We start from the raw sequence: 54,481 nt of genomic DNA on the forward strand, positions 1-54,481 counted from the left end.
GCTGTCGGCCGCCGAGATCCGCGCGCGCAGCCTCGAGATGCTGCGCCGCGTGCAGATCGCCGACCCCGAGCGCTGCATGCAGGCCTATCCGCACGAGTTCTCGGGCGGCATGCGCCAGCGCATCATGCTCGCGAGCGTGATGCTGCTGAAGCCGCGCCTCTTGATCGCCGACGAGCCCACCACCGCGCTCGACACCCTGAGCCAGCGCGAGGTGCTCGACCTGATGGTCGAACTGGCGCGCGACAACGGCACGGCCGTGCTGCTGATCACGCACAACCTCGGCCTGGTGGGCCGCTATGCGCAGCGCGCGATCGTGCTCGAGAAGGGCCGGCTGGTCGAGACCGGCGAGGTGCCGTCGATCCTGGTCGCGCCGAAGCAGGCCTACACGCGCAAGCTGGTCGACGCGCTGCCGCGCCGCCAGGCCGCCAAGCCGGCAGCCACCGAGACGCGCCAGCCGCTGCTGCAGGTGCGCGGCCTCGGCGTGAGCTACCCGGGCGCGCGCCTGGGCTTCTTCAAGCGCCAGCCGCCGGTGCCCGTCATCGATGCGCTCGACCTCGACATCCACCCGGGCGAGATGGTCGCACTGGTGGGCGGCAGCGGCTCGGGCAAGACCACGCTGGGCCGCGCCATCTTGCGGCTCGCGCCCTCGAACGCCGGGCAGATCCTGTTCCGCGGCGAGGACGTGCGAACCGCCGGCCGCGCCGCGCTGCACCGCTTTCGGCTCGCCTGCCAGCTCGTGTTCCAGGACCCCTTCTCCTCGCTCGACCCGCGCATGCGCGTGCAGGAGATCGTGGCCGAGCCGCTGCGCCACCTGCCCGAGCTCGATGCCGCGGCACGCCTGCGGCGCGTGGCCGAGACGCTCGACGAGGTCGGCCTCGACGGCCTGGGCGCGCGCTATCCGCACGAGCTCTCGGGCGGCCAGCGCCAGCGCGTGGCGATCGCGCGCGCGCTGGTGCGCCGGCCGGCCTTCGTGGTGGCCGACGAGCCGGTCTCCGCGCTCGACATGACGATCCAGGCCCAGGTGCTGCGGCTGTTCCAGAGCCTGCAGCAGCACCACGGCTTCGCCTGCCTGTTCATCAGCCACGACCTCGCGGCCGTCGAGCAGATCGCCGACCGCGTGATCGTGATGGAGCGCGGCCGCATCGTGGAGCAAGGCGCGCGCGACGCGGTGTTCGACCGGCCGCGCCATGCCTACACCCAAGCGCTGCTGGCGGCCACGCCGCGGCCGCTGCACGAGCTGGCCGAACCCGCCATCGACATCCAACCCGTTCCCGAGAAAGCCTTCGCGTGACCTCCCCCTTGCCCTACAGCTGGCAGCATCCCAGCGCCCCGCCGCCGCTCGATCCGCAGATCGTCGAGTTCATGCGCCTCATGGGCGCCGAGGGCGCGCGCTATCCGAAGCGCCACACCATTCCCATCGCCGAGGGCCGCGCCAATGCCGAGAAGGTGCGCGCGCCATGGACGCAGGGCGGGCCCGAGATGGCGCGCAGCGTCGACCACCACGTGCCCACGCGCCATGGCGAGGTGCGCATCCGCGTGCACTACCCCGCGCAGCGCACGCTGCAGGGTGCGCTGGTCTACATCCACGGCGGCGGCTTCGTGCTGTTCAGCCTCGACACCCACGACCGCGTGATGCGCGAGTACGCGGGCCGCGCCGGCATCGCGGTGATCGGCATCGACTACACGCGCGCCCCCGAGGCGCGCTTTCCGCAGCCGCACGACGAATGCGTCGACGTGATGCGCTGGCTGGCCGCCCATGCGGGCACGCTCGACATCGATCCCGCGCAGCTCTTCATCGGCGGCGACTCGGCCGGCGCCAACCTCTCGGTCGGCGCCTGCCTGGTGCTGCGCGACGAGGGCGATGCGCTGCCGCTGGGCATGCTGCTGAACTACGGCGCCTACAGCACCGAGCTCTACCGCGACTCGGTGGTGCGCTACGGCGCGGGCGAGTACGGCCTGTCGCTGCACATGATGCTGTGGTTCTACGGCCTCTATGCACGCGGGCCGGCCGACTTCACCGACCCGCGGCTGCACAGCCTCTCGGCCCGGCTCGAGGGCCTGCCGCCGGCCTGCATGGTGGTCACCGAATGCGACCCGCTGTACGACGACAACCGGCTGATGGCCGCGCGGCTGCGCGAGGCCGGCGTGGCGGTCAGCGAGACGCTCTACCCCGGCACCATCCACGGCTTCCTCGAGGCGGTCTCGGTCGCCGACGTGGCCGGCCGCGCCTTCGACGATTCGGTGCGCTGGCTGCGCGACCTCGCCACGCGCTGAGCCGCCGCATGTACACGCCCAAGCCCTATGCAGAGGCCGAGCTCGCGACGCTGCACGAAGGCATGCGCGCCTGGAGCTTCGCCACGCTGGTCACCGTCGGCCCGGCCGGCGCCAGCGCCACCCACCTGCCCTTCCTGCTCGATGCGCAAGAGGGCGAGGCCGGCCTGCTCACCACCCATCTCGCGCGGAAGAACCCGCAGTTCGAGGACCTGCGCGCGGGCCGCGAGGCGCTGGTGATCTTCCAGGGCCCGCATGCCTTCGTCACGCCGAGCTGGTACGTCAGGCAGAGCACATTTCCGACCTGGAACTACAGCGCGATCCATGCGCGCGGCACGCCGCGCGTGATCGAGGAGCGCATGGCGATCCACGCCGTGCTGCGTCGCACCGTCGCGGTCTACGACACGCCGCTGCGCGCCGAATGCGCGGGCAGCTGGGACTTCGACGCCATGCCCTTCGACTTCGTCGCGCCGCGGCTCGACATGATCGCGGCGGTGGAGATTCCCGTGCAATCGCTCGAGGGCAAGTTCAAGCTCAACCAGGACCGCTCGGAGGAAGACCGGCGCGGCGTGATCGCCGCGCTCGAGCGGCTCGGCGAGCCGCAGGGCGTGGCCGTGGCGCGGATGATGCGCGAGCGGATGGAGACCGCCACGAGCGCGTGAAGCGTCGCGGCACAATGGTCCGCGTGCCGCTGCTTCCCCACCGCCTGCTCGCCGGCCTCGCGCTGGCCTCCCTCTTCGCCACCGCCCACGCGGCCGAGCCGCTGCTGCTCGTCACCGAGCCCGCCGCGCTGCAGGCCGCCGAGAAGTCCGGCGCGAGCTTCGCGCACTGGCTGGCGGAGACGCCGGCCGCCGACGGCATCGCGAGCAACCAGGCGCTGATGCGTTCGAATGCCTGGCGCTCCATCGCCGACCCCATCGGCGCCAGCCTCGCGGCCATCCAGCGCCGCGACAGGCAGGCCGGCGTCGGCATCGCCAAGTACCCGCACCGCCTGTTCGACGCGCGCTGGCTCGCGAGCCCCGATGCCTTCTTCGAACTGGTGGGCGTGGCCAACCGCATGGACCGCCGCCCGTTCCAGGACGGCGCCTGCGGCGAGACCCGTCTCGTGTACCGCCTCGCCTACCGCACGAGCGCGATGCAGTCGCGGCTGCCGATGACCGTCAACGTCGAGCTGCGCGGCGACGCGCCCGATGCCGACGGCGGCTGCGCCTCGGCCGCGAAGCGCTGGCAGCCGCCACCGGCCGCGATGGCCGACGAGGCGCTGGGCCGCTGGCTGGTGTCGGCCGACGGTCCGCTCGCGCCGCAGCGGCTCGCGCCCGCGCGCATCTCGCAACTCACGGTGAACCTGCAGAGCGTGCGCTGGCCCTCGGCCGTGCGGCCCGATCTCGGCGGCCATGCCGAATACATGCTGCGCGCCTTCCGCTGGAATGCCGGCGCGAAGCGCTACGACGTGGGCCCGCTCGAGAACACGCCCGACGTCGCGAAGCTCAAGGCCAGCGCGCCGCTGCGCCAGGAACTCGAGCAATGGCTTCGCCAACCCGAGAACCTGCGCGCGCTCGACGAAGCCACGCTCAGGATCCCCGAGCGCTTCCTCGCCACCGAGGCCATCTCGGTCGCGCCGCGCGGCCTCGAGCGCCTCGCCAACCGTCCGTTCGAACAGCTCTTCCCCGAAAACGAATGGCAGGCCGTGCCCGGCAGCCGTACGCTGCAGTCGCCACGCGCCCTGCTGCGCCGGCTCGACGACCTCAGTTGCATGGGCTGCCACCAGAGCCGCGCGGTCGCGGGCTTCCACCTGCTGGGCGTCGACCGCCGCGGCGCCTCGCGCAGCTTCACGCCCGGCAATGCGCTCGCGGTGCCGCACTCGCCGCATCTGCAGGACGAACTCGCGCGGCGTGCAGGCTACCTGCAGGCCGCGCTGACCACGCCGAAGCCCGATCCCTTCCGGCCGCTCGCAGAGCCGCTCGATGCAAACACACGACCCGAGCCGGCGATCGTCGGCGCGCGCTGCGAACCCACGCGCATCGCGGCCTCGGCCAACCCCTGGCTCGACCGCGCCGAGAAGCTGCCGCGCACCGCCTGCGAAGGCGCCGCTTCGGTCTGCGAGAAGACCTCGGTCGGCTTCCCGGGCGGCATGTGCTCGGGCCCCTGCGATCCCAAGGACCCGAACGGCACGTGCGGCGGCATCGCGATCCTCAGCGATTTCAACCAGTGCCTGGCGGCGAAGCGCCCGTTCGGCGAATGCCTCGCGAAGCACACGCGCCCCGGCAAGCTGCGCAGCTGCTCGGCCACCGCGCCCTGCCGCGACGACTACATCTGCGCGCAGGCCGAGGGCCAGCCCGAAGGGCGCGGGGCCTGCATTCCGCCGTACTTCCTGTTCCAGATGCGCGTGGACGGCCACTCCTGACTTTCACCCTCCCCCGCTGGGGGAGGGCCGGGGTGGGGGCACCGGGCGCATCCATACGCCCCGCGAACATCGGCCGCCCGGTGCCCCCATCCCGACCTTCCCCCAAAGGGGGAAGGAGTTGGGGAAGGAGTCACCCCTCGTTCGCCGCCGGCCGCATCTTCCACGCCGACAGCGCCGCCACCGCCCCCAGCACCGCCACATACGCCCCCACCGGCACGATGCTGCCGAACTTCGCAACCAGCGTCGCCGCGATGATCGGCGCCAGCCCGCCGCCGAGCGCGGCCGCCATCTGGATGCCGATCGAGATGCCCGAGTAGCGCAGCTCGGCCGGGAACTGCGCCGCGTAGAGGTTCGACTGCGGCGCGAACATCAGCGGGTAGTTGAGCGCGAGCGCGAGCACCATCGCCACCGTATAGGCCGTGAGCGAACCGCTGCCGATGGCCTGGAACAGCGGCAGCGCCATCAAGGCCAGCAGCACGCCGCCGAACACGTAGAGTCGCCGCGCGCCGACGCGGTCGGCCAGCCAGCCGAACAGCGGGATGGTCAGCACCATCAGCGACGAACCCAGCACCAGCGCATGCAGCGCATCGCCGCGCGAGAAGCCCAGCCGCGTGACCGCATAGGAGATCGAGAACACCAGGAGGGTGTAGATCAGCGTGACCTCGGCCAGCTTGCCGCCGATGGTCAGCAGCAGCGGCCGCCAGTGCGCCAGCACCACCTCGCGCGCCGGCAGCGCGGCGGTCTTGCGGTGCGCCTTCACGGCCTCGAACTCGGGCGACTCGTCGATGCGCGTGCGGATGAAGATGCCCACCGCGATCAGCAGCGCGCTGGCCAGGAACGGCAGCCGCCAGCCCCAGTGCAGGAAGGCGTCTTCGGGCAGCTGCGTGACCAGTGCGAAGGCGCCCGAGGACAGCAGCACGCCGATCGGCGCGCCCATCTGCGGCATGCTGCCCACCAACGAGCGCCAGCGCGGCGGCGCATGCTCGACCGCCATCAGCATCGCGCCGCCGAGTTCGCCGCCGAAGGACAGGCCCTGGCCGATGCGCAGCAGCACCAGCAGCACCGCGGCCCAGAGCCCGATCGACTCGTAGGTCGGCAGCACACCGATCAGCACGGTGCAGATGCCCATCATCAGCAGGCTCAAGGTGAGCATGGCCTTGCGGCCGAGCCGGTCGCCGTAGTGGCCGAACACGATGCCGCCGATCGGCCGCGCGAGCATGCCGCTCGCGAAGGTGCCGAAGGCCGCGAGCGTGCCCGTGACCGGATCGAAGTTCGGAAAGAACAGCTTGTTGAAGACCAGCGCGGCCGCCGTGCCATAGGCCAGGAAGTCGAAGCCCTCGATGGCGGTGCCGGCCATGGTGGCGGCGCCGACCTTCCAGACGCTCTGCGGCTTGGCGGCCGCGGGCGCGGCGGCGCCCACCGGGGTGGCGATGGTGTTCATGCCTTGTGCTCCTCGTTGCGGTCCTGAATCGATGCCGGATGGCGCCGGTGCCAGTCGGTCGCGCCCTGGTAGGCGCGGCCGGCGCGCAGCATCGTGGCCTCCTGCAAGTGCGCCGCCACGAGCTGGAAGCCGATCGGATGGCCCTCGGGCGTGAAGCCGCAGGGCAAGGTCAGCGTCGGATGGCCGCTCATGTCGTAGGGCGCGGTGAAGCGCAGCAGCTTGAGCAGGTCGCCCTCGTCGGTGCCCAGCGTGGCCATGCGTGCATTGCTGAAGCCCGCGTCGCAGGTCACGGGGATCGCGAGCAGGTCGATGTCGCCGAACAGCTTGACCAGCGCGCCCCGGAAGTTCAGCCGCTGCATCAGCAGCTTCTGCAGCTCGATGCCCGACTGCGCGCGGCCCACCTCGATGAAGCCCGAGAGCACCGGGCCGTAGCGCTCCTTCTGCGCCGGGTACGTGGCCTCGTGCGCGGCCGCCATCTCCACGGCCGAGAAGCGCAACCAGCCCGCGATCACCTCCGACGGATCGGGCAGCCGCACCTCTTGCAGCGTGGCGCCCAGCCCCTTGAGCGTGGCCAGCGCCGCCTGCATCGCGGCGCGCGTGGGTGCATCGACGTCGCGCGCGATGTGGTCGGCATCGATGCCGATGCGCAGCCCCGCCACACCCTGGGCCGACAGCGCCAGGTAGTCGGGCACGGCATCGGGCAGCGCCGTGGGATCGTCGTCGTCGGCACCGGCCAGTGCGGCGAGCATCGCCGCCGCATCGGCCGCGCTGCGCGTCATCGGCCCCACGTGGTCGAGTGAGGCCGAGTTCTCGAACACGCCGAAGCGCGACACGCGGCCCCAGCTCGGCTTCAGTCCCGTGAGGTTGTTGGCCGCGCAGGGAAAGCGGATCGATCCGCCCGTGTCGGTGCCCAGCGAGCCGAAGCACAGGCCCGCGGCCGTGCCCACGCCCGAGCCGCTCGAGGAGGCACCGGGCCACTGGCCCGCGTTCCATGGATTGACCGGCGCGACGATGCTGCGGTGGTGCTCGGCGAACGCGCCCTCGGTGTGCTGCAGCTTGCCGAGGATCACGGCGCCGGCCTCGCGCAGCTTGCGCACCACGGTCGAGTCGCGCTCGGGCCTGAAGTCGGCGTAGACCTCGGTGCCGTTGGCGCAGACCACGCCGGCCGCATGGCAGTTGTCCTTGACCGCCACCGGCACGCCATGCAGCGGACCGCGCCAGCCGCCACGCGCGATCTCCTCCTCGGCACGGCGCGCCTCGGCGCGCGCGCTCTCGGGCATGGTGCGCGCATAGGCATGCAGCGCGGGGTCGACGGCCTCGATGCGCGCGAGCATGCGCTCGGTCAGTTCCACCGGCGACAGCGCGCGCTCGCGCAGCCGCTGCGCCACCTCGGTCAGTTCCAGGAAATGCAGGTCCTCGCTCATCTCAGATCTCCTTGGCCTCGACCTGCCGCGCGAACATCGCGAAGCTGGCTTTCACGATGCTGGGCTGCAGCAGGAAGTCGTGCGATTCGCGTGCCAGCGCCGGATCGACCAGCTTGAGCCGGCCGTAAGCGCTCTGCGCGATCAGCTGGTTGCGCGCGGCGCGCTCGATCAGCACCGAGAGGTAGAGCGACTCCTCCACGCTCGAAGTGGCGGCCAGGAAGCCATGGTTGGCGAGCAGCACGCAGCGCTTGCCGCCGAGGGCGGCCGAGATGATCTCGCCCTCCACGTCGGCGATCGGCAGGCCCGGCCATTCGGCGAGGAAGGCGCAGTCGTCGAAGAAGGGCGTGGCATCCATGTGCGCGACCTGCAGCGGCTCGCCGGTCATCGACAGCGCCGACACATAGGGCGGATGGGTGTGGATCACGCAGTTGACGTCGGGCCGGCGCCGGTACACCCAGAGGTGGAAGCGCACGGCCGGGTTGGGCACGCCGCGGCCCTCGAGCACGCGCAGCGAGTCGTCGATGCGCATCACCGAGCCCGCGCGGATCTCGCCGAACGCATGCGCCAGCGGCGTGGTGAGGAAGCTGCCGTCGGACTGGCGCACCGTGATCTGGCCGGCCAGGGTTTCGGAATGGCCCTCCTTCGCGAGGATGCGGCAGCTCAGCGCGAGCTTCTCGGCATCGCTCCAGTGGCCGACGGTGAGGCCGTCGAGCTGCAGGGGCACGTCGGCGGAGGGGGCGTCTGTGACGGTGGGGTTCACGCGGGGTTCCTTCATCGGTGGTCGATGGCCGCCAATGTAGGAAGCGATGCCGCGCCGGGCCTTGCGCCTGCGCGCACGCGCATTGATCCAGCGCGCCAACGCGATGGGGCCGCATCTCGCCCGCTAGTGGAAAGTCTCGATGTGCGCCCGCGGCGCGCCCTCCAGACTGCGGGCGCGGACCGCCCTTGGCACGAACCATGCACGAGGCCCGGCTCCCACCCCACCATGCACCACGACCCGACCCCGCACCTGAGCTTCGCGCCGCACCTGCGCCCCTTCTACCCGGGCGACCTGCGCGGCTACTCGACCACGCTCGACGCACTGGTCTACCCCGGCGAACTCAGCGTGCAGCACAGCCATCCGCGCATGAACCTCGAGGCCTGCCGGCTCGTGGGCGGCGGCATCGCGGTCAGTTTCGACTCCACGCCGATGCAGGTGCGCCATGCGGCGGGCCAGTCCGGCCACGACGGCGCGGGCGAGGTGCTCGCGATGATCGCGGTCGACGGCCAGGGCACGATCGAGCAGGCCGGCCGCCGGCTGCCCTTCCGCAAGGGCGACATCGTGTTCCGCACCACGCGGCTGCCCTCCACCTGCGCGCTCGACGAATCGGGCCGGCTGGTGCAGCTGCGGCTGCCGGCCGGGCGCTTCTTCGGCATCTATGCCGACCTGCGCGACCACTTCGAGCCCTCGCTGGCGCAGCCCGGCTCGATGCTGGCCGAGTCGGCGCGCCAGCAGCTCGACCGCCTGTTCGCGGTGCAGGCGCAGCCGCATCCGGCGCTGGCCTATTTCTCGGAGCAGTCTTTCGTCTCGCTGCTCGCGGCCATCTACTGCGAGGCGGTGGCCGGCGCGCCGCAGGCCGGCGACGCCGGTACGGCCAAGCGCCATGAGCGCGACCGCTGGCAGCGGCTCGCGGCCTACGTCGAGGCCAACCTCTGCGACCCCGAGCTCTCGGTCGAGGCGATCGCGCGCGAGCTGTGCATCTCCAAGCGGCTGGTGCACCGCCTGTTCGCCACGCAGCAGACGCAGTACGGCGCCTACCTGCGCGAGCGCCGCCTCGAGCGCGCGGCCGAGGAACTGGCCAACGAGCGGCTCGCGCAGCTCAGCGTGACCGAGATCGCGTTCCGCAACGGCTTCAACGACCCCAGCCATTTCAGCCGCGCCTTCCGCGACCGCTTCGGCACCACGCCGGGCGGCTACCGCGCGGCCCGCCCGCCGGCCTGATCAGGCCAGGTAGCCGCCGTCCACCGTCAGCGCCGCGCCGGTGACGAAGTTGGCGTCGGGCCCTGCCAGGTAGGCCACCATGCCGGCGATCTCGCTGTCGTGCCCCATGCGGCCCAGCGCCATCAGCGGCTCCAGCCGCTCGCCGTACTCGGACTTCGGCGCCATGTCGGTGTCGGTCGGCCCGGGCTGCACCACGTTCACCGTGATGCCCCGGGGCCCGAGGTCGCGCGCGAGGCCGCGCGCCATCGAGGCCACCGCGCCCTTGGTCATCGCATAGACCGACGAACCCGCGAAGCCCACGCGCTCGGCCACCACGCTGCCCGTGATGACGATGCGCGCGCCACGCTCCATGTGCTTGAGCGCCGCCTGCACCGCCACGAAGGCCGAGCGCACGTTGACCGCGAACATGCGGTCGAAGTCGGCGAGCGCGTAGTCCTCGACCAGGCCGCCGACGAGGATGCCGGCGTTGTTCACCAGCAGGTGCAACCCGCCGAAGGCCTCGGCCGCGGCGTCGACCGCCTGCCGCACGGCCTGCGCATCGGCGCTGTCGGCGCGCAGCGCCAGCGCGCGGCCGCCCTGCCCTTCGATCTCGGCCACGAGCGCCTGCGCCGCCGCGTCCGACGACGCATAGGTGAAGGCCACGGCCGCGCCATCGTTCGCGAGCCGCCGCACGATGGCCGCACCGATGCCGCGCGAGCCGCCCATTACGAGGGCGGCCTTGCCGGAGAGAGATTTCGTCATGTCGACTTCCTTTTTTTAACGGATCGATCGATCCAGAATAGAGCAAAAAAAAGCGCACCCGAAACCGGGCGCGCGCACACGCATTCAACGCAGGCCGCGCATCGCCATGCGCGCGATGTCGCGCAGGTCCTCGACCGAAGCGCCGCCGCGTCCCGAGAGCTTGAGCCCCGACAGCGTGGCCATCAGGAACTGCGCGGCCGCGCGCGGCGCGAGCGCGGCATCGATCTCGCCCGCGGCCTGGGCCTCGCCGATGCGGCCCTCGATGGCCGACTGCAGCATGCGGCCCGCGGTGTCGGTCAGCAGGCTCACCTCGGCATCGCCGCGGCCGAATTCGCAGACCGCGCCGATGCCCATGCAGCCCGGCTGGCCCTGCGCGCCGAAATGGGTCGCCATGCCGTCGAGCATGGCCGCTAGCCCCGCGCGCGGCGAGGCCGCGCCATGCAGCGCGCGGATGTGCTGCGACACATGGCCCACGGCGTACTGCTGCAGCGCCTCGAGATAGAGCCTGCGCTTGTCGCCGAAGGTGTCGTACATGCTCTGGCGGCTGATGCCCATGGCGGCGAGCAGCATCTCGGTCGAGGTGCCGTCGTAGCCGTGGTCGCAGAACACGGCGATCGCGCCCTGCAGGGCGGCGTTGCGGTCGAAGGCTTTGGGTCGGGCCATGGCGGGCGAGTCTAGCGATTCCGGATCGACCTGTCCATAACAGGTGATTCCGGAATCGCCCCGCCCTTCCTCCTCAGGCCGGCACCGCCTCGCGCGCCACCGTGCCCGCCTCGGCGCGCGGCGCCACGAGCCGCGAGCGCAGCGCATCGCGCCTCACCTGCGCGGCGGCGATGCTCGCCTCCTTCACATGGCCGTAGCCGCGGATCTGCTCGGGCAGCTTCGCGAGCGCCAGCGCCGTGTCGGCATCGACCTCGTCCCAGCGCGCGAGGATGTCCTCGATGCCCGCGCGGTACTCCTCGATCAGGCGGCGCTCCGTCCTGCGTTCCTCGGTGCGGCCGAAGGGATCGAAGGCCGTGCCGCGCAGCCGGCGCAGCGCGGCGAGCACGCGGAAGCCCTGCAGCATCCATGGCCCGAAGGCGCGCTTGACCGGCCGGCCCTGCGCATCGCGCTGCCCGAGGATCGGCGGCGCGAGGTGGAAGCGCAGCTTGGGCGTGCCCTCGAATTCCTGCTGCAGCTTCTTCATGAAGGCGCCGTCGGTGTACAGGCGCGCGACCTCGTACTCGTCCTTGTAGGCCATCAGCTTGAACAGGTTGGCCGCCACCGCGCGTGTGAAGCGGTCGCCGCGGCCGCGGGCCTGCTCGACGCCGCGCACCCGCGCCACGAAGTCCGAGAAGCGCCGCGCATAGGCCGCGTCCTGGTAGGCCGTGAGGAAGGCAGCGCGATCCGTGAGCAAGGCATCGAGCCCCTGCGGCAGCTGCAGCGCCACCGGCTGCGCGGGCGAGGCCTCGCGCGCCACGGCCGCGAGGTCGAGCGCGGCGCGCCGGCCCCAGTGGAAGGCCTGCTGGTTGGCCTTCACCGCCACGCCGTTGATCTCGATCGCGCGCAGCAGCGCGGCCGAACTCAGCGGCACGCAGCCCTTCTGGAACGCGAAGCCCAGCAGGAACAGGTTGGCCGCGATGGCGTCGCCCATGAGCCGGGTCGCGAGACCCGTGGCGTCGATGAAGTCGGCCTTGCCGGCCACCGATTCCTCGATCAGCGCGCGCACCTGGCCGGCCGGGAAGGTCCAGTCGGGGTCCTGCGCGAAGTGGCCGGTCGGCTGCTCGAAGGTGTTGACCAGCGCATAGCTGCGGCCCGGGCGCATCTTGGCGATGGCGTCGGGCGCGCCCGCGGTCAGCATGTCGCAGCCCAGCACCAGGTCGGCCTCGCCGGTGGGAATGCGCTGCGCCTTGAGCTGGGCCGCGTCGCGCGCCAGCCGCACGTGCGAGGTCACCGAGCCGTTCTTCTGCGACATGCCCGTCATGTCGAGCACGCTCGCGGCCTGGCCCTCGAGGTGCGCGGCCATGCCGATCAGCGCGCCGATGGTGATGACGCCGGTGCCGCCGATGCCGGTGATGAGGATGTTGTGCATGCCCTCGATCGCATGCACGGGCGGCTCGGGCAGCGCCGCGTCGGCCTCGGGGCCGCGCGCGGCCACCGGCTTGATGCGCCGCGGCTTCACGCCTTCCACGCTCACGAAGCTCGGGCAGAAGCCCTTGACGCATGAGTAGTCGGCATTGCACGCGCTCTGGTCCACGCGGCGCTTCAGGCCATGGGGCGTGGGCTGCGGCAGCAGCGAAGTGCAGTTCGACTGCTCGCCGCAGTCGCCGCAGCCTTCGCACACGGCCTCGTTGATGAACACGCGGTGCGAGGCCTGCGGGAACTCGCCCTTCTTGCGGCGCCGCCGCTTCTCGGCCGCGCAGACCTGGTCGTAGATCAGCACCGACACGCCCTCGTAGTCGCGCAGCGTGCGCTGCACCGCGTCCATCTCGTCGCGGTGGTGGATGGTGAGGACGAAGCCGCCGCCATCGGCCGGCAGCGGCGAGCGGTCGCGCCAGCGCGTCGGGTCCTCGGCCACCAGCGCGATGCGGCGCACGCCCTCGGCCGCCACCTGGTGCGCGATGCGCGGCACGCTCACCGGCCCGTCGACCGGCTGGCCGCCGGTCATCGCCACCGCGTCGTTGTAGAGGATCTTGTAGGTGATGTTCACGCCCGCGGCCACGGCGGCGCGGATCGCCATCGAGCCCGAGTGGTAGTAGGTGCCGTCGCCGAGGTTGGCGAACACGTGGTTGCGCTTCGAGAACCAGGCCTGGCCGAGCCAGGGCGCGCCCTCGCCGCCCATGTGGGTCGTGGTGCGGTTGTGCTCGGGATAGATCGCGGTCGCCATCACGTGGCAGCCGATGCCGGCCAGCGCCAGGCTGCCCTCGGGCACCTTGGTCGAGGTGTTGTGCGGGCATCCCGAGCAGTACCAGGCCGGCCGTGCCGGCGTGGCCACGGCCTTGCCGAGCACCACGTCCTTGGCGTCGAGGATCGCCAGCCGCGTGCGGATCATGTCGCTGGTGTGGAAGCGCGCCACCCGCGCGGCGATCACGCGCGCGATCTGCGCCACCGAGAAGTCGGCCGTGGCCGGCAGCAGCCACTGGCCGCGCGGATGCGCGCCCCATTCGCCGCGCTCGTCGAACTTGCCGATCACGCGCGGGCGCACGCCCTCGCGCCAGTTGTAGAGATGCTCCTTGAGCTGGTACTCGACGATCTGGCGCTTCTCCTCGATCACCAGGATCTCGTCGAGCCCGTCGGCGAACTCGCGGATCGAGTCGGGCTCCAGCGGCCAGGGCATCGCCACCTTGAACACGCGGATGCCGATGCGCGCCGCCTCGGCCGCGTCGATGCCCAGTTCCTCGAGCGCCTCCAGCGCGTCGCGGTACGACTTGCCCGAGGCCACGATGCCCAGCCGCGCCGAGGGCGCGTCGATGGTCACGCGGTTGAGCCGGTTGGCGCGCGCATAGGCGATGGCCGCGTAGATCTTCGCGTCCTGCATCAGCGCCTCCTGCTTGCGCGCCTGCACGCCCAGCGTGTCGATCGACAGCCGCGCATGCATGCCGCCCGCGGGAGGCACGAAGTCCTCGGGCAGCAGGGTGCGCACGTTCTGCGCGTCGGCCGGAATCGAGCCCGACGACTCCACCGTGTCGGCCAGCGCCTTGAAGCCCACGGGCAGCCCGGCGAAGCGCGACATCGCGAAGCCGTGCAGGCCCAGCTCGATGTACTCCTCCACGCTCTGCGGATAGAGCATCGGGATCATCGAGGCCGCGAACAGGTGGTCGCTCTGGTTCGGCAGGGTCGAGGAATACGCGCCATGGTCGTCGCCCGCCACCAGCAGCACGCCACCGTGGGGCGAGGTGCCCGCGTGGCTCATGTGCTTGAAGACGTCGCCGCAGCGGTCCACGCCGGGCGCCTTGCCGTACCACATGGCGAACACGCCATCGACCGCGCTCTCGCCGGTCAGGTGCACCTGCTGCGTGCCCCAGACGGCGGTGGCCGCCAGTTCCTCGTTCACGCCGGGCAGGAACTTGACGTGGTTGGCATCGAGGTGCGGCTGCGCCTTCCACAGCGCCTCGTCGAGCCCGCCGAGCGGCGAGCCGCGGTAGCCGGAAACGAAGCCTGCGGTGTTGAGGCCGTTGGCCTGGTCGCGCCATCGCTGCACGAGCATGAGGCGTACCAGCGCCTGGATGCCGCTCAGGTAGACGCGGCCGGACGTGGAGGTGTACTTGTCGTCCAGCGAGACGCTGGCGAGATCGTGGGACATGAGAGAAGGCTCCGGTAAGAGTCGCGGGAGATGCCCGTTCGGCCACCGGTAAGCGGCCTGCGGGCGGAACACGCGCCGCGGGTAAGCGGCGCGCGCTGGGGAAGATAGCGCAGCGCGGAGGATCGTGGGCTCAGGCCTCCTTCTGTTCGTACCAGCGGTCCTTGGCCAGCATCACCTCGTTGTGCGCCGCGCCGGCCGGCATCATCGGAAAGCAGTTCTCCTGCGCCGCCACCTGCACGTCGAGGAAGAACGGTCCCTCGCTCGCCAGGCATTCAGCCAGCGCCGCGGGCAGCTCGGCGGGATCGCTCACGCGCCGCGCGCCCCAGCCGAAGGCCTTGGCCAGCGCCACGAAATCGGGCAGCGCCTCGTTCCAGCTGTGGCTCAGGCGGTTGCCGTGGTTGAGCTCCTGCCACTGGCGCACCATGCCCATGTAGCCGTTGTTGCACAGCACCAGCTTGACCGCCGCGCGGTGCTGCACCGCGGTCGACAGCTCCTGGATGTTCATCAGCACCGAGGCGTCGCCGCTCACGCACACGGCCAGCGCCTCGGGATGCGCCACCTGCGCGCCGATCGCGGCCGGCAGGCCGTAGCCCATGGTGCCGGCGCCGCCCGAGGTGAGCCAGCGGCGCGGCCGGTCGAAGCGCAGGTACTGCGCGGCCCACATCTGGTGCTGGCCCACGTCGGTCGAGACGATGGTGTCGCGCCCCGTGTCGCCGATCGCCTGCTGCAGCGAGGCCATGAGTTGTTGCGGCAGGATCGCGTCGGTGCGCGGCGCGAAGCCCAGGCAGTCCTCGGCGCGCCAGCGCTCGATGCGCTGCCACCAGGGCGCGAGCCGCGCGGCCTCGAAGCGCTCGGGCAGCAGCGCGAGCAGCGCCTCGAGCACGGCCGAACAGTCGCCCACCATCGGCACGTCGACCTGCACCACCTTGTTGATGCTGCTCGGGTCGATGTCGATGTGGATCTTGCGTGCATGCGGGCAGAAGCGGTCGAGCTTGCCGGTCACGCGGTCGTCGAAGCGCGCGCCCACGCAGACCACGAGGTCGGCCTCGTGCATCGCGAGGTTGGCCTCGAGCGTGCCGTGCATGCCGAGCATGCCGAGGAAGGCCGGGTCGGAGGCCGGGAACGCGCCCAGGCCCATCAGCGTGAGCGTGCACGGCGCATACAGCCGCCGCACCAGCTGCGTGAAGGCCTCGCAGGCCGCGGGACCGGCATTGATGAGCCCGCCGCCGCCATAGAGCACCGGCCGGCGCGCGGTCGAGATCAGGTCGGCCGCGCGCTGCATGCAGGCGCGCGGCGGCACCGGCGAGCGGTGCGTGCGCAGCGGGCGCGGCACTGGTACCGGCGCGCCTTGCCCCGGCAGCGCGAGCTGCACGTCCTTCGGCACGTCGAGCAGCACCGGGCCGGGCCGGCCCGCGGCCGCGATCTCGAGCGCGCGCCGCACCATCGTCGGCACCTCGTCGGGCGTGCGCACCTGGTGGTTCCACTTGGTCACCGGGCGCGACATGCCGAGCGCGTCGCTTTCCTGGAAGGCCTGCGTGCCGATCACCGCGGTCGACACCTGGCCGCTGATGCACAGGAGCGGCACCGAATCGCTGATCGCATCGAGCAGACCCGAGATGGTGTTGCCCACGCCCGGGCCCGAGGTGACCAGCACCACGCCCACGCGGCCGGTGGTGCGCGCATAGCCCTCGGCCGCGTGCACGGCCGCCTGCTCGTGGCGCACCAGCACGTGGCGCAGCCGCGGCTCGCCGTGCAGCGCGTCGTACAGCGGCAGCGCGGCGCCGCCCGGGTAGCCGAAGAGGGTGTCGACGCCGCAGGCCACCAGCGTGTCGAGCAGCGCCTCGGCGCCGTTGCGCACGCGCGGCGCGGTGTCGATGGCGAGCGCGGCATCGAGGGGCAGGTCGGTGGCCGCGCCGATGTCCGAAAGATTTTCGGCATCCAGCGTCAGGGCGAGGTCGTTGGGGAGGTCGAGCAGTCTCATGCCGTCAATTCTTCCGGGTTTGAGGCAGAATTTGCTTCTGATTTTTGGATATTCAGGCCTCAAACATGAAAATCAATCGCAAATCTTCGCAAGACGACGAAGGACTTTTCGACAAGATCGACATGGCGATCCTCCGGGTGCTGCTGCTCGATTCGCGCAAGACCCTGCAGGACATCAGCGCCGAGGTCGGCCTCTCGCCCACCAGCTGCTGGACGCGTATCAAGAAGCTCGAGGCGCAAGGCGTGATCAAGCGCTACACGGTCGACATCGATCCGGCCAAGCTCGGCTACCAGGACTCGGTGATCGTGCAGGTCACGCTCGAGAGCCACACCGACGAGACGCTCTACGACTTCGGCCGCACCCTCGCGACCATCCCCGAGATCCAGGAGGCCTACCTGGTCTCGGGCGACTACGACTACTACATCCGCATCGCGGTGCGCGACACGCGCGACTACGAGCGGCTGCTGCGCGAAAAGCTCTACAAGATCCCCGGCATCCGGCACAGCAAGTCGCACTTCGTGCTGCGGGTGCTGAAGGAAGCGAGCATGCCGATCCTCTGAAAGGAAAAAAGCCGCCCGGGCCGGCAAGACCGGCCCCGGGCGGCTCGGGCGCTCGCGCGCCTTACTGCTGCACTGTGATCGCCTTCGCCGTCAGCGAGGCATCGAAGTTCAGCATCGCCGGATACTGCGGCCAGTTCACGCCCAGCGCCGCGTTGTTCGGATCGCCACCGCGCGCGAACGCCGCCAGGCTCTTCATCATCGCGTCCGACAACTGCAGCCGCCCCGGCTCGTTGGCCTTCGAGTTGGCGAACTTCGAATAGAGCGACGGCCCGAAGTTGCCGAAGACGAACGGCAGGTCGAAGGTGTGGGCCGCGCCGAAGATGTCGTTGAACGGCGCCGGCGACTTGTCCCAGTTGAACTGGTACCACCACAGCGGCACCTTCTGCGCCGCGAGCACCGGAAAGATCTGCTTGCGCAGCGCGATGAAGAAGTACTGGTTGTAGAGGTCGGTGCGCGCGTTGAAGCCGGTCACCGGCGTCGTCACGGGCAGGTACTGGCCCGGGATCCACTGCTCGAGCGAGGTCGTCGGGGCCGCGTTCGGGTCGTAGTTGTAGGCCATCGAGAACACCGTCGGGTCGTCGAGCAGCCGGCCGCTGATGCCGCCGAAGGCGGGCGAGGTCGCGAGGTTCTGCGGGAACAGCTTGGTCTCGTCGCGCGTGTAGCCGGCCAGCACCGGCACCTTGAGGAACTCGCCCGCGTTGATCGCCGCGATCGGGTTGGTCGGCACCACCACGCCGTCGTTGAGCGGATTCGAGGCCGACAGCCCCAGCGGCACCAGCTTGTTGAGCACGGTCTGCAGCAGCGTGTCGGCGCTCTTCGAGCGCAGGTAGGCTGCGAGGTCGGCATTGCTCTGCGACGCGATGTAGGCGGTGGCCGCGGCCGTGTCCTTCACCGTGCCGTCGGCCACCAGCAGCGCCGCCAGCAGCGCGTTGTTCTGGTTCGGCACCGTGGTCGCGGTGGCGACACCGCCGCTCAGCGGCACCAGGCGCTGGAACAGCGCGGGCTTGGTGTTGACCACCAGCGGCGAGACCATCAGCGCATAGATGTTGACCGCGCCGGCCGACTGGCCCATCAGCGTGACGTTGGCCGGGTCGCCGCCGAAGCGCGCGATGTTCGCGTTGACGAACTTCATGCCCTTGATCAGGTCGAGGATCGCGTAGTTGCCCGAGTCGTCGTTCGCGTCCACGCCGGCCTTGAGCTGCGGCGAGGCCAGGAAGCCGAGGATGCCGAGCCGGTAGTTGATCGACACCACCACCGCGTTGGCCGCCTTCGCGAGCGCCGCGCCGTCGTAGACCGGGTCGCCGGTGTAGCCCGTGATGTTGCTGCCGCCGTAGACGAACACGATGACTGGCAGCTTGTCGGTCGCGCCCGCGGTCGAGGGCGTCCAGATGTTGAGGTAGAGGCAGTCTTCCGAGCCCGTGGTCTTGCCGATCGAGCTGCCGATGGTCTCGTCGTAGCGGTTGTTCTGGCCCGGGCCGTAGAGCCGGCCCGTCTGCGCGCAGGCATTGCCGAGCTTCTGCGTGGTCTTCGTCGCCGTCCACGGCTCGGGGTCGACCGGCGCCTTCCAGCGCAGCGCGCCGACCGGCGGCTTCGCGAAAGGCACGCCCTTCCAGCTGTAGGTGCCGTTGGTCGCGGAGTCGTCGTTGCCCTGCACGGGTCCGTAGGCCGTGGTGCGCAGCACCGGGGACTGCGCGGGCGGCGTGTCGGGCGGCGGGTTGCTGGTCGTGGGCGGGGGCAAGGCCACGAAGCCGGCACCGCCGCCTCCACCGCCGCCGCAGGCCGTGAGTTGCAGCAGGGCGAGAACGGCGCAGGCGGCACCGGCGCGCAGAGGGCGAATCGTCATGAAGTCTCCTGTTTTTTCCAGTGGTGATGGCCGCCGGTCCCAGGGACCGACGACCATCCACGAGTCTCGGCACGGTCGGCTCCGATTCCAATGTGGCGCGCGCACACCTTTGGCCCGCGTTCTATGTGAGGGCAAGGGCCGCGGGGGCGATAGCGCGCCGATAATTGCCGTCGACCCGCGAAGACGGGACAGCGAACGAGCCGCCGGTGCGCGCGGCCGTTCGATCGGGGAGAAACCGGCGGCCCACGGGTGCGCCCCTCGCTGCGAACGGCCGGCGCCCGTCCGGCGCACGCCGCGAGCCGACAGCGAGTTCCAAGGCGCAAGCGTTCGATGAGACAGGGCAACAACGACGGCGGGCGAGCCGGTCGGGGGATCGCGGCCTTCTGGCGCGCGCTGCCGCTGATCGTGCTGCTGCTGTGCTGTGCGCGCGCCTCCGTCGCGGCGCCCGTACTGCCTGGCGACCAGCCCATCCACATCACCGAAGCCGAGCTGCAGTCGGTGCCCGGCTCCGGCTTCACGGCCCCGCCGCTGCTGTCGGTCGATGCCGAACTGCCGCGCGGCGGCTGGAAACCGGTCGGCTTGCCCTACACCGCCGACCGCGAGCTCGTGCCCACCGCTTCCAGTGGCATGCGCACCGTCACCGACTGGTACCGCCTCGACCTCGGCAGGCTGCCGCCTTCGACGCAGCCGCGCTTGCTCTACCTGCCGCGCTGGAAGACCCTGGGCCACATCGCCGTGTACGGCGACGGCGTGCTCATCTACCAATCGCACGGCAGCCCGATCCACAACGGCTACAACCATCCGCTGCTGCTGCCGCTCAATCCCGCGGCCCAGGCACCCACGCCCGCGTCGATGCTGATCCGCGTCGACCGACTGCGCAACAGCGGCAGCGGCGTCTCGACCGTGTGGGTGGGGCACGAGGAAGACCTGTCCTGGCGCTACCAGGCGCGCCATCTGCTGCAGGTGCAGCTGCCGTTCATGGGCAGCGCCGCCTTCCTCGCGGTCGGCGCCTTCGCCTTTGCCGTGTGGCTGGGCAAGCGGCGCGAGCCGCTCTACCTGCTTTTCTTCGCCATCTCGGCGGCCGCCTTCCTGCGCATGCTGCACTACTACGTGGGCGGCAGCTACATCCCCATGTCGGACGACTGGTTCGAGTGGATGACCGTGGCCAGCCTGCTGTGGCTGATCCTGTTCGTCCACCTGTTCCTCGAGCGATTGCACCGGCAACCCTCGCCCTGGCTCACGCGGCTGTCGGTCGGTCTCGTGCTGGCCTGCAACCTCGCGACCCTGCCGCACGTCTCGCGGTCGATCGTCAGCCTCTACCTGTTCACCCCGCTGCTCAACCTCGCCGTGCTGCCCGTGGCCGTGCTGATCTTCTCGGTGAACCTGCGCAAGGCCTACCGCGTGCAGTTGCCCGAGGGCCGGCTCGTTGCGGCCTGGACCATGATCGCCGTCGCGTTCACCGGCTACGACGCCCTGCTGCAGAACAACCTCGTGGGCCCCGAGAGCGTCTACACCTCGCCCTACGCCATCATCGGCCTGTTCTTCGTCTTCTCGTACATCATGTTCCTGCGCTACACCGGCGCCTTCGCCGAGGTGGCGCGGCTCAACAAGGGCCTGGCGCACCGGCTGCGCGAGCGCGAGGACGAACTCAAGCAGAGCTACGAACGGCTGCGCGTGGTGGAGAACGAGCAGATGCTCAACGCCGAGCGCCGCCGCCTCATGCAGGACATGCACGACGGCCTGGGTTCCTCGCTGATCGGCGCCATCCGCTCGGTGGAGCAAGGCAGCATGAGCGAGGCCGGGATCGCCGACATGCTCAAGGGCTGCATGGACGACCTCAAGCTCGCCATCGATTCGATGGAGAGCGTCGACGCCGACCTGCTGCTGCTGCTCGCGACCCTGCGCTTCCGGCTCGCGCCGCGCATCGAGGGCGCCGGCATCGCACTGCGCTGGGAGGTGCAGCCCGTGCCGCCCCTGCCCTGGCTCGACCCGGGCAGCGCGCTGCACATCCTGCGCATCATGCAGGAGTGCATCGCCAACGTGATGCGCCACACGCGCGCCACTACCCTGCGCGTGAGCACCGCGGCCACCGACGAGCTCGTGTGCGTGACCATCGAGGACAACGGGCCGGGCTTCGACGTGGCCGAGGCGCTGCAGCATGGCGGGCGCGGCCTGCGCAATCAGCAGCAGCGCGCACGCGCGATCGGCGGAACGGTGGGATGGCAGTCGGGCAGCGAAGGCACGCGCTTCACGCTGTGGCTGCCGATCGAACGCGAGACCGCGCCCGCCACGGCCTGAGCCTCGGCCGCGCTGTTGCTCAGAGACGTGCCGCGGCGTTCGGCTGGCTCGGCAGGCGCAGCGTGCTGGCCTGGGCATCGGGCGGGCACGGTGCATCGGAGTAGACCGCATCGCCTTCGGGCATGACGCATTTCTGGACCTCGATGAAGGCCGGGGCGGCCTTCTTGTTCGTGGCCGCGTCGGCACTGGCCATAGTGGTGTCGAGCCGGGCGATCGATGACACGACGGGCGCGCGGACCGGCTCGACCGGCGGCGTGTTGTCGATGGCCGGCCCGGGCGCCTTCGCCTGCTCCGGCACGATCGACGGCGGCAGGCGCGGGGCGCGCCCCGCGCTCTCGTGCACCAGGCTGCTGAGCGCAAGGTAGAACATGAACACCGCGAGCAACGCGACCCCGAGCCCCAGGGCCCAGTACCTGGGCGCACGGACCGCGCGCAGCGATTCCATCAGCGGCGCGGCCATGCCAGACCTCCCGACTGCAATGCACCCGCCAGCTTCGCGATGCCGCCCGTGCCGCTCGCGGCCCGGCCGATCAGCGCACCACCGGCCGCGCCGGCGACGATGCGCGTGAGGAACGAGCGGCTGCGGCCGGCTGCCAGCAGCAGCAACACGCCGGCGCCGAGCACGATCAGATGCTCGCCGGGATAGTCGGCGCGGGCGGCGTCGACCTGCTTGAACTTGTCGATGGTTTGTTCGAGGGTCATGGCTGAAGGTCCTTCTTTTCTTCAGCCGTTCTAGTTACGCGCGCCACGCGGGCTTGTAGGCGGGCACCATCCGCTTTCTAGGAATCCACCTCGACCAGGCGGCGGAGACTGCCGCATGCCGGGACGGAATTCACCCGGCCAACCATCCTTGCCGAAGGAGGCAAGCCACCTCACCACCCGATGTGCGCAAATCCACCCTCATGATGGAAGACGCTCAGAGCGGCGATTTCACGCCAGAGAAAAATGACGTCTCCGTCGAAAAGGAACTGCGATGAGCAATCCACCGTTCGACGCAGTTCGCCTCCCTGGCATTGAATCGATTGCCCGCTGCGAAAGCTCTCATCGGTCACGACGACAACTTCCCCCTCGGGGAAAGACTTCCCCGCAAACACCAGATCGAAGAGTTGGAGCTTGGCATCCGGTGCATCGAGATCAGGCCAATCCGTGACCATGACGAACTCGTAGGCGATCCCGAGGCGATCAGCGGCTTGCAGGATCGAGTCCGGCAGGAGCTTCGCGCCGGGAAGCAAGCGCTCCAGAAGTTCGAGCGGCAGTGAGGGAAGGCCCGTCATGTTCATCCAGTGGGGTGGCAAGCGGGTAGCCAGGACAAGAGGCAATCCGTGTCTCCAAGAGATCAAGCGTCCGGATCGTCTTGTTCCATCCGGATGAGGACGATCATCGCACCTCGGTAGACTCGAATCGCATGCAGTCCGATAGCGACACCAAACGCCGATTGCCCTCTTGGTGCGCATGCGGCCTTGCGCTGCTGCTCGCCAGCGCCTGCACGACCGCACCACCCGCTGCATCGCCAACCTTCCCCGAAACCTCCTGGGCCACCGCCCCCGAACCCGCGGCAACCAGCGCCTGCCGCCGCGGCCTCGACGACACCCGCGCCTACGTCCGCACGCTCGACACGACCGCCCTCATGGTCGTGCAGGACGGCCGCGTGCTGTTCAGCGAAGGCCCGGTCCAGGCCGTGAGCATCGTGTTCTCGGTACGCAAGAGCGTGCTGTCGATGATGTACGGCAAGTACGTCGCCAACGGCACCATCGACCTCGATCGCACACTGGCCGAGCTGGGCATCGATGACATCGGCGGCCTGCTGCCGATCGAAAGGCAAGCGAGACTGCGCGACCTGCTTGCCGCGCGTTCGGGTATCTACCATCCGGCCGCCAATGGCGGAGACGATTCGGCCTCCGCGCCTTCGCGTGGATCGCAGGCGCCCGGCAGCTACTTCCTCTACAACAACTGGGACTTCAACGCCGCCGGCACGGCATTCGAGCGCCTGACCGGCCAGAGCATCTACCAGGCCTTCGCGCAAGACTTGGCCGCACCGCTGCAGCTCGAGGACTTCGATCCCGCTCGCCATGCCCGCACCGGCAATGCGAGGCGGTCCCGGCACCTCGCCTATCCGCTCTACCTGTCCACGCGCGACATGGCGCGCCTGGGCTACCTGATGCTGCGCCAGGGAAACTGGCGTGGGCAGCAACTGGTGCCGGCCGACTGGATCGGGCAGATCACGCGCGAGACCACGTCGTCCACCCAGATGCATCCGCCGCACACGGCACGACGCGGCTTCGGCTATGGCTATCTTTGGTGGCTGCTCGAGGAGCCACCCGACTCGCCGCTGCATGGCGCCTACATGGCGTGGGGCGTGCACGGCCAGTACATCCTGGTCGTTCCGAAACGCGAGCTGGTCATCGCGCACAAGCGGCAGGTGCCGGTGGGGGACGACTGGAATCCCAGCTGGGTCGGTCCGGTGGCGTTCTTGCGCGCCGCGCGCATGTTGGCGGCGGCACCATGCCGTACAGAGGAGCGGTGAGCCCCCCGGCTCCAGCTTTGCAACGAATCGGCCGTGTCCTCAAGTCGATACGGCGATCTCGCGCAATGCCACAGCCGTCTTTCAAATGGCTCTTGCCGGCCTGACTATCACGGTCTTTCCGGATAGCCCATGAAATACAGCGACGTGGAGGCACCCTTCTCCGGCTCATCCGCAACGGGGTGAACAGGCCCCTTTGGGAGATACTCCATGCGATTGTTCGCGACCGCCGCCACATGGATTTCGGTCTCGGCGACACCATGCGTCTTCAGGAGTTCGACCAGATACCCTGCTCTCGCCACGGCGAGATTGCGGCGATGGGTGCTTTTGCCTTCGGAGAAGGACGAGCCGGCCATGACCATGACAACCAACCTGGTCTGAGGCCAAGCTCGGGTCTTCAGGAGTGCTGCGACGACTCGCGCACGCTGGTCTTCCTCGAGAGCAATGCCTTGGGGCGGGTAGCCGATCTTCAGTTCTTCGCTGGACTGGGCCGGCGACAGGCCATGGGCCGACGCAGTGAAGACAAGCAACGCAGCGCAGAACGCCCGGCCGAGTATCGAGAAGGCTGTCATGGTCTTGGATGCGTAAGAAAACTTCATCGCCATCATTGCCGTGCCGGCGCTCCGAGCGAAGCATGACGGTTGCCGCATGCCGATGCGGCGCGCGACTCTATCAGCGCTGCGTGACGATACGTCTCGCGGTCCACGACGCGGAGCGCGACCTGAAAAGATGGACGGCCCACGCTGCAAGGTCGGTGCCCGCGAATGCGCCTTGACGCATACTGACTGCCACCTCCAAACACGCGTTCAAAGGAAGTGACCGATGCTGAGAGGAAGCTGCCTCTGCCAAGGTGTCGCGTTCGAGATCGACGGCACGATCAAGGACCCGCTGTACTGCCACTGCTCGATGTGCCAGAAGGCGCACGGCACCGCCTTTCGCGCGCGCGGCAAGATCCTGGCGAAGGACTTCCGCTGGCTCAGGGGTGAGGAACTGGTCCGGTTCTACGAGTCTTCGCCAGGCGACCACCGCGGGTTCTGCTCGGTGTGCGGCTCGAGTCTGATCAGCAAGCTCGATGCGAAGCCGGCCGTGTTGGGTGTCGCGCTCGGCGTGCTCGATGGCGATCCGGGCGTGCGGCCGCTGTGCCATGTGTACGTGGGGTCGAAGGCGCCGTGGTTCGAGATCACCGACTCCTTGCCTCGGTACGAGACGCGACCTCCCTCGAACCCCTGATCGTCTGCTTCACGATCACCACCTGCCAGTACGCATCGACGCATGAAACTCCCCTTCTCCAAATTCCTGACCGCAGCAATCACCGTGGCCGGCATGGTCGCGCCGGCGCCCGCCCAGCCTGTCTCGCAGAACATGGAACTGATGGGCGCGATCGCCCGCGAGATCGTGAACAGCGGCGAGCCGCAAGGCGTCGATTGGGTCGAGGTCTCAGCGATCTTCTCTCTCGATGCCGATGGCGATGTCAACGGCAGCTACGGCTACGTCTACGACGCCCAGGGCCAGGCCCATGCGGCCGCCTTTCTCGAGGACCCGATCGAGCGCGAGGTGAAGGCTTATCGCAACTGGCTGCTGCACAAGGGCAGGAAAGGCGACAAGGGCATCATCAAGATGCTCTTTCAGTTCAACCGGCAGACGCGCCGGGTCCGCGCGGATTTCGAGTACGAGGATCCCCGGCGCTGGCAGGTCACGCCGGCCAACCTCGATGCCAGGATCAAGGAGCTTCGGCCCCGTCTCGGTACCGCGGACGGCAAGTAGCGCGCCCGCGCCGAAGGCCCCGTGCGATGGCTCGCGCGGGGCCGCACGCATCAAAGCAGCTGATAGATGCGGAAGTCGACCCGCCCTGCCGACAGCTCGTTGTAGCCTACGAGCACCAGGTCGTTGACCCACGTGTAGCGCTCGTCCGAAGTCTCGAGCTTGGGCGTAGTGCGCAGGTAGGTCTCGCCGAAAGCGAGCCGCTCGCCCTTGGCCAGCCGCGCCCTGCCGTCGGGCGGCAGCCTGGCGATGCCCTTGCTCTCGAAGTAGATGAGCGCGCCGTCGTCGGTGCGCAAGGCGCCGCGGATGTCGAGCCGGCTGATACCGTCCGCGCCGATCACGACCCAGTCGACGCTGCCCGGCAGGAACTGGCCGTGCAGCTTCGGCCCGTCGAGCCGGCCGCCCTTGCCGATGTAGGGCACCAGCGTGCCGCGCGGCGTGGGCACGACGATCGGCGTTTCGAGATCGACCTGCAGGTCGCACAGATGGCGGATCGGCAGCGCTTCGAACAGCGGTTGCTCGAAGAGTGGCTGCTTGTGGAGGATGGCGCTCATGGGGTCAGCTCAGGGCGGCCTTGATTTCCGCGTAGTCGAAGAAGGTGTCCTTGCGCGTGACGAGCCCGTCGCCGTCCACCTCGACCACGTCCAGCGCATGGAAGCCGCGACGCTCCTTGCCCGGCGGCTGGAAGGTCAGCGTCCAGTCGAGCGTCCAGTGCCGGTCGCCGAGCAGCAGGCGGCGCGTTTCCACGCCGAAGCCTGGATAGCGCTCGAAGACTTCGCCGAACTCCTTCAACAACGCGTCGTTGCCCCGCACCGCCGTGCCGCGGCCGTGCGCCTGGAAGGTCGAGTCCGGCGCATGCAGCGCCACGATCGCCTCGGGGTCGTGGGAGAGCCAGGCCGAGGCGTAGCGATCGGCGATGGCAGCGAGATCCAACTTGACAGGTTCAGACATGAGAAGCCTTTCGATGGGGTCGATTGCATTCGCGGAAGTCCTATCGACTCCGCGGTGCGCGAGGCGGTTTTCAAGTCGCCTCGCGAACGGTGGCGACTATACCTATGATTTTCATAGTGACAAGCGGTATGATGCCGGCAATGATCCAAAAATCGCCCCCACCCGCGTCCGCCGAGCACGAGGCGACGCATGCGCATTCGACCCTGTGCCCGATCGCGCGCGCGCAGGTCATCGTCGGCGACCGCTGGACCGTGCTCGTGCTGCGCGAGCTGTTCCTCGGCAATCGTCGCTTCGAGGAGATCCAGGTGCAGACCCAGGCCACGCCGCAGATGGTGGCGAGCCGTCTCAAGAAGCTGGAAGCCGAAGGGCTGATCGAGCGCCGCCTCTACAGCGAGCGCCCGCCGCGGCACGAATACCACCTCACGCCGATGGGCATCTCGTTCCACCCGGTGTTCCTCGCACTGCGCGCCTGGGGCGAGACATGGTGCAAGGGCGAGCACGAGGAGGTCGCGATTCGCTATACCCACATCCCTTGCGGGCAGGACCCGGGGCTGGGGCCGGCCTGTCAGTCGTGCGGGAAGGAGATGCGGCGGGAGGAGTTGTCTGCGCGGCTCAGTGGGTCGTTCGATGCGGAGCGGCGGGAGCGGTTGCAGGCGTTCAAGGCGGGGCGGGTGTAGGGCCGGGCTCGCGACGCGCGCCGCTTCATCACTGCAAGGGCTCCGTCATCACATGTGGGTGTACTTGGCGCGGTTCCATGGAGACACCTCGAATGTCCATCCACGCGACGTGATTGCAGGCTGCCTAGAATTCCCGAGTCCTCCGTTCGCCTTCACACGATCTACCCGCAGTCACGCCCATGCGACGCACGCTACCAGTCTTCGTCCTGCTGCTTGCCGCATCGAATTGCTTCGCCAAGCCGCTCCAGTTCGTGGACGAATTGCCCGTCTTGTCGGCCGTTGCAATTCAGCGAGCCTGCACGCAGATCGATCCTGTGAACGCCGAGCTTCATGAGCGCAACCTCGGCAACTCGCTCGGCAAGCTGGCCCCCGAAGACGTCAAGGACACGATGGCGGCGCCCGGCTTCGACAAGCGGGTCGAAGAGATGATGCGGCCCTTGTTGGCTGATGGCCGTCGCGACGCACTCATGAGCCGGTGTGTTCGCGGGGCCGCCGTATCAGGTCGCTAGCGGCCTGCGCATCAGCGGCGATTTCGCGTCGCGAGATCGGTGGCCTCGCCGCCGCTGGTCCGGCCCCCTCGATCGATCAGCAAGACGTCCTCGATCGTTTCTTCAGGAATATCGCTCTCGATATTGCTGTGCTCGATGCTGCCGATCTTGATCGGAGGGTTGAAACGAGCGCGCGAACCGCCGGTACGCGGGTCGCCATCCCATCGGCGCGCGATCACGCGGCCGTCCGGTGTCCACGCCGATACTTCGTGCCAGAGCGCCCACTTGGCCCCGCGCTGCGGCGATGTCGAGTTCTTGACAGCTGCCGCCATGTCCACGCCGATGAACACGCGTGTGCCTTGGGCCTTGAGCGAAGCGTAGCGGCCTCGAAGATCAGGCAGCCGACTCTTCACGCGTGCCACCGCCATCGAAAGCTCTCGCGCCGGCCCTGCACCGAGCGCCAGGTAATTCGAAGGCAGCAGCGCGTCGATGAAGAACATCTGGCGCTCGTAGAGATGCATGCCTGATTGGCCGGGAAACTCGAGCTGCAACAAGGAAGCACTGGATACCGGTGCCGGCGCGAATCTCAAGAATGCCGAGGCACCTTTTCGAAAGCCCGACAGCGTCGCCGCGACTTCAGGATCGTCGGTTCGCACAGTGAACTCCGAGCCGGGCGCCGCAGAAATCTTGCCGCTGACCAGCAGATTCCCCACTGCCTCGATCTCCCAGAAGGGCAGCAGCTTTCCAGGCATCCAGTCGACCACGGCGACATCTGGCACACCCAGCTTGCGAAATCCCCTCGTACGCCATCCGGTACCGTGCAGCGCCTCGAAAGTGAAGGCATCGATGGTCTCGAGACGCGGCGGATTGGACGCAGAAACGAGGGCGCCATCTGCCGATCGCCCCAGTCGCAGCCGCTCGCTCAAGGAGACCGCTTGCAGCACGCCACCCGTCTCGCCGTCGAAAAAGGCCGGCGCATCCACTGCCGCTGCGATATCTGCGGCGAACCTCGAAGCCTCGACATAGGCTGGAACACTCGCCGCCTGCGGTATGCCCACCATCACAGCCAGCGCGGACACCGGCCGTGACGCCGCCACACCGAGGACCTCACGCAACGGCTCGCCGGTTTCCGAAATACTCGCCCGATCGATCGGCTTGCCCTTGAAGCTGCGCGGCTCGACCGCGACAGGAATAAGCCCCTTGCCATCCCAGGCTCGCACCCCTGCGGGATCGCTCGCTCGATGCAGCAGGGCTGATCGGGACGAAAGCACCGCGCGGGCACGGGCCTCCGAATCGGAAGGTGCCGCTGCGCGCAGGTACAGCACGTACTCGTAGTAGCGCGCCGGCTGAGACTGGGCCATGCACGCAGCCAACGCGATCGACGCACCGAACAGAGCCTTGATGATCATGGTGCGCGAGTCTCCATCACGGCATTCCCCTGCTCGGCCTGCGCGCTCACCGCTTCCCCGCCACCCCACGCTGAATCACCTTCCCCGTCTCGTTCCCCTCCTCCCGCCCGTCCGCATAGCGCCGCATGTAGTCGAACACCTTCGCCTGCGACACCTTCACCATCTGCCCCGCGTGCAGGTCGGCCACTTCCACCGGTTCGTTCTTCAGCATGCCGTCGATCGCGTCGCCCTTCCAGCCCGTGACCTCGACCCACATCCACTCGTTGCCCCCGCTGCGGGTGATGAACGGCGCCTTCACGAGGATGTATTCGCCGGGCGCGAGGCCCTTGGCGAACGCGTCGCGCAGCGCGGGCAGTTGCGCCCGGGCGAGCTTGCTGGCCGCGAGGATCTCCTCGTTGTGCTTGATGCGCGACACCGAATCGTCGGCGGCGCCGAAGGTGCTCTTGAGCAGGGCCACCTGCTGCGCCGAGCGGTCGGGGCCTGGGTAGCGGTCGAAGCCGATCTCGTAGAGGCGGTTGCGCGGATCGCCGCTCTCCCAGGTACCCGCCACCAGCGACAGCCTGGCGGGCGTGGTGCCCTTGGCCTGCTTGTCCTTCGGGTCGCGCAGTCCGCCCTGCTTGAGCGTGCGCAGGTCCAGGTCGAACTGGCCAGGCCGCGCGATCTGCGCGCCCTCCACCATCGCCTGCGCGAAGCCGTTGACCAACGTTCCCATCGGCCCGTTCATCGACCACGAGAACTGGCTCACCACCACGTCGGGCAGGCCGAACTTGCCCATGCCGAGCGTGATGGCGCGCGCGAGCTTGTTGTCGGCCTGGTAGGCATGGATCACGATCTGCGAGGCGATGTCGGGAATGCCACCGGCCCAGGGGTCGACGCGCCGCTTCTGCCATTCGTCGGGCGTGAACAGCTCGCGCGTCTCCTCGTCCCAGACGAAGCCATTGGTGTCGCGCGCCACCTGCAGCGTGAGTTCGAGCGCCTTGCGCATGGCCGGCAGCGCCAGCTTCGAGGGATGCGCGAAATCGATGATCAGCGCCTGGCTGCTGCCCTGCAACGCCTCGGCCTGCTCACGCGTGATGCCATGGCCGAAGCGCTGCAGCATCTCCATCTCGGGTGCACGATAGGTCTGTTGCACGGTCGTGGTGTTCCAGTTCGCGAACAGCACGGGGGCGGTGACCTCGGAAGGCTTCGGCATCGATGCCAGCAGCTTGGGAGCATCGCCGAGCTTGGCGAGCCGGCTGCGCAACGCGGCCATGGGATCGGCCTTGGGTCGCGGCGCGTAGTAGATCGCGAACTGCGCGTGGACCGGGCCGGCTTGCAGCGGCGAGCCTGCGGGCACGGGGGTGCCGGGCTTGGGGGCGGTGGCGGGTGCGGCGGCCTGTTGTGTCTGTGCGAACGCAGGCAGCGGTGCAAGCGCCGGAGCGCACAGCAGCAGGGCCGCGAGCAGGAGAGGACGGAGCGACTTGGGCGGGAGGCGCATGGTTCCGAGTCTGGGTGGTGAGGGGTTGGCGGATTGTCGGGGGAGTTTCGTGACGAACGCCCAACCGATGTGGCGCACTGCCCACGAGGGAGATCCGGCCATCGGCGGCAGGCCGCCAAACTGCTGACTCTCGAAGCCTGTCGTTCGCGGTGCCGGCACAATGCGGCCCATTGCGCCCCCTTCGCTCGCGAGCATCATGCGGAGATCTTTCATGTGGAACCACGATCACGAAAAACGGCTTGTGTTCGCACCGTTTCAAGCGGTCGACTGACCCATTTGCCGTTCTCCCAGCGAGCATGACCGATGACCCCGACTCCTCCCGCGCTTCCCGACCGCATCCAGACCGCGCGCCTCGAACTCCGTGCACCCGAGCTTTCCGATGCACCGACGATGTATGCCTCGTACACGCAGGATGCGGAAGTCGCGCGGTACATGGTGTGGCGTCCCCACGCGTCCGAGGATGCAACGCGCGATTTCGTCGCTGCATGCGTCGCTCATTGGCACACCGGTTCAGCCCGTCCCTACGTCATCACCCTGAAGACAAGCGGTGAGCTCGTGGGAATGCTCGAGGCGCGTACCAAGGGGCACATCGTGAACATCGGTTACGTGCTTGCACGCAATCAATGGGGCCAGGGCCTGATGCCGGAAGCCGTTCGTGCCTTGACGGCAGAGGCACTAGGACTGCCAGAGATATTCCGTGTCGAGGCGAGCTGCGATGTCGACAACCGCGCGTCGGCGCGGGTGCTGGAGAAAAGCGGCTTCCTGCTGGAAGGCCGGCTCGCCCGCTTCACGGTTCATCCGAACATCGATGTCGCGCCGCGCGACTGCCTCATCTATGCGGCTTGCAGGCGATGACGACAGACGCAGCGTGAGCGGAAGAGTCATTCTTCTACTGCAGGGCTCCGGGCTAGCAGTACCGTTCAACCGACCGACTCGATCGCAACCATGCTCGAACTGAAGCCCTCGGAATTCCACCGCGTCGCTCCCCTCTTCGCCAGTCTTCCGTACGGCCCGAGCATCCCGAACTCAATCATTGCCGGCATCGGCCATGGAAGGGTCTTCGCGAACGATCTGGTACGACCGACGGCCGCGCTCGTCTACAACAACGGCGCCTGCACGCTCGCCGGGAGCGCCAACGATCGTGTCTTCGTCCAGCGCGCGTGCCAGTGGCTGCTCGAGTTTCATGGCTCCGACTACTTCATCCTCTACGCCTTTCCGCAGGCATGGGAGGCGGCGCTGGACAGCACCTTCGGGAACTCGGTGAGAAAACGACGACGCCTCGACTTCGATTTCGATCGCGCAAGATTTGCAGGGATCGAGCGTCGGGAGAATCCGATGCCGACAGGCTACGAGCTTTGCCGCATCGACGAACCCCTGATGCAGCAAATACGCGACGTCGCCAATCCCTACAGTCGCAGCTACTGGAGGTCCGCCGCGGATTTCGAACAGCACGGCCTGGGCTTCTGCGTGCTGCACCAGGATGCCATCGTCAGCATGTGCTACACCGCCTTCGCCTGGAATGGTCACCACGACATCGACATCCTGACCGCCGACGGCCATCGCGGCCAAGGGCTCGGCACGCTGGTAGCGCGCGCCTTCATCGATCACTGCGTGCAGCATGGCCTGACCCCGAACTGGGACTGCTGGTCCGACAACCAGCGCTCGGCGGAGCTTGCGCGGCAGCTGGGCTTCGAGGTGCGGGTGGAGGTCTCGACGTACCACGGGGTGCAGTCCTGACTGCCCCTGGAGACGTTCATATTGGCTGGCGAACAGACATTGCTCGACCGCCTCAAGCCGCCTTGCGCCGCAAAAACATGTGCGTAGCCCGCTCCCCCGCCACCTGCCGCTCGCAGCTGTAGCCCAGCGCCGGCAGATCCAGCCCTTCGAACAGCGCCTCGCCCTTGCCCAGCAGCACCGGCCGCACGGCCAGATGCAATTCGTCGAGCAATCCGGCCTTCAGGTATTCGCGCACGGTGGCAACGCCGCCGCCCACGCGCACATCGCGCCCGCCCGCCGCATCGCGCGCCAGTGCCAGCGCCTCGTGGATGCCACCGGTCACGAAGTGGAAGGTGGTGCCGCCTTGCATCGTCAGCGGCGCGCGCGCATGGTGGGTCAGCACGAAGACCGGCACGTGGTACGGCGGCTCCTCGCCCCACCAGCCTTTCCAGCTTTCGTCGGGCCAGGGGCCGCGCACCGGCCCGAACATGTTGCGCCCGAGGATCCAGGCGCCCATCGAAGCAAAACCCTGTTCGGCGATCTCGTTGTCGACACCGGTCTCGCCCTTGGCCTCGCTCCCCTTCTGCATCCGCTGCCAGACCTGCGTGGGCATGAACCAGCTCATGAGTTCGGGACCGCGAACGCCCAGCGGGTTCTGCAAGCTCTGATCGGGGCCGGCGGCGAAACCGTCGAGCGAAACGCCGAAGCTGCGCACGAGCAATCGGGACATGCTGTCGTCTCCTGCAAAAAAGGGAGCAGCAGTCTAGCGCTCGGTGCTGCTGAAAGGCGACGACGTTGTTGGTAATAAGAAGGTTCGAAAAACGGGGCGCGCCAGCGGAGATCACACGATGCGCGAGCGCGCGGCACCGGGCGATATGCTCATCCGGCGCGTGGAGTCAGCTAGGATGCAGAACGCCTCCCGAGGCCGCCATGGCTCGGAAAACCATGAGATTCATTCGTTGGTCTGCCGCGCTCGCGCCGGCACCACCCGCTCCGAACAGATCCCCATGTCCCTGCGCTCCCTCTTCTCATCGCTCGGCAAGAACAAACCCATCGAACCCCACGCCGACGCGGTTCACACGACCCAAGGCTGCCAACGCTTCGGCCACCCCGAATTCCGCATTCGCGTCAGCAACAAGGCCATTCCCGATACGGACGTCGCCTGGTTCCTCTACTTCCTCGAGAGCCGCGTGGCGGAGGGAGAGAAGTTCAGCGGCGGCCAAAGCCTTCAGGTCGGCTGGATGTACACGATGATCGAGGACACCGCCGACGGCTTCCTGCGGATTACGGAGCCGGACATGCAGCAGATCCCCGTGCGCTTCATCGATTCGGTGGACAGCACCTTGATGCACCTGCGCAACCAGAAGGACGTCGTCGAGAGCCTCGTCGCGGAGGTCGTGCCGGACTTTCCTTCCTTGCAGAAAAGCGTCGTGGTGCACGTGCAATACAAGACCGCGTCGCGCATCCTGCTCACGCGCGCGGAACCTCACGACGCAAGCGATTCGGGCTGGTGGCTCAGCGATCTCGACGACAAGGAAGGTTCTCAAGACCCGTCGCGCTTCACGAAGACTTCGCTCTATCAGCTGGCCATCGACCGGCCGGACCTGGTGAAGTTCTTCGCCGTGCCGGCGGAGCTTCAGGTCTACATCAACGGGCCCGTCATCGCCGTGCTGGGGCCCGAGAGCGAGATCGAGCAGAAGCCCGGCTCCTACCTGAGCGAACTGAACCGCGCCAGACAGGCGCACGCCTGACAAAGGAACCCCAGCCATGACCATCAAGCGAATGGACAACGTGCTGATCGTCGTCGACGATCTCGAGGCCGTGAAGGCCTTCTTCATCGAACTGGGCCTCGCGCTCGAGGGCCAGACCACGGTGGAAGGGCCCGACGTCGGCAAGCTCGTCGGGCTCGGCAACGTGAAATCCACCATCGCGATGCTGCGCACGCCCGATGGCCAAGGCATCGAGCTCGACAAGTTCCACACGCCCGAGGCCGTGAGGTTCGGGCCCGTGGCAACGCCGGTGAACGCGCTGGGTTTTCGCCGCGTCATGTTCGCCGTCGATGGCCTCGATGATGTCGTTGCGCGCATCAAAGCCCATGGTGCCGAAATCATCGGCCAGATGCAGTACGGGGAGTCATACCGGCTCGCCTACATCCGTGGACCCGAGGGCATCATCGTGGGGCTGGCGGAGCAGCTCGGGTAGGTACGGCACAACGCGCGCCCGAATAAAAAAACCCCTGCCGCCCGCCAAGCGGACGACAGGGGAAAACAGGCCTCAGCCTTTCAGCCCAGCACCTCGGTCACGATCCCCGCGCCGACGGTCTTGCCGCCTTCGCGCATCGCGAACCGCATGCCGTTCTCGATCGCCACAGGCTTGTTCAGCTCGAAGCTGATCTGCGCCTGCGCGCCCGGCTCGACCAGGCCGGTTTCGGTGTCGACGCGGATCACACCCGTCACGTCGGTCGTGCCGAAGAAGAACTGCGGCTGGTAGCCCGAACCGAACGGCGTATGACGGCCGCCCTCGTCCTTGCTCAGCACGAAGACCTGCGCACGCCCCGTCCGGTACGGTTTCAGCGCACCGGGCTTCACGACCACCTGGCCTCGCACGACATCGTCGCGCTTGACCCCGCGCAGCAGCAGGCCGACGTTCATGCCGGCACGCCCCTCGGCGACGTCCTTGTGGAAGGACTGCACGCCGGTGACGACCACCTTCTCGTCGCCCACCGAGCTGAGCCCGACGATCTCCAGGCTGTCGCCCACGCGGATCACGCCGCGCTCGACACGGCCGCTGATCACGGTGCCGCGGCCCGTGATCGTGTGCACGCCTTCGACGGGCATCATGAACGGCGCGGCGTAGTCGCGCACCGGATCCGGAATGCGCGAGTCCAGCGCGTTCACGAGCTCGACGATGCATTGCACGTCGGCACCTGCGAGGTCGCCGCGTTCGGCGGCGGCCAGCGCCTTCAGCGCGCTGCCGAAGACGAAGCGGGCATCGTCGTAGCCGTGCGCGGCCAGCAGCGCCCCGATCTCCATCTCGATCAGTTGCTCGATCTCCGCGCGGTCGCTCGCAGCCACCAGGTCCATCTTGTTCACGAACACCACCATGTGGCCGACGTTCACCTGGCGCGCCAGCAGCACATGCTCGATGGTCTGCCGCGCGGCGCCTTCGGTGCCGTCCACCAGCAGGATCGCGCCGTCCATCTGCGAGGCGCCGGTGATCATGTTCTTGATGTAGTCGGCATGCCCGGGGCAGTCGATGTGTGCGTAGTGGCGGCTGTCCGACTCGTACTCGACGTGCGAGGTATTGATCGTGATGCCGCGCTCGCGCTCTTCCTTCGCGTTGTCGATCTGCCCGTAGGACAGCGCACGGCCACCGATGCGAGCGGCCTGCACGAAGGTGAGCGCAGCCGTCAGCGTCGTCTTGCCATGGTCGACGTGACCGATGGTTCCGACATTCACATGAACCTTGTTGTTCACCATTTCTTTCTCCAGTTTCAGAGTTGAAAAGCCGATGCGATCCGCTGGCCAGGTGAAACGCTCGGCGGGTTGTCGGTGCGCGCGCACCAAACTCGCGATGCCCGCCATGCGGGCGAAAAAAAAGCCTGCCGGGTGGACCACCCGACAGGCTTTCTTTTCGGCCTGAAGGATGGACCTCCAGGCACACGAGGGCCTGGAAGCTCTACACGAACCACTCCACGGAGTCGACGCACGACGCCGCGCCGGCAGCGAATGCGGCGGAAGGAAGACGTTCTCGTTCGAGGCTCATGTCCGGATCTCCAAAAAGGGGCAGGCGAAAAACAAAAAACCCGGTGGCTCGAGGCCTACCGGGTCTTGTGGAACACGGAGGCCGAGCCTCCAGGTGTGAAAGGCTCTAGGAAAGCAGTTCTGCGAATTCGGCGCGCAGCGCGACGGCCGCGGCTTGGCGGGTCTTCGGTGCGTGTTGGGTGGTTGGGAACTGCTTCATGGTGTTCATACGGTTGATCATCGAGCCGTAGTGCAATGGGTCAATTTTTGGGAATACGGAGGCTAACACCGGCATCGCGACGCAGCAACGGAAGCGTTGTGTAGACGCCGCAACGTCGGCCATCGCTCGCTGTGGCAAGGCGCCGCATTTGCGGGACCGGGCTCACCGCGAAACTGGTATACCTGCACCGCCTTCTCGTTGAACCAGTCACGTCATGATTCGTCGCCGCCATCACCCACGCAAGGACCTGAGCACTCTGGGTCCGCTGTCGCCGGATGAATATCGAGACTTCCGGAATCGGCGGCGGCACATTCTTGTCGCGTTCGGATTGATTCTTCTCTTTAGCATCGTTGCCGCGATTGTGTTGAATGTGTTCAAGCTGAAACCGCCACCGGAACTCCTTGCGATTCCATCCTTCACGCTTGTGCTGTACGCGCTTGTCAGGATGTTCAGGTACAAGTGCCCCCGCTGCGGCGCGACTCCAATGGCAACGCGTGTGTCGCTCATAACGTATCAGGTAGAAGCCTCCCAATACGTCGCCCTCAACCCAAATAAATGCCTCAAGTGCGGCGTGAGCTTTCGCTTGGAGACAGAAGAAGGTGTGGCCACGAAGCAGGCCAAGGCGGACGAGCAATGATATTCACGGTCAACGAAACCCTCGAACGACTGTCGGCCTTCGGTGGCGAGTTGGTCGAGGTCATCGGACTCCTGGCCTGGAGATTCGAGAATCGATCCCTCGAACCCACCGCCGTAGCCGAACGAGGCGAACGAGGCGAACGTTCCACGCTATGGCTGGAAGTGGACGACGAAACGCCCGCAATGGATGAAGGGATGCTGATTCGTTGGTCAGGAAAGAGGGTCGTTGTCTCTGGCATCTTGCGGGCACCGGACCCGAAGTTCGGTGGATGTGGACACTTTTCGATGTGGCCAGCCGAGCTGCTGGTACGGTCGATCAGGCGGGACTAGCCTGACCAGAAACTCGGCACACAAGACATTTGCTCCGTGCCCCAAAACCATGAAACGCGGCCTCGCCCTCCCCGAACTCAACCCCACGTTCGGCCCTTTCGGTCGACGCGTCAAGTTCTACGGTGCGCTGGCGATCGTTGCCATCTTCATATGGTTGGTGACACGCCCACGCCCTTACTGGGTGGCGATCTCCACGGCCTATGCCACGCTTCTTTGCATCACCGTCGCGCCACTTTTCGCGAACGACTATTTCCGTTTGAAAGGCGACGGAGGTTTTACAGACAAGGCCAGGATCAACATGACCGAGCCGTTGTCCTGCCTGACGGCTGCGCTGGTCTGGCGCGCGGTTCTGGATACGAGCACGGACGACATTTCCAAAGCGTTCTTCCTCGGCTTGCTCGTGGGCTTGCCGTACGCATTGTTCCTGTGGGTCATCGTCCGGCGGGCGTCGTTCTTGATCGCGGCAGGAATCGGCATGGCACTGGGGCCAGCCATCTTGCTTCACTTGAACGCGCTGACCCTCCCAGCGCACGGCTACGTTGAGCGAGGAGTCGTCTCCAGCACATACACGTCAACGAAGCCATGGCGCCACGTCGTGGTTGCATCGATCGAAGGAAGCAAGGTGGAACTGGTAGTGCCCGCGGACTCCCTTTCGAGCTATAAGGTCGGCCGACGGATATGCACCGAGGTGCGCGCCGGCATGTTCGGCATTCGCCAGCGCTCCATCCAAGCTTGCTGATCAGTCTTTGCACCGATACGGTTTCGTCGCGCTGGTGTAAAGTCCACCCCGCCGAGCCCACAAACTCGCCGCGTAGCAAATCGCACGCCCCCTCATCCAGCCCCAAAGGCCCGATGAGCTCCCAGCTCCTGTTGACCCGACGAGAGCCACCATGTACCCATCCTCGACGGATGGCTCTTGCTGTCAGGTCACCGCATCCCCGCAAGAGGAATGCGCGCAAAGGAGTTGCTCGTGCCCCCTCATCATCGAAATGCCCCACCCCTCTGGCTGCTGATTGCGCTGTCGGCGCTCGGCGTTCTGCCGCTGAACATGTTCGTTCCTTCCTTGCCGAACATCGCGAAGGAGTTCTACGCCGAGTTCGCGACGGTCAACGTCGCCGTGGCCGGGTACGCCGTGGTCACTGCGTTGACGCACCTGATCGCCGGCGCGCTGTCCGACAGGTTCGGACGCAAGCCCGTTCTGATCGTCGCGCTGCTCGTCTTCGTGATCGGCTCCATCGGGTGCTTCTTCGCGCACAGCATCGAAGTGTTCCTGGCCTGCAGGCTGCTCCAGGGCAGCGCCATTGCCGGATACGCGATGTCGCTGGCCGCGATCCGCGATACGGCAGGCGAGCGGATGATCAGTCAGATCGGCTATGTCTCGTCCGCCTGGGCGATTGCCCCGATGCTCGGTCCCACCGCGGGTGGCGTTCTCGACAGTTGGCTGGGCTGGCGCGCGAACTTCGCCGCTTTCGCACTCATGGGCGCGGTGGCGCTCTGCCTGACCCTGCGCTACCTGCCGGAGACCCACCACCATCGCTCCACGACGATCTCGAAACAGCTCGACGGCTACAGCCAACTGCTTCACTCCGCGCAGTTGTGGGCCTATGGACTCTGCATGGCCTCTTCCATCGGCACACTCTACGTCTTCATCGGCGGCGCGCCTGCCGTGGCCATGCAAACGTATGGAACCTCCGCGGCGATGGTGGGTGCCTACATGGGACTGGTTCCCGCGGGCTTCATCGTCGGAAGCTACACGGTCGCACGCTGCGGACGACGGTGGCAGCCGATCCGGTTCATCGTTGCCGGGCGACTGCTAACCTGCGCAGGCCTGCTGGTGGGCGTGGCGTTGGCAGTGCTGGGGTTTGCTCATCCGCTCGCGTTCTTCGGCCCCTGCGTGTGCGTGGGACTCGGCAACGGATTGACAATGCCCACGGCCAACAGCCGTGTGCTGTCGATCCACGCGAGCTTCGCCGGCACCGCCCTGGGCCTGGCATCGGCCATGACGGCCATCGGTGCCGGCGCCACGGCCTTTGCGGCCGGGCTGTTCGTCGACGAGTCCCATCCACGCAACGCCCTGCTCGCGGCAATGTCGACGACGTCGCTGCTTTCATTGGGCATCGCCGTGTTCATCGCTCGTTCGGAGCGGCGGCAGCGGTGCATTCGATCGCAACCAGACTGAGGTTTTCCAGATGAACGTCAATCCGACCATCGATCCCACGCTTCGTGTCGCGCTGGTCACGGGGTCCACTTCCGGCATCGGTGCCGCCATCGCGCGCAAGCTGAGCCAGGCCGGCTATGCCGTGGTCCTTCACTCTCGAAGTTCCGCGGAGACAGCCCGTGCAATGGCCGCTGAGATGAAGCAGGCCATCTACGTTCAAGCAGACCTTGCCCTGGAAGCCGACAGGGTGCGGCTCGTCAGCGAAGCCATTGCCGCGTGGGGCCAACTCGACGTGCTGATCAACAACGCCGGCATCAGCCGAGTCATTCCGCACGCAGACCTCGCCGCCGCCACTGCCGCGGTGTGGCACGAACTCCACGAGGTCAACGTCGTGGCGCCGTTCCATCTCATCACGTTGGCCGAGTCGACCTTGCGCGACGCCGCCCTGCGCCGTCGAGCGGGCTGCGTCGTCAATATCAGCTCGCACGCGGGCGTCCGTCCCAAGGGCGCATCCATTCCCTATGCGGTCAGCAAGGCCGCGCTCAATCACATGACCCGCCTGCTCGCACTGTCGCTGGGGCCGGACATTCGCGTCAACGCCGTGGCGCCAGGTCTGGTCGACACGCCGCTCACCGCCGACTGGACCGCCGCACAGGAACTGTGGCGCGAACGTGCACCCATGCGCCGGGCCGCAAGCCCGGACGACATTGCGCACGCCGTTGCAATGCTGGTTGCGTCGGACTACCTCACCGGCGAAGTGCTGCTGTCGGACGGCGGATTGAATCTGACCTAGGTGGGGTCGCAGACACTGCGATGGCCGCCGGCACTTTGCGTGAGAAGACTAAGTGGCATCCGCAGGGGGCTTCGCAATGAAGGCCTGCTTTCCGTGTCGATCGAAGCCGGCCGATTCGTAGAACTTCAACGTCGCCTCGTCCTTGCGACCGGTCATCAGCATCACCTTGTAGCAGCCTGCAGCCCAGGCCGTGTCGAGCGCTTGTGCCAACAAGTCTTTTGCGTAGCCTCTGCCGCGGTGCTCCGCATGCGTCACCACGTTCTCGATGACTCCGTAGGGCCTGCAGCCGCGCGTGAGGTTGGGGATCAAGGTCAGATTGCAGCTGGAGACCAGCTCGGTGCCCTCGAATCCACCGAAGTAGTGGAAGTGACGACTTGCCAGGATCTCCTGCCAGACTGCTTCGACGACAACCGGGGCGGGCCGTGGATCGTCCGTCTCGTGAAGATGCTTGTAGAGATCGAGCAACGCTGGCAGGTCGGCCTCGAGAAGCTTGCGAGTTTTCATGTTCGGCGTGGACAGTGGGTCGAGTACCTTACAGCGCGCGGGCCATGTCCGCGATTCTCGCCAGTACACCCTCACCAGGCCAGCACCACGCCGCCGTGGAGATCGCTGCAATCGCGACATAGACCGCCCGCTCCATGCCCCCCAATGCAGGCGCCGGGAGAATGCACACCGGGAGAGGTTCTTGCGCAACGTCTTGCAGCGACTCCGAACAAGTGCCCAGGTCGGCCGCCGAAAAGCGAGGCAGCCTTCCAAGACGAGAGCCGATCAGCGTCAGCAGCAGCATCGGCCACCAGAGCAGCGAGATCAGCAGCAACGCGGCCGAAGACAGCACCTTTCCCAGCACGGATCTTTCATCCCACGGCCGATAGTTCGTCATCTGCGTCCACAGGTTGTTGCTGAACTCCTGCAGCAGCGGCCTTCTGATGCCTTCCAGGCATTCGACCTTCGGCAGCCACTGCCAGTCGCCGGCCATGTACCTGCGCAGAAACTCGTAGTGCGCAAGGCAATCGGCGGGACTGTTGTTTGCGTTGCTCACAAGGATCATCTTCGTGGCACCGGCTTCCGTTGCCCCCTTCAGGCAAAGACGGTAACGCAGCGCGCCGCCCACCGTGATTGAGTCCACCTGGGGAACCAGTTGCGCCCACGGCGCCTCGATGCGCTCCCTGCCCCTGAGCTGAACGACCTTGCCGGTCGTCGGATTGAAGAGCGTAGGAAACGCATAGGGCGCGGTCACTGCCTGCACCAGCGCGGCAACGGCAATCAGCGCAAACACGGCGACCGATACCGACATGATGAGCACAAAGGCCGTGTCGGCCGTGCCTTGCCGAAATGCGTCGGCGAGCATCGAGCAGAACCACGCCGCGATCCCCAGCGGCATGAGCCCCAGAAAAAGAACGATGCTCTTGATCGCCGAAGACATGTTGCCGTGCGGCAGCGTCTGCAGCCGTACCGAATCCATCGACAGGACAAGCCCATCCCCGGAAGGCGCCGGCAGTACGGGGTCGACGTCCAACTCCTCATCCTCTCTGTTCTTGACGATGCGCAAGGCGGGCTCGATGTTCTCGCCAGATCGGACATAGGCGGCAGCCGCCCCGCGGACCTGCGGGCAGCCCGCTCATCTCGGGCACCAACGAAGCTAGCTTCTTTTTCATGAGCCTCCCAGTGCCTAAAGTCATTCCTCTGTGCGACTCGCGAGTTCTGCCACGGTTGGCCTTGTCCGATGGTTCCGATGCGGCGATCATTCCTCGCGCCAAGTACAAGAAATCACTGACGCCACACACCGATGAGTGCAAAGCGATTCCCCACGATAAGCATTGCGGTGACGGTGATCCTGGCCGTCGTTCTCACCGCATCCAACACGATATACGAGCGCTACTGCGCCTTCGGCTTCGGTGGCTTTCAGTGCAACGACCCCGTTTCCGGCTATGGCAGCGCGCTGATCACGACATCACTGGTCTCCCTCGCCCTCCTCGTCGTATCGGCGGCAATTGCGGTATGGAAGCTCATCGCTTGGGCTCGAAGCTGAAAACGGCGGCCTACAGCCATTGCTCACGTTGGGCCTCAGGCAGCAGCGAGGCGGCAAAAAAGGCTGGCGTGACTTTCGATACTGGCGCACGCCAGCCGCCGTGCGCACAGTGGCGTGCTGTGACATCGCACAAGAGACTCCGATGGCTTCTGGCAGCCACATGCCTGGGCATCATGGGCATGCCGTTGGCCCAGACATCGGCGTGCGCGCCGGCCGCCCCTCGCGATCCGGGGTGGCAAGGCATCGTCATCGAGGCACCTCCCCTGGTCCGGACGAAGCCTGGCCAGGCCGCCGTGGTGTGGGTGTGCGGGCTGGCAGTCATGCCCATCATCGTGCCCACCCCGCCCGAGATGAGGCTTGTTGCGGTGGACAGCACCACCGGCCAGCGCTACGCCGGCCCCATTCCCGCGCCGGCACCGCAAGACAACGAGATACCCAATCCCATGCAGCGCCCGCCCAGGCAGCCGCACGAGGTCTCCGGGATGACGGGACAGGTGCGCTTCGACCTGGACCTGATGGCGGTACTTCGCCTACCTCAGAGGAATGCGGACTACCGGGTGCATGTCGAACGAGGCGCGCTTTCGTCCAATGTGGTACGGGTGCGGGTTCGAATCGCCGGTTGAGGCAGAGAGCGCCGGGGCAAGCCCATCGCAAGACCCACTGCACGCTATGTCTCCGTCACCAATGCGGCAGCTTCACTCCTGTCAAAGCATAGCTGGACAGCTCATGCGCCCAGGACCTGCACCGATCGAACCTCACTGCTCCGACGGAGCGTGGGACTCGTGGGGAGCAGCAAGTCTCTGCAGCAGCCACCCTCCCGCCTTCAGCGTGGAGAAACGCCACCATGAACCATTCGGCTCGGCATAGAAAGCCAGATGGTCTTCGCCACCCGCCTGCTTGAGAACGGACTCAGAAACTCGCGCATGCACTTCTTGACTGCTCAGCTCGATCAAGTAGTGCCTGATCAGCCAGACGACTCGGTAGTACTCGGAGATGCGGGACTCGTCCGTGCTCGGCAAAGGATAGGGGCCGGCCAGTTTCCTCTTGTGCTCGACGACCCAGGGCGGAGGCTCGCCGGTCTCGATGAACGCATACAGACCCTGCCAGGGTTCGGGTTCTGGCCAAACCTCTCTATAGCGCCGACGGTCCTCTTCGCCCAATGCCAGAAAGAAGCTTCTCCAATCCTCCCAGTAGACCTCACCCCAGCCCATGCGCCATCCCAAACTCCCCCAAGGGAGATCGGGATGCTTGACCCATAGCGGTGGCAATCCGGTTGTCATGCTTTCACATTGATGAGGCTGAAGCTTATCGCCTCGTACCCACGACCTGCGACTCGAAGGCCAAGCGCCTTGCATTGCTTGCAAAGCACCTTCGCGCGACTCGATTCAAACTCACCCAGGCCGAATTCCGTCTTTCCTCTCAGAAGAGCAAGCACTTAGGCTGCAGCTCGCTCTGCGAGATCTGGCACAACCGATCGCAGGGCCTTGACTTCGGAAACGCTCGGCCCGCCATCCGAGAAGATGACATGGAGCAGTTCTCTGTCTTCAGAGCGGTGCACAACGACCCAGCCAGGCTCCGAGCCATCCCAGAGGGATGAAAATTTTTCAATGGATTCCATGGGGTCTGACTAAAGTCTCGACTGATCGACGGCTCCCCATCCTTCACGAAGACTCCACCCTGAAGCCTCGCTTGCCTTCGAAGATCTTCTTCAGAGCCGTGATCAGCTGTCGTCGTTCTTCATGGGAAACGCCGAGGTTCACAACGTACTCATCGAACCCGTCCAGCTGACTAGCCGTCTCCGGATCCAGGTGCGCCGTGAGAACGTCCCCGTTGAACGTCAAGTTCAGGTCTTCCACGCTAGCGTTGAGCTGATCGAGCACCATCACTTCGATTTCGCCCTGATCTGGAAGGCGTGTCAGTGAGAAGCAGTATTTCGTGGCAACGTCGACACAGTAGACGAAAGCCATCTCATAGTGCTCGTCGTAGGGTGATGCCGAAACCCGAGCGTGGAGAACCTTGCTTTTTCTCATTTCGCGCATTTTGGGGGATAAGTTTTCATGCGCTTGTCTCGAGTCGCGAACCGTGTCTGCATCAACCCACCTGGCACCTGAGATAGCCTCGCGACAAATGGCCGGAAGCTCGTACGCGTGTGACCGTTCGCAGCCAACGGAGCAAAGCCGATTCCATCCAACCAATGCGAGGTCACCCCCAGCAATTCGCACCTGGTTTGCACTTGGCCACCTTCTCTACGCTGTAAATCTCTACAGTAGATGCCCCTCTACCCCGAAGGCCCGCTATGTGGGCAAGAAAGGCCGCACACACGACCCCTTGAACGGGCGGATGAATGAATCAACCGCTTCGCCTCGCGGCGGGCCGTCGATGCATCGGGCATCGCGGCGAACGGGGGGCGCAAAAGGCGACGGCCAAGATGCTGACACACCCTGGCCATCTAACCACAAGACGTGCAACACCTTGAAAGGAGCACACCAAATGCAACGCAGCAGCGCCCGCCTACACCGGCCCGGGGCCGGAGGATCTTCTGGAGAACAAGCTGGAGCAGTTGAACTCGCTGCTTTGGTGTTGCCATGGAAGCGGAAGTCGTTGGCGTGAGGATGCGGAAGGAACGCATTTCAACAACGTGATCTGACTGGCCTATGAATTGGCCCGCGAAGCGAGGGAGCTATTTCAACGCTCGGCAACTTGCTCAAGGTGAGCGCGCAACGGCGCACCCATTTCAGCGGCATTCCCGCGCTCCATGTTCCGTTGGTCACCAACCACTGGCCAACCACATTAGCAAGCCGCATCCGCTCATTCACCAACACCGCCCAAGAGCAACTCAATCTCCCGGGGGCGGTCAACGCTCCGGCTGGAATGCCTTGCAGCCGTCGCCGGATACACTTCGTTAAATATTTCTATAGCTCACCGAGGGATCGAGGCGTGTATCCAAAGGAATACTTCTTGGAGCGGTTTCGGAATGACGAAACCGAGGACCTCTTGCGACGATACGCAACCACAGACTTGGCGGACGAAGCAAAAGAGGCGATCCTCTTGTTGCTCAAATCCCGTGGAATCGAAGACTCGACTTTGCAGCCGCTCGTGCTGCAAGCAAGGAAGGCCTCGTATCGGCAGACCAAAGGTACAAGCGAGTGCGATTTCTGTGGAAGCTCCGCCAGGTTCTCTGCGCTTTTAGATGAAGGGCAGCGCTTCTGCAGCAAGGCATGTTTGCGGAATGCGCGTCTGCTTGAAATATCAGAGGACATCTCGAAAGAAGAGATTCTTAGCCACGCGTTCACCATAAAGAACGGTACGTGTCCGGAATGCCAGCAAGCGGGCTCAAAGACAGAAGTGCGGCGCTACTACCGGGTCTGGTCGGCAGGCATCTTCACTCAATGGACCAACCGAACGCACATCTGCTGCCATTCGTGCGGAAGAAAAGCAAACCTGGGCTCCATCGTCTTCTGCACATTGCTTGGCTGGTGGGCCATTCCTTGGGGAGTCATCATGACTCCCGCCCAAATACTGGCCAACATCACCGAGATGTTCAAACCGTTGTCTGACCCTGCTCCGTCCGACGAACTGCTGCAAGCCGCGAGGCTTGATCTTGCTGCAAAGCTGCACAAGAAGCTTGCGATGGGAGCTGGTGCCTAAATTTCCACCCCCTCCACCACCCTCTCCCTCACCCACCGATGCCCCGCATCCCGATGCTTCCTCTCATGCCAAAGCATCGCCATCTCATACCCCGGCACCTCCAGCGGCGCCTCCACCACGCGTAGCCCCGCAGCCCCGCGCGCCAGCCGCTCGGGCAGCATCGCGACCATGTCGGTGGTCTGCAGCACCGAGATCATGAAAAGGAAGTGCGGCACCGACAGCGCCACGCGCCGCGTGAGGCCCTTCTCGGCCAGGGCCTCGTCGGTGGGCCCGCTGAAGCCGCCGCCGCTGAGCGACACCACCACATGCTCGAGCGCGCAGAACTGCGCGAGGGTGGGCCGGCGCTTCAGGCGCGGGTGGCCGGCGCGGCCGGCGAGCACATAGCGCTCGTGGAACAGCACGCGCCGGTGCAGGCCCGGCGGCGCGCCCACGCTGGTGTGAAAGAACAGGTCGACCTCGCCCTGCTCAAGCTGCCGCGCCATGCGCAGCGGCACGGCTTCGACCACGGCCAGCCGGGTGTGGGGCGCGGCGGCGCGGATGGCGGCGAGCGCGGGCAGCAGGATGGCCGACTCGGCATAGTCGGCGGCGGCCACGCGCCAGGTGGTGGTGGCCTCGGCGGGGTCGAAGGGCTTGCTGGGCGCGACGGCGCGGCCCAGCGATTCGAGGGCCTCGCGCAGCGGCTCGCGCAACTCGTCGGCGCGCGCGGTGGGCCGCATGCCGCGCTGGGCGGGTACTAGCAGCGGGTCCTTGAACACCTCGCGCAGCTTGGCGAGCTGCACGCTCACCGAAGGCTGCGACAGGTTCAGGCGCTCGGCGGCACGGGTGACGTTGCGCTCGGCCAGCAGGGTGTCGAGGGTGAGCAGCAGGTTGAGGTCGAGGCGGCTTAAATTGTTCATGGCAATTCCTGGAATTCGAACTATTCATTTCCAATATATCGCCACGCTGCCTAACCTGCGGTCATCGCTCCTCTTCTTTCCTCATGACCTCAGGTGAATCCATGAACGTACTCCTCGTGCTCGCGCATCCAGAACCCGCCTCGCTCAACGGCTCGCTGCATCGCTTCATGCGCGATCGGCTCGAGGCGCAGGGCCATTCGGTGCGCACTTCCGATCTCTATGCGATGCGCTGGAAGCCCACGCTCGAAGCGGCGGACTTTCCGGCGCGCGACGCGGCCGCTCCCTTCGACCCCGCGCTCGACTCACTGCGCGCCTTCGAAACCGGCACGCAGGTGGCCGACATCGAGGCCGAGCAGCAGAAGCTGCTGTGGGCCGACGCGGTGATCCTGCAGTTTCCGCTCTGGTGGTATTCGATGCCGGCGATCCTCAAGGGCTGGATCGAGCGCATCTATGCCTATGGCTTCGCCTACGGCGTGGGCGAGCATTCCGACAGCCACTGGGGCGACCGCTTCGGCGAAGGCTCGATGGCGGGCAAGCGCGCGATGGTGGTCACCACGACGGGCGGCTGGGCCTCGCACTACGCGCCGCGCGGCATCAACGGGCCGATGGACGACCTGCTGTTCCCGATCCACCACGGGATCCTCTACTACCCGGGCTTCGAGGTGCTGCCGCCCTACGTGGTGCACCGCACGGGCAAGGTCGACGCGGCGGCCTACGCGCGCATCGAGCAGGAACTGGGAGCGAGGATGGACACGCTGTTCAGCACGGCGCCGATCCCGTTTCGCCGCCAGAACCGTGGCGACTACGAGATTCCCGCCCTCACCCTGCGGCCCGACATCGCGCCGGGCCGCTCGGGCTTCGGGGTGCATCAGGCACCGGCCGAAGCCCAGGCTGCCGCCGAGGCTTAGGGCAGCACCGGCGTCGCGGCCGCGGCGGCGATCGCGGCGTCGGCATCCACGCGCAGCATGAAGCGCCGGGCGACGAGGTCGTTGGCGGCGGCGGTCACGGCCGACACGTAGCCCGCCTGGTCGGTGTAGCGCTCCTGCAGCGACAGGCGCGGATCGCCGCTACCGGTGCGCGCGGCGGTGGTCTTGGCGAACGGGAAGTAGGCGCCGAACAGGCCGGCCTGGTCGATGGTGGCGGGCTTGCTGGTGTAGTTCCAGCCGGTGTTGGTGCCCAGGGGCACGGCCACGTCGAGGCTGCGGATGCCGGCGATGTCGTTGCCGTCGGCATCGACCTGCGGCACGAGGATGGCGTAGTCGCGGCCCAGGTAGGCCGGCGGCACCTGGGTGGGAATGCCGCTCTCGTCCTGCGGACGGTAGTTGGGGCCCCAGTCGAGCAGCGAGAAGGTGTTGACCAGGCCGGTGTAGCCCACGCCCGGAATGGCCGGGAACTTCACCTGCTGCGGCCGCACCAGGGTGCTGTCGGCGAGCTTGGGCACCTGGCTGTCGGGCGGGTTGGTGCCCTTCACGACCCAGTCCTCGAGGTTCTGGTAGAGCGCGCGCACCACGGGGATCACGCCGGCATTGCCGTTGGTGGCGTAGAGCGCGCCGGCGGCGCTGCCGGGCATCGAGGGCAGGCCCAGCAGGTGATGGCTGCTTGCGTAGTAGTACACGCGCGCATTGGCGGGCTGCGCGAGGTCGGTGGTGCCCCAGGCGTCGGTCAGGAGCGGCGAGCCCTGCAGCACGTAGAACTCGGTGCCGCTGAAGCCGATGAAGAGCTTGGGGCAGGTGCCGGTCGCTTCGCAGCGCGACAGGATGCCGCCGCGGCGCTGGGCCACGTCGTCGACGTAGTCCTTCGACAGGCCGCGCGTGCCGGCCTGGCCGAAGGCGGTGTGGTCGCTGCGCACGCCACCGCCGCCGCCCGGAATAGCGAAGCGGGTGTTGATGTTGGTCTGACGCGCGGCGATCTGCGCGAACACGCCGTCGAACACCTTGCGGCCCGCGCGGTCCTCGTTGAAGCCGAGATGCACGAAGGTCTTCATGAAGTTGCCGCACTGCGACACGCCCGATGCAATGGTGTTGCGAATGGCGCTGGCCACGGGGTTGGCGGTGCCGGCGGCATCGCTGGCCTCGTGGTGGAAGAAGGCGATCATGTCGCGCAGCGCCGCGAGGCCCAGGCCCATCACCTTGGGGTCCTTGGCGACGTAGACGAGCTCGTACATGTAGGCCGGGTCCCAGCCGGCCTTGAGGCACACGCTGGTTTCGTCGGGCGTGCCCGGAAACGGGTTGCCGGCGGCGCACTTGGCGAACTTCCATTCGCTGGCCGGGATGAGCTGGCGCGCGTCTTCCTCGTTGATGCGGCGCGTGAGCACGTAGCCCGGCTTCGTGTTGTCGAGGCTGGCGGTGGCATAGGCCTGCATCGCGGCATTGAACGGGCCGCCGGGCAGCGGCAGCGAATCGCCGGTGGCCACGGTAGGCAGCAGCTCGGCGCGGTAGGGGCCGGTGATGGTGCTGCCATCGGGGTTCTTCGCCACGGGCACGGTCAGCGTGACCTTGCCGGCGGCGGCGGGCACGTCGCCCTGCCAGGCGGCGGTGAGGAACACGTAGCCGCGCGATGCGAAGTAGGGATCGAGGTTGACGATGTTGCCGCGGTTGGGCGCGTCGTAGCGCAGCACGCCGCTGGCCTTGCTCATGTCCTTGGGCTTGAAGAGCACGAACTCGGACTTGTATTCGACCTTGCCGTTGGCATTGGTCGGCGCGAGCGCGAGGTCCTGGATGATGGCGTTGTGCGTGTCCTTCGGGTCGACCTCGCCGGTGAAGGTGCCGGTGATCTTCTCGTAGGCACCGGCGCTGCCGAAGCTGCCGGGCACGTCCTCGGTCTTGGCGATCGAGAGCGTGTACTTGGGCGCGCTGGCCGCGGGCGGTGGGTTGGTGGCGGGCGGGTTGCTGGCGGGCGGGGGCAGCAGCAGGCCGCCGCCGCCTCCACCGCTGCCGCCGCAGGCGGTCAGGAAAAGCGCGGCCGTGACCGCGCTGGCAGCCGCGAGGCTCCATCGATTCATGTCTGTCTCCTGTGGTTGTGATGTATCGGCGCCGGGCGCCTGTGTGCGGCACGATGCGCGCCGCCGCCGCGCGGCCGGCAAGCCGGTCGGCGGGTGTCGTGGGGCCGGGGAAGAAAACCCCGGCCCTGGAACTCGTTTACTCGGCCTCGATGCCGGCCGCCTTCACGATGCGGCCCCACTTCTGCGATTCGCCGGCCTGGAACTTCGCCAGTTCCTCGGGCGAGGTGGTGAAGACCTCGGTGCCGCTCGGCTCGTAGAAGGCGGTCTTCGCGCTGTCGCTCTTCGCGGCCTTCACCAGCAGTTCGTTGAGGCGCTTGACCATGGCCGGCGGGGTCTTGGCGGGTGCGTAGGCGGCGAACCAGTAGCCCATCTCGTAACCCTTGACGCCGGCCTCGGCGATGGTGGGCACGTCGGGCGCGAGCGGCGAGCGGCTGGCACTCGACATGCCGAGCGCGCGCAGCTTGCCACCTTTGACCTGCGGCAGGCCGGTGGCGGTGTCGGTGATCATCATGTCGATCTGGCCGCCGAGCAGGTCGGTCACGGCCAGGGTGTTGCTCTTGTAGGGCACGTGCAGCAGCTTGATGTCGGCCATCTGCTGCAGCAGCTCGCCGGCCATGCGGCTCGACGAACTGCCGCTGCCGAAGCTCAGCTTGCCCGGCTCCTTCTTCGCGAGCGCGATGAAGTCGGCCACGCTCTTCACGTTCGAGGCCGGGTTCACCACCATGATCTGGCCGCCCTTGCCCAGGCCGGCGACGGGCGCGAAGTCCTTCACCGGGTCGTAGGGCAGCTTCTTGTAGAGATGCTCGTTGGCCGCGTGCGTGGTGTTGGTGGTGACGAGCACGGTGTAGCCGTCGGCCGGCGCCTTGGCGACGAACTGCGAGGCGATGAAGCCGCTGGCGCCGGCGCGGTTGTCGATGACGACGGCCTGTTTGGTCTCGGCCGTGATGACGTTGCCGAGGGCACGCGCGATCTGGTCGGTGGCGGTGCCGGCCGCGAAGGGCACGACGAAGGTGATCGGCTTCTCGGGGAAGGACTGCGCCTGGCCCAGCAGCGGGGCCAGGGCCAGCGCTGCGCCTAGCAGGGTGAGGGAACGTCGGTTCATGGTCTTGTTGTCTCCGGGATCGATGGTTGGAAATGCGGTGAAGGGTTGCTTCGGCGCTCAGGGGCCGGCCAGGTGATGCGCAAGCTCGCTCGGCACGCGCACGGGCATGTCGAGCAGCAGGAACGAGAGCGCCTTGCCGTGGGTGTCGAGGTTGAGCGCATCGTTGACGCCGCCGTCGAGCACGGCGTCGAGCACGAAGTTCATGGCGTGCAGCTTCGGCAGCAGGAAGCGCTGCACCTGCGAAGGCGCGCGGTGGCGGAACTGCTGGGCCACGCGCTCGGGCGTGAGCTGCTCGGCGAGCACGGCATAGAGCGCCGGATGCCAGGCGATGACGCTGATGTTCGAGCGATCGCCCTTGTCGCCGGTGCGGCCGTGGGCGGCGCGGTAGAGGGGGACGTCGAGGTACGGGTGTTCCGAGCTCATGCGCCCTCTCCTTCATCGAGCAGTTCGAAGCGCACCGGCACCGCCTCGCGCGGCAGCAGGCACGAGATGGTGTTGAGCCGCGGCGTGAGCGCGGTGCGCACGCCGCCGCCGCCCGCGGGCCCGCAGGTGTAGAGGGCCGTGACCTCGCGTGCCAGCCGCTCGGCCTGCGCGCGCTCGGCATGGGTGGCGGCCACGCGCAGCCGCACGTCGCGCAATCCACTGTCGGGCGTGGCCGCGAGCGCCTGGCCGGCGTCGTCGCCGAAGATGCTCAGCGCGCCGATCAGGTCCACGCGCAGCGCGAGCCCCTCGAGCCGTTCGCGCAGCACCTGCGCCGCGAGCCGTGCCCGTGCCTCGGCACGCGGGCCGGCATAGGAGATCTCGCCCTCGGCGAGCCAGCCGCCCTCGTGGCAGACGTTGACCTTGTAGTGCGCGGGCCGCGCATGGCCGCGCACGCCCGAGAGCGCCACGCGATCGGGCCCGGGCAGTGCATGCACCTCAGCCTCGGCGATGTCGGCCACCACGTCGGGCGTGAGGTAGGCGGCGGGGTCGTGCACCTCGTAGAGCAGCTGCTCCTTCACCGTGGCCTCGCTCACGAGACCGCCGGTGCCGTCGGCCTTGCCGATGGTGCAGTGGCCGTCGGCATCGATCTCGGCAATGGGAAAGCCCACGGCCGCGAGGCCCGGCACGTCCTTGTAGCCGGGGTCGGCGAAGTAGCCGCCGCAGACCTGCGCGCCGCATTCGAGCAGGTGCCCGGCCATGGTCGCGCGGCCGAGCCGGTGCCAATCGTCGGCGCGCCAGCCGAAGTGCGACAGCACGGGACCGACGGTCAGCGAGGGATCGGCCACGCGGCCGCACACCACCACCTGCGCGCCCGCGTCGAGCGCGGCGGCGATCGGCTCGGCGCCGATGTAGGCATTGGCGCTGACCACCCGCAGCCCGTCCATCGCGGCGCCGAGCGCCTCGCGCAGCAGCGCGCGGTGGGCCGGGCCCGAGAGGTCGTCGCCCTCCACCACCGCGATGCGCGGCACCGGCGCGCCGAGCTCGCGGGCCATGCGCGCGATGTGGCGCGCGGCGGCGCGCGGGTTGGCAGCGCCGAAGTTGCTGACGATGCGGATGCCGTGGGCGAGGCAGCGCGCGAGCACGGGGCGCAGCATGGCGTCGAGCAGCGGTTCGTAGCCCGCCTCGGGGTCGGCGCGGCGGCGCAGCTGGGCGAGTGCGAGCGTGCGCTCGGCCAGCGTCTCGAAGATCAGGAAGGCGCGCTGGCCGGCGGGGCCATGGCGCAGCCGCGCGATCAGGGTGTCGACCACCGGTCCGGCGGCGTCGGTGCGGTCGCCGGAGAAACCGGCGGCGCATCCGATCAGGAGGGGCGGCGATGCGGGGGAGTCCATGGCCGGCGACTGTAGGCACCCGTACCTGATCCGTAAAATCGAAAGTTCAGATCGATTGATCTGAATTTCGAATAACAACGACCGAGCCCCGGAGACAAGCGATGAGCACCAGCAGCACCGCCGCGCGCAAGACACCCGATCTCTCGACCCGCCAGCTGCGCGCCTTCCTCGCGCTGGCCGAGCTGCGCAGCTTCACGCGCGCGGCGCAGGCCAGCCATCTGTCGCAGCCGGCGTTCAGCGCGCTGATCCGCACGCTCGAAGACGCGGTGGGCACGCGGCTGTTCGACCGCGACACGCGCAGCGTGCAGCTCACGCCCGAGGGTCGGCTGTTCGAGGGCTCGGCGCGCCGTCTGCTCGACGACATGGGCGGCGCCATGGCCGACCTGGCCGACCACGTGGAGCGCCGCAAGGGCCGGGTGCGCGTGGCCGCCCTGCCCTCGCTGGCCGCGGGCTGGCTGCCGAGCGTGTTCGCCGAGTTCATGCAGGCCTGGCCCGGCATCCGCATCGACCTCGACGATGCGCTGTCCGACGCCTGCATCGCGCTGGTGCGCAGCGGCCAGGCCGACTTCGCGCTCGCGGCCTCGGGCGCGGGCGAGGCGGCCTACAGCGACCTGCGCGGCCAGCGGCTGTGCGCCGACCGCTTCCACCTGGTGTGCCGCACCGACCATCCGCTCGCGCGCGAGACCCGGCTCACGGCCAAGAAGCTCGCGCCCTGGCCCTTCATCCAGATGGCGCGCAACAGCAGCGTGCGGCAGGCGCTCGACGTGGCGCTGCATCCGCTGCGGCTCAACGCGGTGTTCGAGGTCGAGCACCTGGCCACGGTGATGGGGCTGGTCGAGGCCGGGCTCGGCATCAGCGTGGTGCCGGCGCTCACGCTGTTCCACTTCCGGCGCGAGACGCTGGTGACGCGGCCGCTGCCGCTGCCCGCGCTCACGCGCACGGTCTACCTGGTGCAGCGCAGCGAGGGCAGCCTGTCGGTGGCAGCGCAGACGCTGCACGACCTGATCGTGGCACGGCTGGGCAAGCTGAAGCTCGACGACTTCTAGCGCTTCAGCCCTCGCCGCCGGCCGCCCTGGCCGCCGCGGCCACCATCTCGCGCAGCCAGGCATGCGCGGCGTCGTGGTCGTTGCGCCCGTGCCAGACCGCGCGCGTGACCGCGGTGGCGGCGCGGTACGGCGGCTGGCGCTGCAGCAGTTCGCCGGCACGCGCCAGATAGGCGCCGAGCGAGGCCGGCACGATCGACAGCATGTCGCTCTCGCGCAGCAGCGCGGGAATGGCCAGCGAATGCGGCACGGTCACGCGCAGGCGCGGCGCCTGGCCGATCGCGGCCAGTGCCTCTGCGAGCGCGGAGCGGTCGAACATCTCGGACTGGCGCGCAAGGCCGCGCTCGAGGATGAAGCCGTCGACGGCGCCCTCCTCCTGCCCGCCGAGCGAGGTGGTGACCAGCGCGTACTTCGCGAGGTCGCGCACCGCGAGCTTGCGCCTGGCCGCCGGATGGCCCTTGCGCATCAGGATCACCTCGCCCTGCGACAGCAGGGTGCGCGCATTGAGCCGCGCCGGCACCTGCGAGAAGGTGCCGATGGCGAGGTCGATGCGGCCCAGGTCGATCTGTTCGGCGAGGTCGAGCCGGGTCGAGGGCCGGATCACCAGGTCGACGCCGGGCGCAGCCTGCTGCAGCGCGCGCGTGAGGCCGGCGACGATGACCGCCGTGATGTGGTCGTTGGCCGCGATCGTGAAGCGGCGCGAGGACAGCGCGGGCTCGAAGGGCTCGACGCCGAGCATGGCCTCGATGCGGCGCAGCGCATCGCGCAGCGCGGGCGCCATCGCGCTCGCGCGGCCGGTGGGCTGCATGCCCTTGCCGGTGCGCACGAACAGCTCATCGCCCACC

The 54,481-nt window shown here is 67.6% G+C and carries 55 protein-coding genes (2 of these 55 only partly in view); 26 read left to right on the forward strand and 29 right to left on the reverse strand.

The genetic code is table 11. The annotated features are described in order from the left end of the window. The 4 genes in view from AC07PU_RS06750 to AC07PU_RS06765 are tightly spaced (at most 14 nt apart) and all read left to right on the forward strand, a layout consistent with a single transcriptional unit that may run on beyond the window. On the forward strand, positions 1-1,291 hold the 3' portion of the coding sequence (locus AC07PU_RS06750; protein WP_495316254.1) for an ABC transporter ATP-binding protein. 386 nt of this gene lie to the left of the window's left edge; the window shows 1,291 of its 1,677 coding nt (coding positions 387-1,677); the start codon falls outside the window, past its left edge; its stop codon occupies positions 1,289-1,291. Further along, positions 1,288-2,274 carry an alpha/beta hydrolase fold domain-containing protein gene (locus AC07PU_RS06755; RefSeq protein ID WP_495316256.1) on the forward strand — a complete coding sequence of 329 codons (987 nt, stop codon included), beginning with the start codon at positions 1,288-1,290 and terminating at the stop codon, positions 2,272-2,274. The genes AC07PU_RS06750 and AC07PU_RS06755 overlap by 4 nt, the downstream gene beginning before the upstream one ends. Before the next feature lie 8 nt (positions 2,275-2,282). Beyond that, positions 2,283-2,933, forward strand: a complete 651-nt coding sequence (locus AC07PU_RS06760; RefSeq protein ID WP_495316258.1) for an FMN-binding negative transcriptional regulator — start codon at positions 2,283-2,285, stop codon at positions 2,931-2,933. A 14-nt stretch (positions 2,934-2,947) separates the two neighbouring features. Beyond that, positions 2,948-4,675: a hypothetical protein gene (locus AC07PU_RS06765; protein WP_495316260.1), complete on the forward strand. Its 1,728-nt coding sequence runs from the start codon at positions 2,948-2,950 to the stop codon at positions 4,673-4,675. A gap of 130 nt (positions 4,676-4,805) precedes the next feature. Here AC07PU_RS06765 and AC07PU_RS06770 read toward each other — a convergent pair whose 3' ends face one another. The 3 genes from AC07PU_RS06770 to AC07PU_RS06780 are packed head-to-tail and all read right to left on the reverse strand — an operon-like array spanning position 4,806 to position 8,300. Continuing rightward, positions 4,806-6,116 (reverse strand): MFS transporter, encoded by a 1,311-nt coding sequence (locus tag AC07PU_RS06770; protein ID WP_495316262.1) that lies wholly within the window; start codon positions 6,114-6,116, stop codon positions 4,806-4,808. Continuing rightward, on the reverse strand, positions 6,113-7,540 hold the full coding sequence (locus AC07PU_RS06775) for an amidase (RefSeq protein WP_495316263.1): 1,428 nt from the start codon (positions 7,538-7,540) through the stop codon (positions 6,113-6,115). The genes AC07PU_RS06770 and AC07PU_RS06775 overlap by 4 nt, the downstream gene beginning before the upstream one ends. 1 nt (position 7,541) lies before the next feature. Beyond that, positions 7,542-8,300, reverse strand: coding sequence for an aldolase (locus AC07PU_RS06780; RefSeq protein WP_495316265.1), 759 nt, complete (start codon positions 8,298-8,300; stop codon positions 7,542-7,544). Positions 8,301-8,525: 225 nt separating this feature from the next. Here AC07PU_RS06780 and AC07PU_RS06785 point away from each other — a divergent pair, with 225 nt between their 5' ends. After that, the gene (locus tag AC07PU_RS06785; RefSeq protein ID WP_495316267.1) at positions 8,526-9,521 is read left to right on the forward strand and encodes an AraC family transcriptional regulator; all 996 of its coding nucleotides are present in this window, start codon (positions 8,526-8,528) and stop codon (positions 9,519-9,521) included. On the opposite strand, the gene AC07PU_RS06790 is transcribed toward AC07PU_RS06785, so the two are convergent. The 4 genes from AC07PU_RS06790 to ilvB all read right to left on the reverse strand — a co-directional run bounded on the left by AC07PU_RS06790 (position 9,522) and on the right by ilvB (position 16,525). Further along, positions 9,522-10,262, reverse strand: a complete 741-nt coding sequence (locus AC07PU_RS06790; RefSeq protein ID WP_495316269.1) for a 3-oxoacyl-ACP reductase family protein — start codon at positions 10,260-10,262, stop codon at positions 9,522-9,524. 84 nt (positions 10,263-10,346) lie between these two features. After that, positions 10,347-10,925: a TetR/AcrR family transcriptional regulator gene (locus AC07PU_RS06795; protein WP_495316271.1), complete on the reverse strand. Its 579-nt coding sequence runs from the start codon at positions 10,923-10,925 to the stop codon at positions 10,347-10,349. Between the two features lie 73 nt (positions 10,926-10,998). Then, the gene (locus AC07PU_RS06800; RefSeq protein WP_495316273.1) at positions 10,999-14,544 is read right to left on the reverse strand and encodes an indolepyruvate ferredoxin oxidoreductase family protein; all 3,546 of its coding nucleotides are present in this window, start codon (positions 14,542-14,544) and stop codon (positions 10,999-11,001) included. A gap of 130 nt (positions 14,545-14,674) precedes the next feature. Continuing rightward, entirely contained in the window at positions 14,675-16,525 is a 1,851-nt protein-coding gene (ilvB, locus tag AC07PU_RS06805; protein WP_495316275.1) for a biosynthetic-type acetolactate synthase large subunit, read from the reverse strand. 122 nt (positions 16,526-16,647) lie between these two features. Between ilvB and AC07PU_RS06810 the strand changes: the two genes are divergently transcribed. Next, positions 16,648-17,085, forward strand: coding sequence for an Lrp/AsnC family transcriptional regulator (locus tag AC07PU_RS06810; RefSeq protein WP_057595424.1), 438 nt, complete (start codon positions 16,648-16,650; stop codon positions 17,083-17,085). 61 nt (positions 17,086-17,146) lie between these two features. Here the strand turns inward: AC07PU_RS06810 and AC07PU_RS06815 are convergent, their stop codons facing one another. Then, entirely contained in the window at positions 17,147-18,928 is a 1,782-nt protein-coding gene (locus tag AC07PU_RS06815; RefSeq protein ID WP_495316277.1) for a carboxylesterase/lipase family protein, read from the reverse strand. Positions 18,929-19,258: 330 nt separating this feature from the next. On the opposite strand from AC07PU_RS06815, the gene AC07PU_RS06820 reads away from it, so the two are divergent. Continuing rightward, positions 19,259-21,226 (forward strand): sensor histidine kinase, encoded by a 1,968-nt coding sequence (locus AC07PU_RS06820; RefSeq protein WP_495316279.1) that lies wholly within the window; start codon positions 19,259-19,261, stop codon positions 21,224-21,226. A 19-nt stretch (positions 21,227-21,245) separates the two neighbouring features. Here the strand turns inward: AC07PU_RS06820 and AC07PU_RS06825 are convergent, their stop codons facing one another. The 3 genes from AC07PU_RS06825 to AC07PU_RS06835 all read right to left on the reverse strand — a co-directional run bounded on the left by AC07PU_RS06825 (position 21,246) and on the right by AC07PU_RS06835 (position 22,500). Further along, a complete protein-coding gene (locus AC07PU_RS06825) occupies positions 21,246-21,686 on the reverse strand; it encodes a hypothetical protein (protein WP_398496139.1) in 441 nt (146 codons plus the stop codon). After that, a complete protein-coding gene (locus AC07PU_RS06830; protein WP_057595408.1) occupies positions 21,671-21,928 on the reverse strand; it encodes a hypothetical protein in 258 nt (85 codons plus the stop codon). Before AC07PU_RS06830 ends, AC07PU_RS06825 begins: the two co-directional genes overlap by 16 nt. Positions 21,929-22,098: 170 nt before the next feature. Continuing rightward, complete coding sequence (locus tag AC07PU_RS06835; RefSeq protein WP_398496142.1) at positions 22,099-22,500, reverse strand: hypothetical protein; 402 nt, start codon at positions 22,498-22,500, stop codon at positions 22,099-22,101. A 131-nt stretch (positions 22,501-22,631) separates the two neighbouring features. Here AC07PU_RS06835 and AC07PU_RS06840 point away from each other — a divergent pair, with 131 nt between their 5' ends. Next, positions 22,632-23,750 (forward strand): serine hydrolase domain-containing protein, encoded by a 1,119-nt coding sequence (locus AC07PU_RS06840; RefSeq protein WP_495316282.1) that lies wholly within the window; start codon positions 22,632-22,634, stop codon positions 23,748-23,750. A 107-nt stretch (positions 23,751-23,857) separates the two neighbouring features. Here the strand turns inward: AC07PU_RS06840 and AC07PU_RS06845 are convergent, their stop codons facing one another. Continuing rightward, positions 23,858-24,319, reverse strand: coding sequence for a hypothetical protein (locus tag AC07PU_RS06845; RefSeq protein ID WP_495316284.1), 462 nt, complete (start codon positions 24,317-24,319; stop codon positions 23,858-23,860). A 250-nt stretch (positions 24,320-24,569) separates the two neighbouring features. Between AC07PU_RS06845 and AC07PU_RS06850 the strand changes: the two genes are divergently transcribed. Beyond that, positions 24,570-24,977, forward strand: a complete 408-nt coding sequence (locus AC07PU_RS06850; protein WP_495316286.1) for a GFA family protein — start codon at positions 24,570-24,572, stop codon at positions 24,975-24,977. Positions 24,978-25,019: 42 nt separating this feature from the next. Then, positions 25,020-25,511: a hypothetical protein gene (locus AC07PU_RS06855; protein ID WP_495316288.1), complete on the forward strand. Its 492-nt coding sequence runs from the start codon at positions 25,020-25,022 to the stop codon at positions 25,509-25,511. Positions 25,512-25,561: 50 nt separating this feature from the next. Here AC07PU_RS06855 and AC07PU_RS06860 read toward each other — a convergent pair whose 3' ends face one another. Further along, the gene (locus AC07PU_RS06860) at positions 25,562-26,062 is read right to left on the reverse strand and encodes a DUF3237 domain-containing protein (RefSeq protein ID WP_093342721.1); all 501 of its coding nucleotides are present in this window, start codon (positions 26,060-26,062) and stop codon (positions 25,562-25,564) included. Between the two features lie 4 nt (positions 26,063-26,066). Beyond that, positions 26,067-26,459, reverse strand: a complete 393-nt coding sequence (locus AC07PU_RS06865) for a nuclear transport factor 2 family protein (RefSeq protein WP_208514045.1) — start codon at positions 26,457-26,459, stop codon at positions 26,067-26,069. Between the two features lie 140 nt (positions 26,460-26,599). Here AC07PU_RS06865 and AC07PU_RS06870 point away from each other — a divergent pair, with 140 nt between their 5' ends. Both AC07PU_RS06870 and AC07PU_RS06875 read left to right on the forward strand, forming a co-directional pair. After that, the gene (locus AC07PU_RS06870) at positions 26,600-27,136 is read left to right on the forward strand and encodes a winged helix-turn-helix transcriptional regulator (RefSeq protein WP_495316291.1); all 537 of its coding nucleotides are present in this window, start codon (positions 26,600-26,602) and stop codon (positions 27,134-27,136) included. Between the two features lie 179 nt (positions 27,137-27,315). Further along, positions 27,316-27,645, forward strand: a complete 330-nt coding sequence (locus tag AC07PU_RS06875) for a hypothetical protein (protein WP_495316293.1) — start codon at positions 27,316-27,318, stop codon at positions 27,643-27,645. Positions 27,646-27,656: 11 nt separating this feature from the next. Here AC07PU_RS06875 and AC07PU_RS06880 read toward each other — a convergent pair whose 3' ends face one another. Both AC07PU_RS06880 and AC07PU_RS06885 read right to left on the reverse strand, forming a co-directional pair. Then, positions 27,657-29,033, reverse strand: a complete 1,377-nt coding sequence (locus tag AC07PU_RS06880; RefSeq protein ID WP_495316295.1) for a hypothetical protein — start codon at positions 29,031-29,033, stop codon at positions 27,657-27,659. A 46-nt stretch (positions 29,034-29,079) separates the two neighbouring features. Beyond that, a complete protein-coding gene (locus tag AC07PU_RS06885) occupies positions 29,080-30,510 on the reverse strand; it encodes a DUF2314 domain-containing protein (protein ID WP_495316297.1) in 1,431 nt (476 codons plus the stop codon). A gap of 303 nt (positions 30,511-30,813) precedes the next feature. Between AC07PU_RS06885 and AC07PU_RS06890 the strand changes: the two genes are divergently transcribed. Both AC07PU_RS06890 and AC07PU_RS06895 read left to right on the forward strand, forming a co-directional pair. Continuing rightward, on the forward strand, positions 30,814-31,365 hold the full coding sequence (locus AC07PU_RS06890; protein WP_495316300.1) for a GNAT family N-acetyltransferase: 552 nt from the start codon (positions 30,814-30,816) through the stop codon (positions 31,363-31,365). A 90-nt stretch (positions 31,366-31,455) separates the two neighbouring features. Next, complete coding sequence (locus AC07PU_RS06895) at positions 31,456-32,247, forward strand: GNAT family N-acetyltransferase (RefSeq protein ID WP_495316302.1); 792 nt, start codon at positions 31,456-31,458, stop codon at positions 32,245-32,247. Between the two features lie 52 nt (positions 32,248-32,299). Here AC07PU_RS06895 and AC07PU_RS06900 read toward each other — a convergent pair whose 3' ends face one another. Beyond that, positions 32,300-32,956, reverse strand: coding sequence for a dihydrofolate reductase family protein (locus AC07PU_RS06900; protein WP_495316304.1), 657 nt, complete (start codon positions 32,954-32,956; stop codon positions 32,300-32,302). A 43-nt stretch (positions 32,957-32,999) separates the two neighbouring features. Between AC07PU_RS06900 and AC07PU_RS06905 the strand changes: the two genes are divergently transcribed. Both AC07PU_RS06905 and AC07PU_RS06910 read left to right on the forward strand, forming a co-directional pair. Next, a complete protein-coding gene (locus tag AC07PU_RS06905; protein WP_495316307.1) occupies positions 33,000-33,977 on the forward strand; it encodes an immunity protein Imm33 domain-containing protein in 978 nt (325 codons plus the stop codon). A gap of 16 nt (positions 33,978-33,993) precedes the next feature. Further along, the gene (locus AC07PU_RS06910) at positions 33,994-34,428 is read left to right on the forward strand and encodes a VOC family protein (protein ID WP_495316309.1); all 435 of its coding nucleotides are present in this window, start codon (positions 33,994-33,996) and stop codon (positions 34,426-34,428) included. Between the two features lie 80 nt (positions 34,429-34,508). Here AC07PU_RS06910 and tuf read toward each other — a convergent pair whose 3' ends face one another. Together tuf and AC07PU_RS06920 are read right to left on the reverse strand one after the other, a co-directional pair. Then, positions 34,509-35,705 carry an elongation factor Tu gene (tuf, locus tag AC07PU_RS06915; RefSeq protein ID WP_495317246.1) on the reverse strand — a complete coding sequence of 399 codons (1,197 nt, stop codon included), beginning with the start codon at positions 35,703-35,705 and terminating at the stop codon, positions 34,509-34,511. Positions 35,706-36,096: 391 nt separating this feature from the next. Then, on the reverse strand, positions 36,097-36,312 hold the full coding sequence (locus AC07PU_RS06920; protein WP_495316311.1) for a hypothetical protein: 216 nt from the start codon (positions 36,310-36,312) through the stop codon (positions 36,097-36,099). A gap of 91 nt (positions 36,313-36,403) precedes the next feature. On the opposite strand from AC07PU_RS06920, the gene AC07PU_RS06925 reads away from it, so the two are divergent. From AC07PU_RS06925 to AC07PU_RS06945, 5 genes are all read left to right on the forward strand, one after another. Continuing rightward, positions 36,404-36,826: a hypothetical protein gene (locus AC07PU_RS06925; protein WP_495316313.1), complete on the forward strand. Its 423-nt coding sequence runs from the start codon at positions 36,404-36,406 to the stop codon at positions 36,824-36,826. Continuing rightward, positions 36,823-37,155, forward strand: coding sequence for a hypothetical protein (locus tag AC07PU_RS06930; RefSeq protein ID WP_495316315.1), 333 nt, complete (start codon positions 36,823-36,825; stop codon positions 37,153-37,155). Before AC07PU_RS06925 ends, AC07PU_RS06930 begins: the two co-directional genes overlap by 4 nt. Before the next feature lie 49 nt (positions 37,156-37,204). Beyond that, a complete protein-coding gene (locus tag AC07PU_RS06935; RefSeq protein WP_495316317.1) occupies positions 37,205-37,894 on the forward strand; it encodes a hypothetical protein in 690 nt (229 codons plus the stop codon). 231 nt (positions 37,895-38,125) lie between these two features. Continuing rightward, the gene (locus tag AC07PU_RS06940) at positions 38,126-39,334 is read left to right on the forward strand and encodes a multidrug effflux MFS transporter (protein WP_495316319.1); all 1,209 of its coding nucleotides are present in this window, start codon (positions 38,126-38,128) and stop codon (positions 39,332-39,334) included. Positions 39,335-39,344: 10 nt separating this feature from the next. Continuing rightward, a complete protein-coding gene (locus tag AC07PU_RS06945; RefSeq protein ID WP_495316321.1) occupies positions 39,345-40,106 on the forward strand; it encodes an SDR family NAD(P)-dependent oxidoreductase in 762 nt (253 codons plus the stop codon). Between the two features lie 48 nt (positions 40,107-40,154). On the opposite strand, the gene AC07PU_RS06950 is transcribed toward AC07PU_RS06945, so the two are convergent. Together AC07PU_RS06950 and AC07PU_RS06955 are read right to left on the reverse strand one after the other, a co-directional pair. Further along, positions 40,155-40,610 carry a GNAT family N-acetyltransferase gene (locus AC07PU_RS06950; protein WP_495316323.1) on the reverse strand — a complete coding sequence of 152 codons (456 nt, stop codon included), beginning with the start codon at positions 40,608-40,610 and terminating at the stop codon, positions 40,155-40,157. 28 nt (positions 40,611-40,638) lie between these two features. Then, positions 40,639-41,655 carry a hypothetical protein gene (locus tag AC07PU_RS06955; RefSeq protein ID WP_495316325.1) on the reverse strand — a complete coding sequence of 339 codons (1,017 nt, stop codon included), beginning with the start codon at positions 41,653-41,655 and terminating at the stop codon, positions 40,639-40,641. 273 nt (positions 41,656-41,928) lie between these two features. Between AC07PU_RS06955 and AC07PU_RS06960 the strand changes: the two genes are divergently transcribed. Beyond that, positions 41,929-42,135, forward strand: a complete 207-nt coding sequence (locus AC07PU_RS06960; RefSeq protein WP_208514033.1) for a hypothetical protein — start codon at positions 41,929-41,931, stop codon at positions 42,133-42,135. Positions 42,136-42,455: 320 nt separating this feature from the next. Further along, entirely contained in the window at positions 42,456-42,758 is a 303-nt protein-coding gene (locus AC07PU_RS06965) for a hypothetical protein (protein ID WP_495316327.1), read from the forward strand. Between the two features lie 132 nt (positions 42,759-42,890). On the opposite strand, the gene AC07PU_RS06970 is transcribed toward AC07PU_RS06965, so the two are convergent. Beyond that, positions 42,891-43,415: a hypothetical protein gene (locus tag AC07PU_RS06970; RefSeq protein ID WP_495316329.1), complete on the reverse strand. Its 525-nt coding sequence runs from the start codon at positions 43,413-43,415 to the stop codon at positions 42,891-42,893. Between the two features lie 381 nt (positions 43,416-43,796). After that, positions 43,797-44,102, reverse strand: coding sequence for a transcriptional repressor (locus tag AC07PU_RS06975; RefSeq protein WP_495316331.1), 306 nt, complete (start codon positions 44,100-44,102; stop codon positions 43,797-43,799). Positions 44,103-44,835: 733 nt separating this feature from the next. On the opposite strand from AC07PU_RS06975, the gene AC07PU_RS06980 reads away from it, so the two are divergent. Further along, complete coding sequence (locus tag AC07PU_RS06980; RefSeq protein ID WP_490875849.1) at positions 44,836-45,783, forward strand: hypothetical protein; 948 nt, start codon at positions 44,836-44,838, stop codon at positions 45,781-45,783. Here AC07PU_RS06980 and AC07PU_RS06985 read toward each other — a convergent pair. Beyond that, the gene (locus AC07PU_RS06985; RefSeq protein WP_495316334.1) at positions 45,780-46,679 is read right to left on the reverse strand and encodes a LysR family transcriptional regulator; all 900 of its coding nucleotides are present in this window, start codon (positions 46,677-46,679) and stop codon (positions 45,780-45,782) included. The genes AC07PU_RS06980 and AC07PU_RS06985 overlap by 4 nt on opposite strands. 101 nt (positions 46,680-46,780) lie before the next feature. Between AC07PU_RS06985 and AC07PU_RS06990 the strand changes: the two genes are divergently transcribed. After that, positions 46,781-47,587, forward strand: a complete 807-nt coding sequence (locus AC07PU_RS06990) for an NAD(P)H-dependent oxidoreductase (RefSeq protein ID WP_495316336.1) — start codon at positions 46,781-46,783, stop codon at positions 47,585-47,587. Here the strand turns inward: AC07PU_RS06990 and AC07PU_RS06995 are convergent. From AC07PU_RS06995 to AC07PU_RS07010, 4 genes are all read right to left on the reverse strand, one after another. Continuing rightward, positions 47,584-49,680: an alpha/beta hydrolase domain-containing protein gene (locus AC07PU_RS06995; protein WP_495316338.1), complete on the reverse strand. Its 2,097-nt coding sequence runs from the start codon at positions 49,678-49,680 to the stop codon at positions 47,584-47,586. The genes AC07PU_RS06990 and AC07PU_RS06995 overlap by 4 nt on opposite strands. A gap of 136 nt (positions 49,681-49,816) precedes the next feature. Continuing rightward, positions 49,817-50,782 (reverse strand): Bug family tripartite tricarboxylate transporter substrate binding protein, encoded by a 966-nt coding sequence (locus AC07PU_RS07000; RefSeq protein WP_495316340.1) that lies wholly within the window; start codon positions 50,780-50,782, stop codon positions 49,817-49,819. Positions 50,783-50,839: 57 nt separating this feature from the next. Continuing rightward, the gene (locus AC07PU_RS07005) at positions 50,840-51,205 is read right to left on the reverse strand and encodes an AtuA-related protein (protein WP_495316343.1); all 366 of its coding nucleotides are present in this window, start codon (positions 51,203-51,205) and stop codon (positions 50,840-50,842) included. Then, positions 51,202-52,593, reverse strand: a complete 1,392-nt coding sequence (locus tag AC07PU_RS07010; protein WP_495316345.1) for an acyclic terpene utilization AtuA family protein — start codon at positions 52,591-52,593, stop codon at positions 51,202-51,204. The genes AC07PU_RS07005 and AC07PU_RS07010 overlap by 4 nt, the downstream gene beginning before the upstream one ends. Positions 52,594-52,694: 101 nt before the next feature. On the opposite strand from AC07PU_RS07010, the gene AC07PU_RS07015 reads away from it, so the two are divergent. Continuing rightward, positions 52,695-53,639, forward strand: a complete 945-nt coding sequence (locus AC07PU_RS07015; RefSeq protein ID WP_490880505.1) for a LysR family transcriptional regulator — start codon at positions 52,695-52,697, stop codon at positions 53,637-53,639. Between the two features lie 4 nt (positions 53,640-53,643). Here the strand turns inward: AC07PU_RS07015 and AC07PU_RS07020 are convergent, their stop codons facing one another. Further along, positions 53,644-54,481, reverse strand: partial view of a LysR family transcriptional regulator gene (locus AC07PU_RS07020; RefSeq protein ID WP_495316347.1) — the 3' portion only. It continues 140 nt past the right edge of the window; only the last 838 of its 978 coding nucleotides appear in the window; its start codon lies beyond the right edge, outside the window — the gene reads right to left on this strand; it ends in the stop codon at positions 53,644-53,646.

The sequence above is a fragment of the Variovorax sp. GW821-FHT10D07 genome (assembly GCF_059415325.1).

What these genes read in the sequence shown, in the direction of transcription:
- AC07PU_RS06795 (WP_495316271.1), bottom strand. Translation starts at nt 10,925, where the DNA reads ATGGCCCGACCCAAAGCCTTCGACCGCAACGCCGCCCTGCAGGGCGCG.
- AC07PU_RS06860 (WP_093342721.1), bottom strand. Translation starts at nt 26,062, where the DNA reads ATGAGCGCCATCCTCCACAAGCAGCCACTCTTCGAGCAACCGCTGTTC.
- AC07PU_RS06820 (WP_495316279.1), top strand. Translation starts at nt 19,259, where the DNA reads ATGAGACAGGGCAACAACGACGGCGGGCGAGCCGGTCGGGGGATCGCG.
- AC07PU_RS06775 (WP_495316263.1), bottom strand. Translation starts at nt 7,540, where the DNA reads ATGAGCGAGGACCTGCATTTCCTGGAACTGACCGAGGTGGCGCAGCGG.
- AC07PU_RS06975 (WP_495316331.1), bottom strand. Translation starts at nt 44,102, where the DNA reads ATGGCTTTCGTCTACTGTGTCGACGTTGCCACGAAATACTGCTTCTCA.
- AC07PU_RS07010 (WP_495316345.1), bottom strand. Translation starts at nt 52,593, where the DNA reads ATGGACTCCCCCGCATCGCCGCCCCTCCTGATCGGATGCGCCGCCGGT.
- AC07PU_RS07000 (WP_495316340.1), bottom strand. Translation starts at nt 50,782, where the DNA reads ATGAACCGACGTTCCCTCACCCTGCTAGGCGCAGCGCTGGCCCTGGCC.
- AC07PU_RS06830 (WP_057595408.1), bottom strand. Translation starts at nt 21,928, where the DNA reads ATGACCCTCGAACAAACCATCGACAAGTTCAAGCAGGTCGACGCCGCC.
- AC07PU_RS06985 (WP_495316334.1), bottom strand. Translation starts at nt 46,679, where the DNA reads ATGAACAATTTAAGCCGCCTCGACCTCAACCTGCTGCTCACCCTCGAC.
- AC07PU_RS06965 (WP_495316327.1), top strand. Translation starts at nt 42,456, where the DNA reads ATGCCCATCATCGTGCCCACCCCGCCCGAGATGAGGCTTGTTGCGGTG.
- AC07PU_RS06785 (WP_495316267.1), top strand. Translation starts at nt 8,526, where the DNA reads ATGCACCACGACCCGACCCCGCACCTGAGCTTCGCGCCGCACCTGCGC.
- AC07PU_RS06845 (WP_495316284.1), bottom strand. Translation starts at nt 24,319, where the DNA reads ATGACAGCCTTCTCGATACTCGGCCGGGCGTTCTGCGCTGCGTTGCTT.
- AC07PU_RS06935 (WP_495316317.1), top strand. Translation starts at nt 37,205, where the DNA reads ATGAAACGCGGCCTCGCCCTCCCCGAACTCAACCCCACGTTCGGCCCT.
- AC07PU_RS06825 (WP_398496139.1), bottom strand. Translation starts at nt 21,686, where the DNA reads ATGGCCGCGCCGCTGATGGAATCGCTGCGCGCGGTCCGTGCGCCCAGG.
- AC07PU_RS06870 (WP_495316291.1), top strand. Translation starts at nt 26,600, where the DNA reads ATGATCCAAAAATCGCCCCCACCCGCGTCCGCCGAGCACGAGGCGACG.
- AC07PU_RS06815 (WP_495316277.1), bottom strand. Translation starts at nt 18,928, where the DNA reads ATGACGATTCGCCCTCTGCGCGCCGGTGCCGCCTGCGCCGTTCTCGCC.
- AC07PU_RS06790 (WP_495316269.1), bottom strand. Translation starts at nt 10,262, where the DNA reads ATGACGAAATCTCTCTCCGGCAAGGCCGCCCTCGTAATGGGCGGCTCG.
- AC07PU_RS06760 (WP_495316258.1), top strand. Translation starts at nt 2,283, where the DNA reads ATGTACACGCCCAAGCCCTATGCAGAGGCCGAGCTCGCGACGCTGCAC.
- AC07PU_RS07005 (WP_495316343.1), bottom strand. Translation starts at nt 51,205, where the DNA reads ATGAGCTCGGAACACCCGTACCTCGACGTCCCCCTCTACCGCGCCGCC.
- AC07PU_RS06770 (WP_495316262.1), bottom strand. Translation starts at nt 6,116, where the DNA reads ATGAACACCATCGCCACCCCGGTGGGCGCCGCCGCGCCCGCGGCCGCC.
- AC07PU_RS06865 (WP_208514045.1), bottom strand. Translation starts at nt 26,459, where the DNA reads ATGTCTGAACCTGTCAAGTTGGATCTCGCTGCCATCGCCGATCGCTAC.
- AC07PU_RS07015 (WP_490880505.1), top strand. Translation starts at nt 52,695, where the DNA reads ATGAGCACCAGCAGCACCGCCGCGCGCAAGACACCCGATCTCTCGACC.
- AC07PU_RS06850 (WP_495316286.1), top strand. Translation starts at nt 24,570, where the DNA reads ATGCTGAGAGGAAGCTGCCTCTGCCAAGGTGTCGCGTTCGAGATCGAC.
- tuf (WP_495317246.1), bottom strand. Translation starts at nt 35,705, where the DNA reads ATGGTGAACAACAAGGTTCATGTGAATGTCGGAACCATCGGTCACGTC.
- AC07PU_RS06950 (WP_495316323.1), bottom strand. Translation starts at nt 40,610, where the DNA reads ATGAAAACTCGCAAGCTTCTCGAGGCCGACCTGCCAGCGTTGCTCGAT.
- AC07PU_RS06890 (WP_495316300.1), top strand. Translation starts at nt 30,814, where the DNA reads ATGACCCCGACTCCTCCCGCGCTTCCCGACCGCATCCAGACCGCGCGC.
- AC07PU_RS06835 (WP_398496142.1), bottom strand. Translation starts at nt 22,500, where the DNA reads ATGACGGGCCTTCCCTCACTGCCGCTCGAACTTCTGGAGCGCTTGCTT.
- AC07PU_RS06800 (WP_495316273.1), bottom strand. Translation starts at nt 14,544, where the DNA reads ATGTCCCACGATCTCGCCAGCGTCTCGCTGGACGACAAGTACACCTCC.
- AC07PU_RS06920 (WP_495316311.1), bottom strand. Translation starts at nt 36,312, where the DNA reads ATGGCCGACGTTGCGGCGTCTACACAACGCTTCCGTTGCTGCGTCGCG.
- AC07PU_RS06970 (WP_495316329.1), bottom strand. Translation starts at nt 43,415, where the DNA reads ATGACAACCGGATTGCCACCGCTATGGGTCAAGCATCCCGATCTCCCT.
- AC07PU_RS06840 (WP_495316282.1), top strand. Translation starts at nt 22,632, where the DNA reads ATGCAGTCCGATAGCGACACCAAACGCCGATTGCCCTCTTGGTGCGCA.
- ilvB (WP_495316275.1), bottom strand. Translation starts at nt 16,525, where the DNA reads ATGAGACTGCTCGACCTCCCCAACGACCTCGCCCTGACGCTGGATGCC.
- AC07PU_RS06900 (WP_495316304.1), bottom strand. Translation starts at nt 32,956, where the DNA reads ATGTCCCGATTGCTCGTGCGCAGCTTCGGCGTTTCGCTCGACGGTTTC.
- AC07PU_RS06885 (WP_495316297.1), bottom strand. Translation starts at nt 30,510, where the DNA reads ATGCGCCTCCCGCCCAAGTCGCTCCGTCCTCTCCTGCTCGCGGCCCTG.
- AC07PU_RS06925 (WP_495316313.1), top strand. Translation starts at nt 36,404, where the DNA reads ATGATTCGTCGCCGCCATCACCCACGCAAGGACCTGAGCACTCTGGGT.
- AC07PU_RS06995 (WP_495316338.1), bottom strand. Translation starts at nt 49,680, where the DNA reads ATGAATCGATGGAGCCTCGCGGCTGCCAGCGCGGTCACGGCCGCGCTT.
- AC07PU_RS06855 (WP_495316288.1), top strand. Translation starts at nt 25,020, where the DNA reads ATGAAACTCCCCTTCTCCAAATTCCTGACCGCAGCAATCACCGTGGCC.
- AC07PU_RS06810 (WP_057595424.1), top strand. Translation starts at nt 16,648, where the DNA reads ATGGCGATCCTCCGGGTGCTGCTGCTCGATTCGCGCAAGACCCTGCAG.
- AC07PU_RS06895 (WP_495316302.1), top strand. Translation starts at nt 31,456, where the DNA reads ATGCTCGAACTGAAGCCCTCGGAATTCCACCGCGTCGCTCCCCTCTTC.
- AC07PU_RS06765 (WP_495316260.1), top strand. Translation starts at nt 2,948, where the DNA reads ATGGTCCGCGTGCCGCTGCTTCCCCACCGCCTGCTCGCCGGCCTCGCG.
- AC07PU_RS06880 (WP_495316295.1), bottom strand. Translation starts at nt 29,033, where the DNA reads ATGATCATCAAGGCTCTGTTCGGTGCGTCGATCGCGTTGGCTGCGTGC.
- AC07PU_RS06990 (WP_495316336.1), top strand. Translation starts at nt 46,781, where the DNA reads ATGAACGTACTCCTCGTGCTCGCGCATCCAGAACCCGCCTCGCTCAAC.
- AC07PU_RS06910 (WP_495316309.1), top strand. Translation starts at nt 33,994, where the DNA reads ATGACCATCAAGCGAATGGACAACGTGCTGATCGTCGTCGACGATCTC.
- AC07PU_RS06875 (WP_495316293.1), top strand. Translation starts at nt 27,316, where the DNA reads ATGCGACGCACGCTACCAGTCTTCGTCCTGCTGCTTGCCGCATCGAAT.
- AC07PU_RS06945 (WP_495316321.1), top strand. Translation starts at nt 39,345, where the DNA reads ATGAACGTCAATCCGACCATCGATCCCACGCTTCGTGTCGCGCTGGTC.
- AC07PU_RS06930 (WP_495316315.1), top strand. Translation starts at nt 36,823, where the DNA reads ATGATATTCACGGTCAACGAAACCCTCGAACGACTGTCGGCCTTCGGT.